Here is a 57,671-nt window from a genome sequence, read left to right as displayed (position 1 = left end):
TCTCGCGCACGCCGCGTTCGACCAGGTCGCGGGCCTCGGTCAGGATGCGCTCGGCCGGGCGCGAGACCTCGGCGCCGCGGGTGTAGGGCACCACGCAAAAGGCACAGAACTTGTCGCAGCCCTCCTGCACGGTCAGAAACGCGGTCGGGCCGCGCTTGGCCTTGGGCCGCGCTTTCAGCTTCTCGAACTTGTCCTCTTCGGGGAAATCGGTATCGAGCGCCTTTTCCCCCCTGCGTGCCTTCGCCTCCATCTCGGGCAGGCGATGATAGCTTTGCGGGCCGACCACCAGATCGACCAGCGGCTGGCGACGCATGATTTCCTCGCCCTCGGCCTGGGCGACACAGCCGGCGACGCCGATCTTGAGATCAGGATTGTTGGCCTTCAGCCCCCGGAACCGCCCCAGTTCCGAGTAAACCTTTTCGGCCGCCTTTTCCCGGATGTGGCAGGTATTGAGCAGGATCATGTCCGCGTCATCGGGCGAGGTGGTCTCGACATAGCCCTTCCCGCCCAGCGCCTCGGCCATGCGCTCGCTGTCATAGACGTTCATCTGGCAGCCATAGGTCTTGATGAAGAGTTTCTTGGGCGCGGTCATCGGATCTGCTTTCGCGGCTACGGTGTGAAACGCCGCACATAGGGCTTTGCCCGGCGGCTTGCAATGACCGCCCGAATACCCGACTCTGCGCAAAAACGCCAGCAAGGTCACGGGCAAGGCAAGGCATGAACCACGCATCTCTGGATGACTTTCTCAAACACGGTACGGCGACTCTGGCCAAGGGGCCGGTCGCGCTGATCTTCGTCGAGGACGCGGTCGAACTGGACAGCACCCTGCGCCACCACCTGCAATGCGGTTTCAAGGCCGTGGTGGCCCTGATGCCGCCCGCGTTCGAACTGGCCGACGACCTGGAAGACACGGTTCACCGGGTGGCGTTCGATTGCAGCCATCCGCAGGCGGTCTTCGACGCGGTCAACCGGGTGATCGAGGCGGCGCCGGGCGTCTGGCTGTACTATGGCTACAATGCGGAATACCTGTTCTTCCCGTTCTGCGAGACGCGCAGCATCGGTGAAATGCTGGCCTTTCACACCGAGGAACGGCGCGATGCCATGCTGACCTATGTCATCGACCTCTATGCCGACGACCTGGAGAACTGCCCCAGCGCTGTGTCACTCGAGCGGGCGCACCTCGATCGAGCGGGATACTACGCGCTGGCTCGCCCCGACCCCGGCAACCACAACCACCCGAAAGAACGACAGCTCGACTTCTTCGGCGGGCTGCGCTGGCGCTTTGAAGAGCACATCCCCGCGCCCAGCCGCAGGATCGACCGGATCGCCCTGTTCCGCGCCAAGCCCGGGCTGCGGTTGCGGTCGGACCACACCTTCAGCGACGAGGAATACAACACCTATGCCTGCCCCTGGCATCACAACCTGACGGCGGCGATCTGTTCGTTTCGCACCGCTAAGGCGCTGAAGGCGAACCCAGGATCGACTTTTGACATCGACACGTTCCGGTGGCGCAAGTCGGTCCCGTTCGAATGGCATTCCCGGCAACTTCTGGACCTTGGCCTGATGGAACCGGGGCAATGGTTCTGAGCCCCCCGAGTCTAACGCGGCCAGATCACCGGGAACCAATCCTCGCGCAGGGGCTGACCCGGCAGCATGGCATGGCCCGGAAAAGGCGGTGAAGTCGGCCCGGGACGTTCGACGTAGCGCGCATCATCGCCGACCAGCCGGATCGAGAACGCCCGCCTGCGCGCATCGCTGGTATTGCCGCGCGCGCCGTGCAGGGTGCGAAAGTTGAACGCCACCGCATCGCCCGGCTCCATCGCGTACTCCACGATTCGCATCCCCTCGGCCTCGGGGTCGGGCACCGGCATGTACTGGCCCGCGTCAGGGAAATACCCGTCCTCGCTGACCCAGCGGGTCGGCAGAACCTCTTTTTCCCAGCGGTGCGATCCGGCGACACAGCGCAGCGTCGCCGCGCGCACCGGGTCGAGCGGCGACCAGAAGCTGACGGTCTGCGTGCCCTCGACAAAGTAATAGGGGCCATCCTGGTGCCAGGGCGTGGCCATCGAGGTGCCCGGCTCCTTGACCAGAACGTGATCGTGGAACATCTGCACCCCCCGCGACCGCATCAGATCGGCGGCGACCTCGGCCACGGGCGAGGTCTGAACCACCTCGGCGAACTCGGGGATCCGTGTCCAGTTGCAGTAATCGTCGAAAAACCGGCCCGTCTCGCCCGCCTTGTCGTTGTCCGATGCATAGGGGCCGGGCGCGGCCATGTTCGCCGCGACGCCACGGCGCAGCGTTTCCACATGATCGGCGAACAGCCCCTTGACCAGCACCACCCCGTCGCGCTGGAAAGTGTCGATATCGGCGGGAGAGAGGAGCGGATGAGTCATGATGGGTGCCTTTTTTCCGGGCACAGTGGCGCAGGCGCACCGACGAATTCAACCGGAAAGCTCCGGATCCACGAAACCGGGATCAGGGTTTGCGACGCAGGCGGATCACCACGTCGACCGACGCGATCTCGGCCCCGTCCGGCACATCGGGCAGCCGGGCGATCTGCAACTGGTCGGCAGGCGCATCCGACAGGCGGCCGTCATCCTCCCAGAAGAAATGCGGATGATCATGCGTGTTGGTGTCAAAATAACTTTTCGATCCGTCCACCGTGATCTCGTTCAGCACCCCGGCGTCGCAAAAGGCGCGCAGGGTGTTGTAGATCGTCGCCAGCGAGACCCTCACACCGGTCTGCCGCGCCGCCTCGAACAGGCTTTCGGCGGTGACATGCCTGTCCTGCCCGTCGCCGACCAGCAGCTCCGCCAACGCAAGGCGCTGCCGTGTCGGGCGCAACCCGGCCTGACCGAGCCACATCGCAGCGTAAGTCGTCCTTTCCGGTTTCACTTTCCGGCCTCGTCCGTCATGGTGACGAAAGATATAGGCCGCGAGGACACTAAAACACAATTGATTTTCATTCGCAGCGCCCTCTCACCGGCCTGCACCCGAACCACCCAAGGCGCGCAGCGCACTTGCAGGACCCTTTGGCGCGATGCTAGACGGTCGAAAACGCATCCAGGCGGCAAGCAGGAGACACGACAGCATGTCCCAATACCCGAGCAGTTTTGACAAAGACGATTTGCTGAAATGCGCGCGGGGCGAGTTGTTCGGACCGGGCAACGCGCAATTGCCGGAACCGCCGATGCTGATGATGGACCGCATCACCGAGATCAGCGCCGACGGCGGCAGCAACGGCAAGGGCCATGTGGTCGCCGAGTTCGATATCGTGCCGGAGCTGTGGTTCTTCGAATGCCACTTTCCCGGCAACCCGATCATGCCCGGCTGCCTCGGCCTCGACGGCCTGTGGCAGCTTACCGGGTTCAACCTGGGCTGGCGCGGCATGCAGGGGCTGGGCATGGCGCTCGGCGTGGGCGAGGTCAAGCTGACCGGAATGGTCACGCCGGCCCGCAAGATGCTGACTTACTACGTGGATTTCACCCGCGTCATTGATCGCAAGTTGAAACTGGGCGTCGCCGACGGCCGGGTTGAGGCTGATGGCGAAGAAATCTATTCCGTGAAGAACATGAAGGTCGGCCTGTCAGCGACAGGCGCCTGAGCGCGTCCGCGCGCCAAGTTACGAGGAGAGCACCGATGCGCCGCGTCGTCGTTACAGGTTTGGGAGTCGTTTCATCCATCGGCAACAACGCCGGTGAGGTTCTGGAGGCGCTGAAGGCGGGTCGATCCGGCATCACCGCCAGCGCCGAGATGGCCGAACACGGATTCCGCAGCCAGATCGCGGGCACCATCGACATCGATGTCGCCCAGCATATCGACAAGCGCGCCCTGCGCTTCATGGGGCCGGGTGCCGCCTATGCCCACATCGCGATGCAGGAGGCGATCGCCGATGCCGGCCTGGAAGAGGCCGATATCGTCAACCCGCGCACCGGGCTTGTCGCCGGGTCGGGCGGACCGTCCACAAGTGCCCTCTTTACCGCGCATCAGACCGTCCTCAAGACCGGGGCGACCAAGCGGATCGGGCCCTTCGCGGTTCCGAAATGCATGTCCTCGACGATCTCGGCCAACCTGTCGACGGCCTTCAAGATCAAGGGCATCAACTATTCGATCACCTCGGCCTGCTCGACCTCGCTGCACTGCATCGGCAACGCGGCGGAACAGATCATGATGGGCAAACAGGACGTGATGTTCGCCGGTGGCGGCGAGGAACTGGACTGGACGCTGTCCTGCCTGTTCGATGCCATGGGCGCGATGTCCTCCAAGTGCAATGACACCCCCGAGAAGGCGAGCCGCGCCTTCGACGCGGATCGCGACGGTTTCGTGATCTCGGGCGGCGGTGGCATCCTCGTGCTGGAAGAGCTGGAGCATGCGTTGGCACGCGGCGCCAAGATCTATGCCGAGGTCACCGGCTTTGCCGCGACCTCGGACGGGCACGACATGGTCGCCCCCTCCGGCGAGGGCGGTGAACGGGCAATGCAGCTTGCCCTCGCCACCCTGCCGCAGGGGCGCAAGGTCAGCTACATCAACGCGCATGGCACCTCGACCCCGGTCGGCGACGTGGGCGAGGTCGAGGCGGTGCGCCGCGTCTTCGGCCAGGGGAGTACCCCGCCGATCAGTTCCACCAAGTCCATGACCGGGCACGCCCAGGGCGCCGCGGGCGCGCTGGAAACCGTTTTCTGCCTGTTGATGCTGAAGAACGATTTCATCGCCCGCTCAATCAACGTCGAAACGCTGGACCCGGCGATTGATGCCTCCGAAATCGCGCTGGAAACGGTGACCGATGCCGGACTGGACAGCGTCATGACCAACAGTTTCGGTTTTGGCGGCACCAACGGATCCATGATCCTGTCGAAATATCACGGGTAAATCAGAACATGTCGAATGCAATGCAGGGGAAACGCGGGCTGATCATGGGGGTCGCCAATGATCGGTCGATCGCGTGGGGCATCGCCAAGGCGATGCACGAGGCGGGGGCTGAACTCGCCTTTACCTACCAGGGCGATGCCTTCGGCAAACGCTTGGAGCCGCTGGCCGCCTCGGTCGGTTCGGATTTCATGGTTGACGTGGACGTGACTGACGACGCCTCGCTTGATGCCGGCTTTTCCGAACTGGCCGCGCGCTGGCCGACTATCGACTTCGTGGTGCACGCCATCGCCTATTCCGACAAATCGGAGTTGACCGGGCGTTTCATCAATACCAGCCGGGCGAACTTCAAGAACTCGATGGACATCAGCGCCTATTCCTTCATCGAGGTCGCACGCCGCGCCTACCCGATGATGAAGGAGAATGGCGGCACGCTGTTGACGCTGACCTACCAGGGATCGACGCGCGTTGTGCCGAACTACAACGTGATGGGCGTGGCCAAGGCTGCCCTTGAATCGGTCACCCGCTACCTCGCGAACGATCTCGGCCCCGACGGCATCCGCGTCAACGCGATCTCGCCCGGCCCGATGAAGACGCTGGCCGGCGCCGCGATCGGCGGGGCGCGCAAGACCTACAAGTTCACCGACCAGAACGCGCCGCTGGGCTCGAACGCCACGCTGGAGGCGGTCGGTGGCACCGCTGTTTACCTCGCCTCGGACGCCGGCAACTGCACCACCGGCGAGATCATCCGCGTCGACGGCGGCTATCACGTGCTGGGCATGCCCCAGCAGGAGAACCTCTAGGGTCACGACCGGCCAAGGCCGGCAACATGCAAAGGGCACGCTCGCAGAGCGCGCCCTTTGCCGTTCTCGCCCAGGTACGGCGCCGGATTGGAGACCTCAGCTTTCCCTGTTCGCCCGCTCCGATACCTTTTGCGTCAACTCCCGCCGGAACGCCTCACCATCGCCGAACTCGGCAAAGCCGCCGTATTCCCCATGCGGGTTCTCGATGCGGCGGGCGTGCTTGATCGGGCACCAATGGGCCTCGGTCCGCGCCGCCACCTCGCGCACGAAACCGATCAACCCGTTGGCATAGCCGCAATAGACACAATTCAGTTTTTGCAGCCCGTTCAGATAGGCCAGGCGATGACGGTCGATGGCAATATGATCGGCGCGCCGGACCTTCTCGATCCCGTAGACCGGAAAGCACACCGCCTGGTAGACCGTCACGAACAGGTCGAGCAGCACGAGCGGCAGGATCAGCGCATAGATCACCGGCGCGGTCAGCACCACCAGCGGCCGGGTGCGGGACAGGAAACTCAGCCAGCCCTCGCGCAACTCCCGGTGGCGCCGTCGCATATCAGCGTCGAAGACGACCCGCCCACGTTCCACCCGATAGCGAAACGCGGAACGGCCCGCCTCGATCTCGTCCTGAACCGCCTCCTGCATGTCTCGGAGGCGATTCAGCAGGTCGTCCAGATGTGTCGACATGTCGGGCCCTTTCCTTGCTGCGCGCAATTCAGCACAACGCGCGGCAAAGGGCCATATCCGATCCGACTCAGACGATCTCGACCAGCGCAATGGCGAAGGTCAGGTCCTGCCCCGCCAGCGGGTGGTTGGCGTCCAGAGTCACGGTGGCGTCATCGGCGGCGACCACGGTGACGGGCACGGCCTGGCCGTCCGGTGTCTGCATCTGCAGGCGCGATCCGATTTCCAGCGGAATATCGTCGGGAATGCCTTCGCGCGGGACCGACTGGCGCGCGTCGGGGTTGACCGGCCCATAGGCCTCGTCGCAGGGAACCGCGACGGTTTTTTCCTCGCCCACGGTCATGCCCGGGATCGCGCTGTCGAGGCCGGGAATGATCTGACCGGCGCCGACGGTGAATTCCAGCGGCTCGCGCCCCTCGGAACTGTCGAACCGGCTGCCGTCCGTCAAGGTTCCGGTGTAATGGATACGGACCGTGTCCCCGGTTTTTACTGTCGTCATGAATGCTCCGGTGTTTTGCGTGGATTGAACGGCCCAACCTAAAGGCTCAAAACCGGATGTAAACCCGAAGGCCGGATTGGTTGCGGTCACGCCTTTGCGTTCGAAACGACGCCAAACCGCCCCTTTCCGCCCCTGTCGGCCTGTGCCACTGTGCCCCTGACAGGGAGAGCCAACATGACCATCACCACCGCCGTTTTCGACGCCTATGGCACATTGTTCGATGTCACCGCCGCCGCCCGGCAGGCGGCTGCAGAGCCCGCCTTTCCGGCCCTGGCCGACCGCTGGGCGGATCTGGCCGCGCATTGGCGGCTGAAACAGTTGCAATACAGTTGGTTGCGCGCCATCACCGGTGCCCATACCGATTTCTGGATCGTCACCCAGAACGGGCTCGACTGGGCGCTGGAGGCGACCGGGCTGGACGGCGATGACGCGTTGCGCGCGCGCCTGCTCGCGCTCTACTGGGAACTTGGTGCCTACCCAGAGGTGCCGGCGATGCTCTCGACGCTGAAACAGAACGGATTGAACACCGCGATCCTGTCCAACGGCTCGCCCGACATGCTGGATGGCGCGGTGCGGTCGGCGGGTGTGGCCGAGGTGCTCGATGCCGTGCTTTCGGTCGAAAGCGTCGGCGTGTTCAAACCCGATTCGCGGGTCTACGACCTGGTCGGCCAGCGTTTCGGCTGCGCAAGGCACGAGGTATTGTTCGTGTCGTCGAACGGATGGGACGTCTCCTCCGCCGCCGGCTATGGCTTTGCCACCGCCTGGGTCAACCGCGCCGGCGAACCGGTGGACAGGCTGCCCTGGCGTCCCGACACCATCCTGTCGGACCTGACGACAATCCCCGAACTGGCAGCCAAGGCATGAGCGCATTCACTACGGGCGACGGAAAACGCCTCCACTACACCGACACCGGCCAAGGCAAGCCTCTGTTGTGCTTGGCCGGGCTGACCCGCAACGGCCTCGATTTCTCCTTTCTCGCGCCGCATGTGCCCGAGTTTCGGCTGATCACGTTGGACAGCCGCGGGCGCGGCGCCTCGGACTACGACTCCGATTACATGAACTACAGCGTCCCGCGCGAAGGGCAGGATGTCCTCGAACTGCTGGATCACCTCGGGCTCGACAAGGTCACCATCCTGGGCACGTCACGTGGCGGGCTGCTGGCGATGGCCTTGGCGGCCAGCGATCCCGGGCGGCTCTCGGGCGTGATCCTGAACGATATCGGCCCGGTTGTCGGCACCCAAGGGATCGCGCGGATCATGGCCTATGTCGGCAAAACACCCCGGGCAAGGACACTGGACGCCGCCGCCGCCGATCTCAAGGCTGCGATGGAGCGCGAGTTTCCAGGCGTGCCACTGTCGGTCTGGCGCCAGCAGGCCGAATTCCAGTACCGCGCCACCGAGGACGGCCTTGCGCTGCGCTATGACCCCGCGCTGCACACGGCCCTGATGGAACAGGCGGCCACCGGCGCGATTCCCGACATGTGGCAGGTCTTCGAAGCGTTGAACAACCTGCCGTTAGGCGTGTTGCGCGGCGCCAACTCCGACATTCTCGACCAGGAAACGCTGGAAGAGATGCACCGCCGTCACCCCGGCATGATCTCCGGGGTGGTGCCCGACCGTGGCCACGTGCCATTTCTCGACGAACCGGAATCGCTGGCGCTGATCCGGCGGATCATGGAGCAGACATGACTGATATCAAGATGATCGAGGCCGCCGCCGACCGGCTGGCCGGCCATGCGCGGCGCACGCCGCTGTTGTCCTCGCCCTTTCTCGACGAGATTGCCGGACGCCGGGTCCTGATCAAGCCGGAGTGCCTTCAGCACACCGGGAGTTTCAAGTTCCGCGGCGCCTGGTCGGCGGTGTCGGCCCTGGCCCCCGAGGTCCGGGCGCGCGGCGTGATCGCCTTTTCCAGCGGCAACCATGCCCAGGGCGTCGCCTATGCGGCAAGGCTGCACGGGATCTCGGCGGTGATCATCATGCCCTCGGACGCCCCGAAGATGAAGATCGACAACACCCGCGCGCTCGGCGCCGAGGTGGTGCTGTACGACCGCGAGCACGAGGATCGCGATGCCATCGGCGCGACCTTGGCGCAGGACCGGGGGCTGACCCTGATCAAGCCCTTCGACGAACCGCAGGTGATCGCCGGCCAGGGCACAACCGGGCTGGAAATCGCGGCGCAGGCCGCCGAGGCCGGGGTGTCCCGGGCTGATGTCCTGGTCTGCTGCGGCGGCGGCGGGCTGACCTCGGGCATCGCGCTGGCGCTGGAGGCCCGCGCGCCGGGGCTGCGCGCCCGCCCGGTCGAGCCAGAGGGCTTCGACGACGCAGCCCGGTCGCTGGCCTCGGGGCGGATCGAGCGCAATGCGACGCAGTCGGGTTCGATCTGCGATGCGATCGTCACGCCGCAACCGGGCGAGATCACCTTTCCGATCATGCACCGGCTCTGCGGCCCCGGGCTGAGCGTTCGAGACGACGAGGCGCTGCGCGCCATGGCGCTGGCCTTTGCCCGGCTCAAGATCGTGATCGAACCGGGCGGCGCGGTCGCCCTCGCGGCCGCCCTGTTCCGACCTGACGCGGTAGAGGGCGACGCGGTGATCGCCGTCGCCTCAGGCGGGAATGTCGATGCAGGCCTGTTCCGTCAGGCTTTGGAAACCCACGCGGGATGAACCTTACGCCACGGCAACCGGTTTATTGCAGAACCGGGCGCGGTCGATTGATTTGCCTCAAGTCCTGACACATCGCAAAAGTCCAATATGAGTCGGATCGGCGAGACCGATCGATTCTTGGAGGAAATGAATTGACCGAATTTACAGTTAAAGGCCCGCTTGACACAGCCGTTTCGGGAACTGCGGGGGAGGACCGCCTGATCTACAATTTGGTCTCCGGACCGGGCGGGGTGGTTCTGAGCCCCCTGGTCCACAACCCCGTCAGCGGCTTTGACGGCCAGTTCGAGCCGACCGATGGCGATGTCACCACCTTTACAGGGATCGAGCATTTCACCTTTGTCGACAAGGTCGGGGGCGATGACACGATCACCACGGGCGACGGCAACGATGCGCTAAATGGTCGGGCCGGGAACGATGTCCTGAACGGCGCTGGCGGCAGTGATGAAATTACCGGCGGCAAAGGAAGAGACACCCTCTATGGCGGCGTCGAGAGCGATACGATTGAGGGCGGCAACGGCAATGACCGTCTGTTCGGCGAGGCCGGCTATGACGTGCTCTATGGCGGCAACGGCAATGATCGCATTTTCGGTGGCATTGATGGCGATGTCATGGAAGGCGGCGACGGCAACGATCGGATGTTCGGCGGCCTTGGAGACGATTTCATCGTCGGGGGTGCCGGCGACGACCAGATATTCGGCGGCAAAGGGATCGACTTCATTATCGCCGACGACGGGGCCGATGTGGTGGATGCCGGCAATGGTAACGACCAGATTGAGACGGCCTTTGACACCATCAAGACGCTGGAGGGCGGCGACGGACGTGACATGCTGATGGCCTTCCATCACGGCACCACGACCGACAAGCTGACCTTCAACCTGAGCACCGGGAACTTCGGGTCGACCGATGCCAATATCGATAGCAGCACGGCGACGAACTTCGAGGATTTTGTCTTTAGCGGCAATATCGACACCAAGATCACCGGGACCGATGGCCGCAATGAGATCATAGGCGGCTTTGCCGATGACGTACTGCTGGGCAAGGGCGGCATGGACACGCTCATGGGCGATTTCGGCAACGACACCCTGTTCGGCAACAGGAAGGCCGACGTGCTGGACGGCGGGGCGGGTGATGACACCATGACGGGTGGATTCGGTGCCGACACCTTTGTCTTCAGCGGTGGTTCCGACACGATCACCGACTTTAGAAATGACGTCGATGCCATCCATATCCGCAGCGATCTGGTGGCCGACGGCACCACCGCCGAGGATCTGATCAGCAGCGCCACGGTGATCGGTGGCAACACGGTGATCACGCTGGACGGCGGCGATACCCTGACCATTGATGGGCTCACCGATACCTCGCTCCTGAGTGACGATATGGCCCTCATCTAAGGCCAGTCCCGACACCGCGCGCCGGAGCTTTTGTCGGCGCGCGACCCTTGCCCTTTGCCCCGCCTCGCGAAGCCGTTAAAAGGCGAGAACATGCATAAAGGGGGCAGGAATGCAGATTGCAGACCTGGGCGATGTTCAGCTTCACTACCGGATCGACGGCGACCCGAACGGCGTGCCGGTCGTGTTCTCTAATTCCTTGGGCACCGATCTGCGGCTGTGGGATGGCATCCTGCCGCTGCTGCCCGCCGGGCTGAAACTCATCCGCTACGACATGCGTGGGCATGGGCTGTCATCGGTGCCGCCCGCCCCCTATTCCATGGGCACCCTGGTGCGCGACGCCGAGCGGCTTCTGGACTATCTGGAAATCCGCGACTGCCTGTTCGTCGGCCTGTCCATCGGCGGCATGATCGCGCAGGGGCTGGCGGTCAAGCGGCTGGACCAGGTCCGCGCGCTGGTGCTGTCCAACACCGCCGCCAAGATCGGCACGCCGCAGATCTGGGCCGAGCGGATCGCACGGATCGAGGCAGAGGGACTCGGGGCGCTGGCCGATGCCACCATGCAGCGCTGGTTCGGCAAGGCATTCCGCGACAGCCCCGAGCTGCAGCTTTGGCGCAACATGCTGGTCCGGCAACCCGCCGAGGGATACATCGGCTGCGCCGCGGCCATTTCCGGAACCGATTTCTATACCCCCACCAGCGGGCTGCGCCTGCCGACGATGGGCATTGCCGGCGACGCCGACGGAGCCACGCCGCCCGACCTGGTGCGCGAGACGGTCGACCTCATTCCCGGCTCGACCTTTCGCCTGATCCGCGGCGGCGGCCACCTGCCCTGCGTCGACCAGCCACAGGCCTATGCCAGGGCCCTCACCGATTTCCTGCGCGACATCGGGCACATCTGACCGGAGAAACCCACATGGCCGACTTCCTGCTGATCCACGGCTCCTGCCACGGCGCATGGTGCTGGCGCGACGTGATCCCCGCGCTGGAGGCGTTGGGCCATAGCGCCCGCGCCATCGACATGCCCGGCCACGGCGACGACCCCACCCCGCTGGCCGGGGTCACGCTGGAGGGCTGCCGCGACGCAATCCTGGCCGCCAGCACGCCCGACACCATCATCCTCGGCCATTCCTGGGGCGGCTACCCGATCAGCGCGACGGGCGAGGCCGCACCGGAGGCGATGCGCGCGCTGGTCTATCTCTGTGCCTATGTGCCGATCTCCGGCCTGTCGATGGTCGACATGCGCAAGCGCGCCAAGCGCCAGCCGCTGATGCCGGCGGTGCGCCGGTCCGACGACAGGGTCTCGTTCACCTTCGATCCCGACATGGCGCCCGACCTTTTCTACCACGACTGCCCGGAAGAGGCCGTCGCCTATGCGATGCCCCGGCTGACCCCGCAGGCGATTGCGCCGCAGGCCACGCCGCTCACGGTGACGGGGCGCCTTGCCGGCGTTCCGAAATACTACATCCGCTGCACCGAGGATCACGCCATCCCGCCCGAATACCAGGCCGAGATGATCCGAGACTGGCCCGGGGATCACGTGTTTTCGCTGCCCACCTCGCATTCGCCGTTCTTCTCCGACCCTGCGGGGCTGGCGGCGCTGCTCGACCGGATCGCCCATATGATGTGAGCGCATCGCCGCGCGGCGAAGCGGATTAACGCTTCCCGTCCGCGCGACCGGCGGCTAGCGTCGCGATGCCCCCGCCCTGTTCCGGACCTGATCCCCTTGCGCCTGCCTGTCCTGTTCCTGCTGGTCACCGTGATGATCGACGCCATGGGCGTCGGGCTGATCATGCCCGTGATGCCCGACCTGATCCGCGAGGTGAACGGCGGCTCGCTCGCCCGGGCCGCGATCTGGGGCGGGGTGCTCTCGACCGTCTTCGCGGTGATGCAGTTCCTGTTCAGCCCCGGCCTTGGCAACCTGTCGGATCATTTCGGCCGCCGCCCGGTGCTGCTGGTCTCGCTCGCGGTGCTGGCGCTTGATTACCTGGTGATGGCGCTGGCCGGGTCGATCTGGCTGTTGCTGCTCGGGCGGGTGGTCGGTGGCATCACCTCGGCCACCCAGGCCACCGCCAGCGCCTGCATGGCCGACCTCTCGGCGCCCAGGGACAAGGCAGCCAACTTCGGCCTGATCGGCGCAGCCTTCGGACTGGGGTTCGTAATGGGGCCGCTGATCGGCGGCACGCTGGGCGCCCTTGGGCCGCGCGCGCCATTCTACGCCGCCGCGCTGCTGGCCGGGGCGAATTTCGTGTTTGGCCTACTGGTGATGCGCGAAACCGTGACCGAGAGGATCCGCCGCCCGTTCACCTGGACGCGGGCCAACCCGCTGAGGGCCTTCCGCGCGGTCGCGGATCTACCCGGGGTCAGGCCGCTGTTGTGGGTGTTCTTCGTCTACTCGGTCGCGCTCTATGTCTACCCCGCGATCTGGGCCTATTTCACCCAAGAGCGCTTCGGCTGGTCGCCCCAGGTGATCGGCCTGTCGCTGGCCCTGTTCGGGATCACCGTGGCGCTGGTGCAGGGCGGGCTGATCCGGGTGTTCCTGTTCCGGCTCGGCGACCGGGGCACGGTGATCTTCGGACTGGTCCTCGACGCCCTCAGCGCGGCGCTGATCGCGGTGGTCGCCAGCGGCACGCTGGTGCTGATCCTGACGCCGATCGCCGCGCTGGGCGCCGTGGTCGTCCCCGCGCTGCAGGGGATCATGTCACGGCGCGCCCCCGACGATGCCCAGGGCGAGCTTCAGGGCGTGCTGACCAGCGTCAACGCGCTGGCGATGATCCTGTCGCCCCTGATGATGACCACCAGTTTTGCCGCCTTCACCGCCGAAACCGCGCCGATCTACCTGCCCGGTGTCCCGTTTCTGCTGGCGGCGGTCCTCTTGCTGGGCGCGCTGGCCCTGTTTCTGCGCACCCGCTCTTCCGTGACGTAACCGGATCGCGACAGGAACGAATTCGCGCTTGCCCTGCCGCGACGGGACGGTCAGGTTTGTCGCAAAATCGGGGAGAGAGACATGCAAACCATCAAGGCCGCCGTGTGCCGCGAATTTGGCAAACCGCTGGTGATCGAAGATATCCGGCTGGAGGCACCGGGCCTCGGACAGGTCGAGGTCACGCTCGACGCCGTGGCGATCTGCCATTCCGACATTTCCTATGCCGAGGGCGGCTGGGGCGGCCATCTCCCGGCGGTCTACGGGCATGAGGCCGCCGGGCGCATCACCGCCACCGGCCCCGGCGTGACTGGCTTTGCCGAAGGCGACACCGTCGTCGTCACCCTGATCCGCGCCTGCGGCACCTGCCCCAACTGCGCCAGCGGCAAACCGACGATCTGCGAAAACCCCGCCGACGGGGTCAAGGGCCCGATCACCACCGCCGACGGCGAACCGCTGTTGCAGGCGATGGCCTGCGGCGCCTTTGCCGAAAAGGTGGTCGTCGACCACAGCCAGATCGTAAAGATCCCCGAGGCGATGCCACGCGATGCCGCCTGCCTGCTGTCCTGCGGGGTGATCACCGGGGTCGGGGCCGCGGTGAACGCGGCACAGTTGCGCGCCGGTCAGGACGTGGTGGTGATCGGCGCCGGCGGTGTCGGGCTGAACGCGATCCAGGGCGCGCGCATCGCCGGCGCCCGCCGCATCGTCGCCGTCGACATGACCGAGGAAAAGCTGGAGATCGCCAAGAGCTTCGGCGCCACCGACGGCGTCCTCGCCACAGACCCCAAACCCTGGCGCGCCGCCTACAAGGCGCTCGGCGGACGCGGCGCCGACGTGGTGATGATCACCGTCGGCGCGGTCCCGGCCTACAACGATGCGCCGCGCTATCTCGGCTGGGGCGGCAAGGCGATCATGATCGGCATGCCGCACTCCGGCTCGAAGGCCGAATACGACGCCATGGGCATGTCGTTCCAGGGCCAGGCGCTGATCGGCTCCAAGATGGGCGACACCGTGATCCAGCGCGACATCCCCTGGATGATCGACCTCTACGAACAGGGCCGACTGAAGCTGGACGAGCTGATCTCGGGCCGCTGGAGCCTGGAACAGATCAACGAGGCGATCGCCGACACCAAGACCGGCAGCGCCAAGCGCAACGTGATCCTGTTCGACAGCTGACACAGGCCGGCCCCGCCCCGGCACCACAGATGGGAACCGCACGATGAAACTGACCGATCTCGACATCATCGTCACCGCGCCGCCGGCGCCGGGCTGGGGCGGGCGCTACTGGATCCTGGTGAAGCTCACCACCGACACCGGCATCACCGGCTGGGGCGAATGCTATGCCTCCTCGGTCGGGCCGGAGGCGATGGGCCACGTGATCCGCGACGTGTTTACCCGCCACATGGAGGGCGAGAATCCCGAGAATATCGAACTGATGTTTCGCCGCGCCTATTCCTCGGGCTTCACCCAGCGCCCCGACCTGACCGTGATGGGCGCCTTCTCGGGGCTGGAGATCGCCTGTTGGGACATCCTTGGCAAGGACCGCGGCCGCCCCGTGCACGCGTTGATCGGCGGACGGATGAACGACCGCATCCGCGCCTATACCTATCTCTACCCGCTGAACCAGCACGACCTGGCCGAATTCTGGACCTCGCCCGAGCAGGCCGCCGAGGCCGCCGCCGACTGCGTTGCGCGCGGTTTCACGGCGGTGAAGTTCGATCCGGCCGGCCCCTACACGATGCGCGGCGGCCACATGCCGGCGATGTCCGACATTTCCACCTCCGTCGCCTTCTGCAAGGCGATCCGCGCGGCAGTGGGCGACCGGGCCGACCTCTTGTTCGGCACCCACGGGCAGTTCACCACCGGCGGCGCGATTCGGCTGGGCCAGGCGTTGGAGCCCTATTCGCCGCTGTGGTTCGAGGAACCGATTCCGCCCGACAATGTGGCCGAGATGGCCCGCGTTGCCCAATCCGTGCGCATCCCCGTTGCCACCGGCGAACGGCTGACCACCAAGGCCGAGTTCGCCGCCGTGCTGCAATCGGGCGCGGCCACCATCCTGCAACCGGCGCTGGGCCGGGCCGGCGGGATCTGGGAAATGAAGAAGGTCGCGGCCCTGGCCGAAGTCTATAACGCGCAAATGGCGCCGCACCTTTACGCCGGACCGGTGGAATGGGCCGCAAACGTCCATCTGGCCGCCTCGATCCCCAATATCCTGATGTGCGAGACCATCGAGACCCCCTATCATGATGCCCTGATCAAGGGGACCATCCGGACCGAAAACGGCTTCATCACCCCGCCCGAGGCCCCGGGCCTCGGCATCGAGGTCGACGAGGATCTCGCCCGCGCCCACCCCTTCACCGGCGACGGATTGCACCTGCAAATGCAGGACGCGCCCTGCGATTACGTGCACGCAAACGCCTTTCAGGGCGGGGCGCCGGCAACGCAAGGGTGACTTGACGGCAGGATCTGAGGCATTATGTCCCTGATTGTTCAGAAGGGATTTTTCAAACCGTGACCGTTCAGACAGTGTCGACCGTACAAAACCTTTCGCCGGAAACCCCCGTCGACATGGCCGCGCGGGCCAGCGATGCCGCGTCCTTTCTCAAGACGCTGGCGCATGAAGGCCGCCTGATGATCCTGTGCCACCTGGGCACCGGCGAGAAATCCGTGGGCGAGCTGGAGGGGCTGTTGGGCATTCGCCAAGCCGCGGTAAGCCAGATGCTCGCCCGGTTGCGCGAAGAGGGGCTGGTCTCCACCCGCCGCGACGGCAAGACGATCTATTACTCGCTGGCCGACAGCAACACCGAACAGGTGATCTCGCTGCTCTATTCCCTGTTCTGCGGCAAGGACGAGCCGAACGCCCAAGGCTAGGCGCCACGCCTCAGTTCGAAACGTAGCCGGCCACCACCTGCAACAGCTTGAAGGCGGTCGCCGCGTCGTTCTCGACCACGGCGAGGAATTCCTCCTCGCCGATCCGCAGGCAGGTCAGCTCGGTCTCGGCCAACATGCTCAGCGCCCGCGGCTCCTTGCGGATCAACCCCAACTCGCCGACCAGCGTACCGGGGCCGACCTTGGCAATCAGCCGGTCCTCTTCCCCGCCCTCCTTCGGCAGGTAAAGCCCGGCCTCGCCCTCCAGCACCATGTAGGCGCCGTCCTTGGGCTGATCGCCCTTGAGAAACACCACGTCGCCCGCCACCGCCTGGTACCAGCGCGCGCCAAAGGCCAGCAGGCGCAGCTGTTTGCGGTTGAGCCCGGAAAACAGCGGTGTCTGTTCCAGCGCGCGCAGCTTGCGGGCGAGGTCGGCGCTGGCGCCGCTGTCCTCGTCGCCCTCGGTGCCCTCGTCCTCGCTCACGATGCGGCCCTGCCGCACCTCGAGAAAGGTGTCAAAGACCCGCTCGTTCTCGAACCCCTCGTTGATGTAGATCAGCGTGGTGTCCGGCAGCAGGGCGCGCAGGTTCCTGAACACCGCTTCCTGGGTTTCCATGTCGTAGCTTGCCAGCGCCCGGTCGAGGATCAGGACGTCCGGCCGCTTGATGGTCGCCCGGCTGAGCGACAGGGGTTCGGCAAAGGTCGCCGGCAGGTTCTGCCCGCCCAGCGCGATCGGCACGTCATAGATCAGTTCGATCACCAAGTCCTGCGCGCCGTTCTCCACCATGACCCCGGCGATCACCCGACGCAATTCATCGCCCTTGCTGCCGGCCATCTCGGATATCTTTCCGAACAGGGCATTCTCCAGCACCGTGAACCCGGGCGCGAAGGCCTGCATTTCCAGCGGCGCGAACAGGTCACCCAGGCTGTCCTGCAACTCGCGCGCATGCCCCGCCCGCAGTTCCAGGATCCGCGCCTTCAGCTCATCGGAAAACGCCGGGCCGATCTGTTCCGCCGAAATCTGGAACGGCACCGTCAGCAACAACGCCATGTCAGCGCCGCTCAACGCCTCGGCGCCGCTGCCGCGGGTCTTCTCCACGAGATCGACAGCAGTCTCATAGGTCGAGGGGTCGATCCCCAGCTTGCGAAACAGCGGATGGTCGGTGCCGTCCAGCCCGAAGATCTGCCGCAGCATGTCGATCACGTCACGGGTCAGATCCAGCAGGGTCCGGTCCAGCCCGATCGCGCGTAACTGGGCCAGAAAGTCGGCTTGACCGACCAGCAACTCGCGCGTGATCGGCTGACGCGGCGTGGCGAACAACAGGTTCTCGCCCACAGGCAGGGCCGGGTTGTACAGATCCGGTTTGCAGAAATAGGCATATTGGCGCAGCCCGGCATCCCGAACCGCCTGTTGCACCTTCGGACGCAGATCGACCAGTTTCGCGGCCAGTTCCGAATGGTCGGCCGGATCGAACCTCTGGTCCAGCCCGCGCCGGAACAGGGCCGAGCCCGACCCCATGCCCTGCACCAGCCGCAGCCACCATGCCCGCAACGCCTCGGGATCGTCCAGCCCGGCCAGTTTTGGATCCAGCCATTCGACATCGAAGGGATCGGCACTGTTTCCCGCGCGCAGGGCCTCGGCCAAATGCGCGCTGTCCGGCCCCTCCGATTGCGGCCGCACCCGCAGCGGCATCATCACGTTGTCGCCGAAGGTGCCCTGGAACAGCACCGGACGGGACGAGGCATGCCCGATCCGGGCCGCGATCACCGCCTGGTGCAGCGTCGCGAGGTCGTGGTCGCCGAACCGGATATCGCCAGCGCTTGGCAGCAACTCGCGCGTCAACAGTTCGGACAGCGCGCGACGGTCCTCCTCGCTGGGTGCTTCGATGCCGATCACCGATCCCCCCGGCAGCGTGACATTGAGATCATCCAGAACGAGGTTGCCATCGGCATCGCGCACCGTCACCCCGTCCAGCACGATGTCCCCGGTCAGACGCGGGGTCTCCTCGGGTTCGCCGGAGAAAAGACTCTCATCCACCATGCCGGGCGGCGCAAACCGCTCGGTGATCACATCCCAGCGCAGCGCCATGTCCTGCGTCTGGTTGTAATAGGCTAGCAATTCCTTCCACGGGCTCGACAGGTCCTTGTAGGCGGCCAGCGCCGCCACCAGCGCCCCCAGCGACACCGCCCCCTGCAGCACCAGGTAGCCGCCGATCGAAAAGAAGAAGAACGGCGTCATCTGGCCGATGAAGTTGTTGAGAAACTTCATGAAGAACTTCTTCTGGTAGATGTCGAAGCGGATGTCGAACAGCCGCCCGAGCTGATCGGTGATGGCCGCCATCCGGTAGCGCCAGCCGCCGTTGATGCGCAGCGCGCTGGCGCCCGCCGCACTTTCGCCGATCACCGCGGCCAGCACCCGCACCTCCTGGATGCGTTTCTTGTTCAGCAGGTTGATCTGGCGTTGCAGCTTGGGAATCAGCCAGGCCTGCAAGGGGATCATCGAAACCGCCGCCAGCCCGAACCAGAAGCTTTGCAGGAAAAGGAACCCCAGGATGGTGATCATCTGCCCGGCCTGAAGCACCGGCTGGCTGATCGCATCGCCCATCAACCCGCCCATCGGCTCGCTCTCGGCGGTGACCATCGAGACCAGCTCACCCTGGCTCACGCGCTCGAAATAGGGCTTTGGAAACCGCAGGATCCGCGCGATCAGCTGATAGCGGAACCGGCGCAGCATCCGCTCCGACAACACCCCCTTCATGGTGTTGATCCGCATCTTGAGCAGCCCGTGTCCCAGCACCGCAAGCAGGAAGCCGATGCACAAGACCCCCAGAAAGGTGACCTGCGCCATCTTGATGCCGAGGACATCGATCGTTTCGGTTTGCGAGCCGATGGCGTCGTTGATGATCCGCTTGGGCAGTTCCAGCGTCAGGTAGAGCATCGGGAACAGCAGCGAGGTGACGACCAGCAGGATCAGCTGATCCCGCTTCGAATACTTCCAGATGAAGCCGAAGAGCGTCTTTTCGATGATCCCGGTCCCGATGTGATTGGATGAAAACAAAGGCCTTTACGCCACGATAAGACGCAAGGCCAAACCTGACAAGCCGCGCGATCCCAACCAGACAATTGCAGCGCTGAGGTGAAACCCGTAAGGTTTTCATGCACGGCTAATGGAGGGCCCACCTGTGACAGGTATCGTTGGCACGCTTCTGCTATTGTTCTGCCTCTTGCAGATCAAGCACATGTTTGCCGATTTCTACCTGCAGACCCCCCGGATGCTGACCGGTCGCGGCGAATACTGGCACCTGGGTCGTGCCCAGCACGCCGGCGTTCACACGGTCGGATCGGTCATCACCTTTGCCGTGGTCGGGGCGCCGGCCCTGTTCATCCTCGCCACCGTCGCGGTGGAGTGGGTGCTGCATTACCACATCGACTACTGGAAGGGGCAGCACTGCGACCGCAAGGAACTCGACCCCTCCAAGGCCGCGTTCTGGCGCGCCACCGGGGCCGACCAGGCGATGCACCAGCTGACCTATGTCGCCATGGCCTGGGCCTGGGTCTATTTCGCCGCCTGACCGGGCCTGATCCCGCCCCTCACAACCGGCGCGGGGCAAAGGCCGGCACCGGCGCGGCATAGCCTTTCAGCGGGATCGGCTCCAGCTTTTCGAACCCGATCCCCTCCAGCTGCGCCGCCGCGTCGCGGGTGGCCTGGTCGATCAGGACCTGTCCGGGGGCGGCCTTGGAACACAGCCGCGCCGACAGGTTCACGGTCGAACCCAGCACGGTGAAATCCATCCGCGCCCTTGCCCCCATTGCCCCCATCACCACCTCGCCCGAGGCGACGCCGATGCCGACGTGCAGGTTGTACTCGGGGTAGTCCTCCAACAGCCGCGCCATCGCCGCCGTGATCTCGACCGAGCAGCTCACCGCGCGCTGTTCCATCGCCTCACCCTCGAACACCGCGACCAGCGCATCGCCGACGAACTTGTCGACATCGCCGCCAAAGGTCTCGACGATCTCGGTCTGCACGTCGAAATAGCTGTTGAGCGCCTCGATCACCACCTCGGGCGCGACGCGCTCGGAAAACTCGGTATAACCACGGATATCGGTGAAGATGACCGAAACTCGCCGCCGCTCGCCGCCCCGGTGCATGCCCGCCTGGTCGGCGCTCTGGATCGCCGAGACGGTACCGCGCGACACGAATTTCATCAGTTCCAGCCGCTCGCCCAATTCGCCGATCATCCGGTTGAACCGCTCGGCGAGATCGCCGATCTCGTCGCGGGCGCGCACGCCCTCGACCCGCGCCGCGAAGTCCCCCTCTCCCACCCGTTCGGCCACCGCGCCGATCTTCAGGATCGGCCCGGTCAGGCGACGGGCAAAGACCAGTGCGCCAAGGCCGGCGATGACAAAGCCGACCAGGCCGACGATCAGGATCTGCCGGGTGATGGCGTTGACCACCGCATAGGCGCTGTCCTCGCTCAACTCGGTGATCACCGCCCAGGGGAACCAGTCGGGAAAGGCATAGGCCCCCAGCATCGCGGTGCCGCCCGGCCGCACGTAGGGTTCCAGCGCGTCGGCCCGCGCCCCCGCCACGATCAGCGGCAGCGCCGAGGCGACGATCTGCCGGTCGGTCAAAAGCTCCGGCGCGCCCGCCAGCACCCGCCGCCCGGCCTGGTCGACCACGCTGATCTCCCCCCGCTGGGCAAAGGGATGGCGGCGCACCATCTCGCCCAGCTCCGACAGGTCGATCTTGGCCGCCATGGTTACCTGTCGCCCGGCGATCGTGGTGCTCAGCGGCAGCGCCAGCGTGGCGATCCAGTCACCGGTTTCCGCCAGCCGTCCGATCACCGGGCGGCCGAACTGCCCGGTTTCCCCGATCGCCTTGATCAGGTCAGGCGGGGTGGCCAGCGTCTTCACCGGGTCAAGCCCGGCCTGTGCCAGCTTGCCCGCGAACCCCTCGTTGGTGACCAGGATCGGCACCGCCGAGCCCTGCACCGAGAGTTGCAACGCCACCACCTGCGGCAACTGCTCCAACCCCAGGGTCAGCAAGGACACCTTTTGCGGCACCCCCAGCTCGGCGCTGTCGATGCCGTTGCGGATCACCATCAGCGGCGTCAGCCAGCGCCCTTGGAAGCTGTTGTCAAAGGCGCCGCGCAGCTCGGTCGCGACCGAGGTCAGATCCTCGTTGGCCGCGCTTTTCAGCTCGTCGCGGGCCAGTTGCGTCAGGTTCTGACCGACCATCGCCAATGGCACCACCGCCAGAAGCGACGCGAACACGAAGAACTTCAGGCGCAGGGGAAACCGCATGTGCGCCTATTCCTCGCGCAGGCGCGCGGTGATCACCGCCGTGTCGCGGCCCACGCCACAGGCCAGCCCGGTGGTATCGCGCGCCTCGACCGTCACCGTATAGGCGCCCGGCGCCGCATAGCCATGCCGCGCCACCGCACCCGAGGCCCCGGCCCCGTCGCCGAACTGCCAGGCCACCTGCACGCCCTGCCCGTCCGGATCGCGCGCCCCGCTGGCATCGAAACGGACCACGTCATGCGCGGCCCCCACCGGCACCTCGCGGTCCGGCCCGGCATCCACGACGGGCGGCGCGTTGACCAGGATGCGGGCGCTGTCGCTGCCGCTGTCGCAGCTTGCCGCGCCGCTGTCATCGCGCACCGTCAACCGGACCTCCAGCGCGCCAGGCCCGTCAAAGCTGCGCTCGACGCGCGCCCCGCTCAACGTCACCCCGTCGCTGAACGCCCAGTCATAGCCGGTCAACATGCCGTCCAGGTCGGTCGACGGGCCGGCGTCAAAGACCACGGTTTCGCCCGGGCAGACCACCCGGTCGGGTCCGGCCAGCGCCGAAGGCGCGGCATTCACCCTTGCATAGACCTCCTCGCTCGAGCGGCTGCTGAGCAGACCGGCCCCATCGTCGAGTGTCACCTGCACCGGAAACAGGCCCGGCCGGCTGAAGGTATGGCGCACCTCTGCCCCCTCGGCGGCGTGCCCGTCGCTGAACATCCAGCGCACCTGGGTCTCGGGCGCGGCGTCCACCGTCCAGAGCACCGGTTCCGCCGGGCAGACCGGCGGCGGCGCACTCAAGTTGGCCACCGGCATCGGCCGCACCGTCACCTGCGAAACCACGCTCGCGGCGCTGTTGTCGACACCTGCATCGTCGCGCACCGTCAGCAGCACCTCATAGCTGCCCGGCTGGTCAAAGCGATGCGCCGCCTGCACGCCGCTGGCCGTGCTCCCATCGCCGAAATCCCAGCCATAGCCGGTGATCGCGCCGTCGCTGTCCGCCGACTGGCTGGCGTCGAAAGTCGCCTCTTGCCCGACGGCAAGCGTGACCGGCCCGTCGATCAGCGGCTCCGGCGCGGCATTGACCACCACGCGGCGGACCGCCTCCAATTCGCCGCAGCCCGCGCTGCCGCCGTCCAGTTCGGTGCGCAGGGTCACCGTATAGGCCCCCGGCGCGGCCCAGGCATGGTCGACCTCGGGGCCCTCCACCGTGGTGCCGTCACCGAAATCCCACGAAAACCGGGTCGCGGTTCCGCCGCCTGTCTCGGATACCATCGCCGCAAAGCTGGTGGGCGCGCCCGCCGCCGTCCGCTCCGGTCCCTCCACCGAAAGCTCGGGCGCGGGCAGCACAACGACCTCGGTGGTGTCGGTGTCCAGCGGGCTGCAGGCACCCTGTGCCTCTCCGGTGATGGTCAGCGTCACCGTGAAGGTGCCCGGCCGGGTAAAGATATGCTCGGGCGTATCGCCGCTGCCGGTGCCGCCATCGCCGAAGGTCCAGCTAAAGGCGTTGACCGCCCCGTCCGCGTCGGTGGAGTCGGACCCGTCGAACCGCACCTTGGTATTGGCACAGACCTGAAGATCCTCGCCCGCATCCGCGATCGGCCCCTCGCGCACCAGCGCGGCGATCCGGTCCAGCCCGCTGCCGTACTCGGTGCCCGTCTCGTTGCGCACCCGCAGCGTCACCGGGTAGACGCCCGGAAGCTCATAGGTCTTTGTCGGGTTGATCAGGTCCGAGGTGCTGCCGTCCCCGAAATCCCAGGAATAGAGCAACAACCCGCCATCGGGATCGACACTGTCGGAGGCGTCGAACAGGATCGGCTCACCCGAACAGACATCCCGGTTGCCACCCGCCTCGGCCATCGGGCGGGCCCGGATCTTGACCGTGGTGGCGTCGATCGCCCGCGCATTGGACAGCCCGGTGCCATCATCCACCCGCAGCGTCACCGGGTAGACCCCCGGCCGGGCATAGGCATGGGAGGCCTGCGCGCCAAAGCCCGGAGGCGACCCGTCGCCAAAGTCCCAGCGATAGATCAACGCATCGCCATCCGCATCAGAGGACCCCGAGCCGTCAAACGCGACGTAAAGCCGCTCGACCGTCTGTGCCGGGCCGGCCTCGGCCTGCGGCGCGTGGTTCACCCGGATCGTCACGTCGTCGCTGGCGGTGCCGTTGGCCACGCCGCTGTCATCGGTGACGACAAGCTGCGCCGACCACACCCCCGGCGTGACATAGGCCCGCTCCACCGTCGGCGCATCCAGCGGATTGCCGAGGTCGTCGAACGCCCAGCGATAGCCCACCAGCCGGCCGTCGGGGTCGAAGGACTGCCGCGCGTCAAAGGTCACGCTGTCGCCCGGCGCGATCAGCATGTCGGCCCCCGCCACCGCCACCGGCGGCGCGTTGACGGTGATCAGCACTTCGGATTCATCCTGCGCCGCACCGCCGCGGAAATTGTCCGACACGGTCAGTCCGATCCGGTGCAGCCCCGGCGTGTCCAGCGCATGCGCCACCCGCACCCCGCTCTTCTCGCTGCCGTCGGGAAAGCGCCAAATGTACGCCGCGATTGCCCCGTCCGGATCGAGCGAGGCGCGCCCGGACAAAACGAACTCCTCGCCCGGCGCCACCACCTGCGGCGGCCCCGCATCGGCGATCGGCGTGGCGTTCACCACCACCCGCAGGGTGTCGCGGTCCATGTTCAGCGGCGCACCGCTGTCGTCGCGCACGACCACCGCCACCTCGTAGACGCCCGCGCGCTCATAGGCATGTTCCACCTTTTGCCCACTGGCGCGCGCCCCGTCGCCGAAGTCCCACTCCCAGCTTGTCACGGCGCCATCCGCATCGGTCGAGGCACCGCCGTCAAACTGCACCACGCTGGCGGTCACGAACTGGTCCGGCCCGGCCTCGGCCACCGGCGCCGCATCCACCCGCACCACGCGCGAGGTGGTTTGCAACGCCGAGGCGGTGCCGCTGTCGTCGATCACGGTCAGCGTCACGGTAAAGGCGCCGGCCTCGGTCCAGGCATAGTTCACCACCTGCCCCTCGCCGGTGGCCCCGTCGCCGAAATCCCAGATATAGGACAGGATCTGCCCGTCCGCATCGGCGGAACTCGAGCCATCCAGCGTGGCGATCTCCGACACCGAGACCGGCCGCTCGGGGATGTCGAAACGCGGCTCCGGCGGCGCGTTGACCACCACCGTCATACGATCCAGCGCGGTTTCGTTGGCCACGCCGCTGTCATCACTCACCCGCAGCGTCACGGTGTAGGCGCCCGAGCCGGTGAACCGGTGGGTGACGGTCTCGCCCTCCAGAACGGTGCCATCCCCCATGTCCCAGGCATAGGCGTCGATCAGCCCGTCGATGTCATAGCTCGCCCCGGCACTGAAGATCACCTCTTGGCCGACCACCGCCTGCTGATCCGCCCCGGCCTCGGCCACGGGGGGAAAGTTAACGGTCACCCGCCGCGTCTCGACGCCGAAGTTGCACGGGTGCGCGACGCCATCCTCGACCCGCAGCACCGCGCGGTACTGGCCCGGCGTGGCATAGACATGGCTGGCGCGCGCGCCCTCGGCCACGGTGCCGTCGCCGAAGCTCCAGCGATAGCGGTTGATCGGACTGTCCGAGGGTTGCGAGGCGCTGCCGTCGAAATCCACCGGCTCTCCCGGCGCCACCACGACGTCGGGCCCCGGCACTGCCACCGGCGCGTTGCGCACATGCACCGGCAGTTCCAAGGCCTTGCTGCGACCGGGGCGGGTGCCGTCCTCGACCACCTCCAACCGGGCGGTATAACGGCCCGGCGTGTCATAGCGATGGACGATCACCGGCTCTTGCGCGCGGCTGCCGTCGCCGAAATCCCACAGGTAGGACAACAGCGCGCCGCCGCTTGAGGCGCTGGCGTCAAAGGCGACCGAGCGGCAATCGGCCAGCGGCCGCGCGCTGCCCACCGCCGTAGGCCGGGCCGGCACCGGTGCGCGTTCGGGCGGCATCTGCAGAGGCACCGGCGCACCTTCGGCGTCGAATAACGCGATGGTGACGTCATTAGGCGCCTCGAACCCGCCCAGCAGGCTGACCGCGAGGTCGCCGGCTTCGGCCTCCACGCTGTCCGAGGTCCAGAAGTCCTGGCCGGAAATCCGCAGGCCGAGGTCCTCGAAATCAGTGACCACCGTCAATTCGCCATTCGCGCCGTCGAAACTCTGCACCGTCACCGGCCCGCCCGCGTGGGCAAAGCGCACCCGCGTCGCCGGGTTGGCCGCCGACCAGCGCACGGTCGGCCGATAGGCAAAGATCTCCAGCCCCTCGGGCGGACGGTCGCGGTCGCGCGACAGGCTCAGCCCCAGCGAATAGCTGTTGCCGTCGTTGCCCTCGGTCCCCTGCACGTCGAGCCGGAAATAGGCCCGCTCGCCCATCACCTCACCCTGCCGCGCGCGCACGGCGGTCAGGTTGACCCACCGGTTGTCGGTCTCCGCCTCGTTGCGCCAGCTTTTCTCCTTCAGCAGTTTGCCCGGCCCCGTCACCGGGACAAAGTCGATCCGCGCCGCGCGCGCCCCGTCGGCCACAGGTTCCGGTCGCGCGGCGGCGGTAAAGGCCCCCTCGCCGCCGAACAGGCGAAAGGTGGTCTCCGAATCCGCGCTGCCGCCATAGGTGAAATCCCCGGTTCCGCCGGTCTCGGGATCATAGAGCCGCAGGTACACCCGGTCGCGCAGGTCGGCGGGCAGGCTGAAGAAGATCTGCTCGCGGTGATCGACATCCCCCTCGCGGCTGGCCGCGCGGCGCCCGTACACCACCAGAAGACCCTCTTCCGGTGGCGCGGCCTGGGCCTGGACGCCTCCCGCATCGGCCAGCATGACCAGCCCCAGCAGCGCCACCGTCCACATCCGTGCGATCCGCATTCGTCGTCCTCCGTTACCGGGTCGCGCGCGGGCGACCGGCCTGTCGTTACTCAAACGCCGCGTTTCCGGCATAATCCTCGATAACCAGTTCGATCAGGTCCAATGACCCCGGCTCGGGCGGCAGGTTGGCCCGGCACAGCCCGGTCGCGCTGTCACAGCGCAGGAACCCGTCCACCTCGACCCCGTCGATGGCGATGACAAAGGGCGCGGTCTTCCGCAGCCCGCTGACGTCCCGCGCCTCGGCCAGGATCTCGATCGGCCCGCCCGGCCCCTGCGGACGACCCAGCTCGACCCGCAGGATTTCCGGCGGGTCGATGTCATAGAGCGACCGCAGCGGCGTCAGCGCCACGTTGCCCACCGCATCACTGGCCGCCAGTTCAAAGCTGTTCTCGCCCGGCTGCAGGGTCAGCGTCAGGTCGAACCGACCGTCCACCAGCGGCACCTCGGTGCCGTCCAGCTCCAGCCGCGCCGCATCGCCGATGCTGCCGGAGACCTGCACCACGTCCTCGCCGGTGGCGCGCGGCGGCGGCACGTCCAGCGTGATCTCCGGCGGGGTCCGGTCGCTCAGCGCGGCGAACGCGAGCGTGCCCTCGACCGCGCCGCCCGGTGCCAGCACCTCGATCCGATAGTCGCGCGGCGCCGCGTCCACCGGCACGGTGAAGCCCAGCCCGCCGTCGGTCGCCAGCCGGGTGCGCAGCACCTCGGTGCCCCCCGCGTCGCGCACCACCACCTCGGCACCGGGTTCACCGGTGGCACGGCCCCGCACCGACAGAATATCGGCCCGCGCCGCAAGCGCGCCGTCGACGCGCGGAATGCCGGCGGCCAGCGTGATCTCGACCGCCGCCGCCGGACGATAGACCACGCTCAGGCTGCGGCGGCTCTCGTTGCCGGCAAGATCGGTGGCGACCACGGTGATCTGGTTCGGCCCCGGTTGCAGCGGCAGGCCGGCAAGGAAACTGCCGTCGCCCGCCATCTCCTGCGGCGCCCCGTTCAGGCTCAGCCGCGCCTCCGGCTCCGACGCGCCCAGAACCTCGGTCTGCGGCGCGGTCAGGATCACCCCGTCCGCCGGCGACAGCAACGTCAGGAACGGCGGGGTATCGTCCACCCGCAGGGTAAAGTCGCGCGGCGTGCTCCACTCTCCGGGCAGACCCAGCTGGTCCAGCGCCGCCACCCGCCAGTGATACCGCCCCGGCGCCAGCCCCTCGGCCCGGAACCCGACCTCCCCGATGCCCCACTCGGAAATCTTCATCTGGTTGAACCCCGGATCGGCGGCCACCTCCAGCCAATAGGCCTCGGCGCCCTCCAGCACCTCCCAGTCCAGCGCCGCCGACGCGGTATAGATGACGGCCCCCACCGGCGGGGCGATCACGATCGGGCTTTGCAACACCTGCGCCCGCTGCGCCCCGGCCCCAGTCAGCACCACCCCCTCGTTCTCGCCGACCAGGATGCTCTCGCCGCCCCGCGCGATCTCCAGCCCGGGCGTGTCATAGTTGACGAACCGCGCGCCGCTGGCGTCGTTCTTGATCCAGAAATCAGAGGAATTGGTGGTGGTCTCTACCCCCGGCACCTCGATTTCAAAGGCGGTCTTGTCCGACAGCTGGTTCAGCAGCGCATAGAAATCGCCCTCGGCCAGCGACACCTTGGTCACCTCTCCCCCGGTCAACGGGTCCGAGCGCATCCGCTGGATCGTGGCGTTGGAATTGGGATTGAGCCGCAACCGGCTGAGATCGCGGAACGTCACCTGCGTGGTGGAATTGGACAGCGTGCGCAGCCGCTCGTACTCCACGAGGATGTCGTTGGTCTCACGATCCGACCAACGCGGCTCCGAGGGCGCACGCCCCTCGACCCGCCCCTGCACGTCCGAGACCACCGCCTCCGCGGCGCGGTCCCGCTGCGCGATGGAAATCTCCAGCGCCTCCTCGGCAAACCCCGAGGCCACCCCGGAGAAGCTGACCACCTGCCGCCATTCGCCGTGCTCGCGCCGGGACACGGCGGTATCGCGGTTCTCGATGGCGCTGCCGATCTGGCTCGGGGCAAAGATCCGCGCACCCTCGGCGGTGGCCCTCTGGATCGCCTGAAGCGACGCCATCAGCGCGCTGTCGGCGGCGAACACCTGCCGCACCGGCAGGGCCAGTTCGACCCCCGGAACCAGGTCGGCGGGCGAGGCGATGTTGTTCAGCGCCAGCACCACGGGCCAGAGATCGGGATCGCTGAGATAGGTGCCGACGATGCCGCGAATGGTATCCCCTTCCGCGAACAGGACCCGTTCCGGCGGGGCATCCAGCGGGTCGATCTCGGCCCGCGCGGCGGGCACGCCGCAGCCCAATGCGCCCACCAGTGCGACGCATGCGGCCAAAGGCACCGAAACACGGCGCCGAAACAACGACGAGACCTTGTACAACTTCAAGTCTCTGCCCCCTGATCGGGCGAATGAAACAAAAAACTTGCCCTTGGAATGCATCTTCACGCAGCGCGACCATTTGAAGCAAGGAAATTTTGTTAACAGGACCTGGGTATTCGGTCGGGCGCGCAGGCCCTGAACAATCCATTCAACGCTCACAAACCGTTGCGAAAACAGGAACAGTGCTAGCGGGTCACCGGGCGGTTTCGCTTGATCGTGCGCAAAACCACGTTGGTCTGGGCGCTGTTCACCGCCGGCAACCGGAACAAGAACCCCTCGAGGAACCGGTTATAGGCCTCCAGATCGCGGCACAGCACCCGCAGGTGGTAATCGGCCTGCCCGGTGGTGGCATAGCATTCCTGCACCTCGGCGCTGGCCTCGACCGCGCGGATGAACTCGACGATCCGGTCCGGATCGTGGCGGGTCAGATGCACATGCACGATCGCCTCGAAGCCCAATCCCATCTCGCCGGGATCGACCACCGCGCCATAGCGTTCGATCACCCCGGCCTCTTCCAGCGCCCGCACCCGCCGCCACAGGGCCGAGGCCGACATGCCCACCGCCTCGGCCAGTTCCGCGTTCGAGCGTCTGCAATCCTCCTGCAACAGCCGCAGCAGTTTGATATCGCGCCGATCCAGATCCATGCCCGGTTTCCTGTTTCATCAATAGCCACCTCAATGAATGACTTAACCGAAATTCTGCCAAATGCCACAAAATCTGAAACATTTTTCCGCCGTCAGCGGACCATGATTGCACCCCATCACATTCGCCAGGGGGCACGCGCCATGACCAAGCAGGACACCGGGTTTCGCACCTATCAACTCGACGACCGCTACACCCATACCTCGGGCCGCGTCTTTCTGACCGGCACCCAGGCGCTGGCGCGGATCATGATGGACCAGGCCCGCCGCGACCGCGACGCCGGGCTGAACACCGCCGGGTTCGTGTCGGGCTATCGCGGCTCGCCGCTGGGCGGGCTCGACCTGGAGCTATGGCGCGCGCGCAAACGGCTCGAGGCCGACCGCATCACCTTCATGCCTGCCGTGAACGAGGATCTCGGCGCCACTGCCGTTCTGGGCGCGCAGCAGGCCAGCCTCGATCCCGCGTGCGAATACGACGGCGTGTTCTCCATGTGGTACGGCAAGGGACCGGGCGTTGACCGCTCCGGCGATGCGCTGAAACACGGCAACGCCTATGGCAGCGCCCCCAAGGGCGGCGTGCTGGTGGTCGCCGGCGACGATCACGGCTGCGTCTCCTCCTCGATGCCGCATCAAAGCGACGTCGCCTTCATGGCCTGGTTCATGCCCACGCTGAACCCCGCCTCGGTCGAGGAATATCTCGAATACGGCGAATACGGGCTGGCGCTGTCGCGCTATTCCGGTACCTGGGTCGGGTTCAAGGCGATCTCGGAAACCGTGGAATCGGCCCGCTCGGTCACGCTGCGGCCCGACCGCGCCTTTACCCTGCCCCCGCTCGACCTGCCCCCCGGCGGGCTGCACGTGCGCGCCGCCGATCTGCCCAGCGCCGAGATCGAGACCCGCATCCAGCACAAGCTGCGCGCGGTCGAAAGCTTTGTCGAGGCCAACCCGATCGACCGCGCGATCTATGGCATCCCCGACGCGCGGTTCGGCTTCGTCACCACCGGCAAGGGCCATCTCGACCTGATGGAAGCGCTGCGCCTTCTGGGCCTGGATGAATCCGCCTGCCGCCGCCTCGGCATCGACATCTACAAGGTCGGCATGGTTTGGCCACTGGCGCGGCGCGACGCGCTGGAATTCGTGCGCGAAAAGCGCGAGGTACTGGTGGTCGAGGAAAAGCGCGGCATCATCGAGAGCCAGTTCAAGGAGTATTTCTATGACTGGCCCGGGCACAAGCCCGAGAAGATGGTCGGAAAATACGACAGCAAGGGCGCGCCGCTGATCCCCTGGACGGGCGAGCTTGATCCGCTGATGCTGGCGCCCATCGTCGCCGACCGGCTCGACCGGTTCTTTCCCGACGAAAACCTGCCGCAAAAGGCCGAGGCCCTTACCGACACCCCGCCCACCCTGCTCAATGTCGCGGGGGCCAACCGCACGCCCTATTTCTGCTCGGGCTGCCCGCACAACACCTCGACCAAGCTGCCCGAAGGCTCGCGCGCAGCCAGCGGTATCGGCTGCCACGTGATGGCCAGCTGGATGAACCGCGAAACCTATGGCTATGCCCAGATGGGCGGCGAGGGCGTGCCGCATGTGGCGGCCAGCAAGTTCACCGGCGGCAAGCATATCTTTCAGAACCTGGGCGAGGGCACCTGGTATCACTCCGGCAGTCTCGCCATCCGGCAGGCGGTCGCGGCAAACACCAACATCACCTACAAGATCCTGTATAACGACGCCGTCGCCATGACCGGCGGCCAGCCCGTCGACGGCCCGGTCAGCGTCCATGGCATCGCCCAGACCTGCCGCGCCGAGGGGGTGCAACGCATCGCTCTGGTCTCGGATGATATCGGCAAGTTCCGACATGGCGATTTCCCCGCCGACACCACGTTCCACGACCGCGCCGAGATGGACACGGTGCAGCGCGAGCTGCGCGAGATCCCCGGTGTCACCGTCCTGATCTATGAACAGACCTGCGCCACCGAGAAACGCCGCCGACGCAAGCGCGGCACCATGGACGACCCGAAGCGGTTCGCATGGATCAACGATCTAGTCTGCGAAGGCTGCGGCGATTGCTCAGTTGAGTCCAACTGCCTCAGCGTCGAGCCGCGCGAAACCCCGCTGGGCCGCAAGCGCAAGATCAACCTGAATTCCTGCAACAAGGATTTCTCCTGCCTGAACGGTTTCTGCCCCAGCTTCGTCACCGTCGAGGGCGCCACCCGGCGCAAACGCGCGGCGGCCGATCTGGATTTCCTCGGGCTGGAGGGCACCCTGCCCGCCCCCGACCTGCCCGCGCTCGACTCCCCCTTCGATCTGCTGGTCACCGGCGTCGGCGGCACCGGCGTGGTGACCGTCGGCGCCCTGATCACCATGGCCGCGCATCTGGAGGGCAAGGGCAGTTCGGTGCTCGACTTCACCGGGTTCGCGCAGAAATTCGGCACCGTGCTCAGCTATATTCGTCTGGGCACGGCGCCCGAAGCGATCAACCAGGTGCGGATCGGCCCCGGTGCCGCCGACGCGGTGATCGGCTGCGATATCGTCGTCAGCTCCGCCCCCAAGGCCAGCGCCCATTACCGCCCCGGCACCCGCATGGTGCTGAACCGGGCCGAGATGCCCACCGGCGACCTGGTGCTGCAGCGCGACGCACAGTTGAAACCCGACGCCCGCGAACAGGTGATCGCCAGCGTGATCGGCGCGCAAAACCTCTCGGCTTTTGATGCCAACGCGGCAGCGGAAAAGCTGTTGGGCGATTCCGTCTTTGCCAATGTCATGATGCTGGGCTTTGCCTGGCAAAAGGGGCTGGTGCCGGTCAGCGCCGCCGCACTGGGCCAGGCGATCCTGCTGAACGGGGTGCAGGCCGAGGCCAACCGCGCCGCCTTTGCCATCGGCCGGATCATGGCCGAGGCGCCGGAGCAGCTCGAGGCGGCCTATCGGGAAGAGGAGGCGCCCACGGAAACCCTCGATCAGATGATCGACCGGCGCGCCGATTTCCTGGCCGGTTACCAGGACGCGGCCTATGCGGAACGCTACCGTACGAAACTGGCCGATTTTCGTACAAAATGCCCCGGCGCCTCGGAGGATCTGCTGCGCGCTGCGGCCCGGTCGCTGTTCAAGCTGATGGCCTACAAGGACGAGTTCGAGGTCGCCCGCCTGATGGCCGACCGCCGGTTCGAGGAAGAGCTGAACCAGCAGTTCGAAGGCGATTTCAAGGTCAACTACCACCTCGCCCCGCCGCTGCTGAACCGGCGAAAGGATGCCCGCGGCCGCCCGCTCAAGCGCAAGTTCGGCCCGTGGATGGGCGCCGGATTCCGCCTGCTGGCACGGATGAAAGGGCTGCGGAACACGCCGTTCAACCCGTTCGGCTACCACGAAGAAGCCCGGTTGCACCGCGACCTGCTCACCTGGTACGAGGATGCACTCGATAGCATCGCCACCCGCTACAGCGCTGATCGCGAAGAGGAATTCACCGAAGTCCTCGCTGCCCCGATGGAGATCCGCGGTTATGGTCCGGTGCGCATGGAGGCGGCCCGCAAGGTACGCGATCAGGCCGACGCCGTGCTACAGCGCCTGACCTGACGTGCGCCTGACTACAGCGCCGCGCTGGGTCGCGCCTTGATCCGGTCGAACCAATCCAGCGTGGCGCTGTTGTCTTCGGGGATGCGGGCGCGGATCACCCGCGCGAAATCGACGAAGACAAAGCCGGTGATATCGGCCAGCGTGAACCGCTCCCCCGCCAGCCATGGGCTGTGCTGCAACCGCTCCTCCAACTGGTCGAAAAAGAACCCGACGCGGGCGCGGCCCCGCTCGGCCAGTTCGGGGATCTGCTCAAAATCCTGTGGGCCGGGAATGGCGCGCCCCTTCATGTGGGGGTTGGTGTTGCGCAGCACCTCGGCGATCGGCATCCCGCCCTGCTGTTCGACGATGGCGTTCCACATCATCACCAGCCCCTTTTCCTCAGGCGTAACCCCCATCAGCGGTGGCTCGGGAAACGCCGCCTCCAGATAGGCGGCGATGCCGAGGTTCTCGGACAGCACCGTGCCGTCATCGGTGACCAGCACCGGGATCGTGCCGCGCGGATTGACCGCGAGGAAGTCCTGCGAAAGCTGCTCTCCCTTCGCGATGGAAACATCGCGGGTCTCGATCTCCAAACCCTTTTCGGCGATGAACATGCGCGCCCGGCGCGGGTTGGGCGCGGTGGAACAATCGTAGAATATCATGCGGTCTCCTCCTGTTCGGGTCAGGATAGACGCGGGGATGCCCATGCGTAAGCCTGTCTTGTCCGGATGACGGAACGTCCCGGTGCCATGCAAATGTTGCATTCCCTGTTTCGCCCGGGCACTGGCCGGGCCTTATTCCAGCGCTTTGCTCACCGCGCGGGCGATCACCCGCTCCTCGTCGGTGGGGATCACCAGAACCTCGACCGGGCCGGTGCCGATCTGCGTGGCATCCTTGTCGTTCGCCCCGGCATCCAGACCGAGCCCGAGGAATTCCATCCCTTCGAGCACCTGGGCGCGGATCGGGGCGGCGTGTTCGCCGATACCGCCGGTGAACACCACGCCGTCCAGCCCGCCCAGAACGGCGGCCATCGCCCCCAGTTCGCGCCGCAGACGAAAGACATAATACTCCACCGCCTGCGCCGCGCGCGGATCGTCGCTGGCCAGCAGCGTGCGCATGTCATGGCTGATCTCCGACAGCCCCTTGAGCCCGCTCTCATGGTAGAGGATGCGCTCGATCTCCGGCGCGCCCATGCCCTGAGCCATCAGGTACAGCAGCACGCCCGGATCAAGCTGACCACAGCGGGTGCCCATCGGCAAGCCATCCAGCGCCGAGAACCCCATCGTCGAGCCGACGCTGTGCCCGTCCTTGATCGCGCACATCGAGGCGCCGTTGCCCAGGTGCGCCACCACCACCCGGCCCTTGGCCAGCTCCGGCCAGTCCTTGCGCAGGCAGGAGGTGATGTAATCATAGCTCAGCCCGTGGAACCCGTAGCGGCGCACGCCCTGTTCGTAGAACCGCAGCGGCAGCGCGAAGGCGTCATTGACGAACGGGTGCCCGCGGTGAAAGGCGGTATCGAAACACCCCAGTTGCAGCGCCTCGGGAAAGGCCACGCGCGCCGCGTCGACGGCGGCGAGGTTATGCGGCTGGTGCAGCGGCGCCAGCGGCTCCAGCGTGCGCAGCTGGTCGATCACCTCCGTTGTCAGCCGCACCGGGTCACCGAACCTCTTGCCGCCATGCACGATCCGGTGCCCGACGCCCAGGACCTTGCGCCCCTCCAGCACCGGCGAAAGCGCGTCCAGGATCGCGCGCAGCGCCACCGCGTGATCGGCCGGGCCAATCTCGCGCGCCGCTTCGCCCTTGACCTTCAGCCGGGCCAGCGGGCCGAGGTTTTCCACCTGCCCCGAGGCCAGCAGCGGCGGCTCGTCGCCGGTTTCGTGCACCCCGAACTTGATCGAGGAACTGCCGGCGTTCAGCGTCAGGATCACGCTCATGATGCGCCCCCCGCCACATGATCGGCATAAAGCGCGGCCACCGCGCAGGACGCCAGCCGCGCCTGGTCGTCATCGGCCCGGCTGGTCAGGATGATCGGACACTTGGCGCCCATCACCACGCCCCCGGCCTCGGCATGGGCCAGAAAGGTCAACTCCTTGGCCAGCATGTTGCCCGATTCCATATTGGGCGCGACCAGGATCTCGGCCCGGCCCGCCACCAGCGAGCGGATGCCCTTGGTCGCCGCGGCGCCGATGTTGATCGCGTTGTCCATTGCCAGCGGCCCGTCGACCAGCCCGCCGGTGATCTGGCCGCGCTCGGCCATTTTCGACAGCGCGGCGGCATCGAGCGTCGAGGGGATCGCCGGGTTGATCACCTCGACCGCCGACAACACGCCCACCTTGGGCTCGGCCATGCCCAGCGCATGCGCCAGGTCGATCGCGTTCTGCACGATGTCGGCCTTGACCTTGAGATCGGGCGAGATGTTGATCGCCGCATCGGTTACCATCAGCAGGTGATCGAGCCCCGGCACATCCATCACGAAAACATGGCTCAGCCGCCGCCCGCCCTTGCGCAGCCCGCCGTCGCGCTTGACCACCTCGCTCAGCAGGATGTCGGTGTGCAGATGCCCCTTCATCAGCGCCGCCGCCTCCCGCGCCAGCACCATGCGCACAGCCTCCTGCGCCGCCAGCCGGTGATCGCGCACATCGACGATGCGGTAAGGGGCCAAGTCGATCCCCTCTTCCTCGGCGGCCTCGGCGATGCGCTCGGCGTGGCCGATCAGGATCGGGTGGATCAGCGTATGTTGGGCAGCCAGGATCGCGCCGGCCAGCGCATCGGGCTTTTCCGGGGCCACGACGGCGGTGGGGATCGGCGGCAACGGTTCGGCCATGCTCAGCAGCCGGTCGAAATGCACATGCCGTTGCAGGGTCAGGCCCGGCAGATCCTCGGGTGCGAAGCTCATCGGTTTTTCCGGGGCATAGACTTGTGCCTCACCCTCCAGGACACGCTCGCCCGCCGCAGTCTCGATCCAGGTATCGAAACTCACCAGCCGATCCGGGGCCTTGGCGGTCAGCCGCACCTTGACGGTCAGGGTGTCGCCCGCATTCGCCTGGCGCAGAAACCGCAGGGTCTGGGAATGGTACAGCGTGCCCGGCCCGGGCAGGTCACAGCCCAGCACCGCCGAGATCAGCGAGGCGACCCACATTCCCGGCGCCACCGCCTCGGGCTTGCCATCGCCATCGCCATCCTCGTCCGGCAGGTGCATCGGGTTCACGTTGCCCGAACTATTGGCAAAGACGAACAGATCCTCGGCCTGCAAGGTCCGGGTTCGCGCCGCCTCCATCCCGATTTCGAGCTGGTCGAAGGGTACGTTGTGCATGGCTGCCGTGAGCATCGGCTCGACCTCCTGAATTGTCCTGCCGCCAGCACTAACGCCACTGAGCGACATATGCGTTAAAGCCTGTGCCAGAAGCCGGGGCAAGCGCCCGAAGGTCCTGATACGCCCATTCCTCGATGTCCCAAGGGGCCGATGCCCGGTCTATTTGCGCCCGATCTGCTTGGGTCCGGTCTACTTGCGATAGACGAAACACCGCCCCGGCACCGCGCCCTCGGGCAGCGGCAGTTCCTCAAGCGCGTCGAAATACATCCGGTCGGAGGACACCATCAACCCGCCCTTGGCCAGAAGCGGCTCGATCAGCGGCGAGACCTTGTGGGCAAAAAGGTCGTTTTTCTTCAGGTTGTGGCCGCCCAGGTCCGCGTGGATCAGGCTGGCGGTGGCGCCGAACCTCTCCAACGTCTGCGGCAGGGTCTCCATCACGTCGCCAAGGATGGTAAAGGCCTCGTCCGGTGTCGACGCGGGGTTCGAGGCGATGGCGCGCTCGAACACGTAGATGTCCCGCCCGACGATCTTTTCGCGCATGTGGTGATAGGTGCGCCCGTTGCCCAGCCCCAGTTCGAACGCCGGCCCCGGCATTGCGGCGGTCTCGGCGATGGCGAAATCCAGACAGGCGCGTTGCGACACCATGCGGTCGATGAAAACATCCAGTCGGCTCATCCGGGAACTCCTTGCGGCGATGACTGCCCCCTCATGCCAAATCCGCCGGCAGATGTGTAGCCCGGGCGCGCAGCCATTTGCGATGGTCCGGTGACATTGGGCAATTGGGGTTTGACTAAACGGGGGTCGCCACGCGATGGTACCGACAAGGGTCCTCTGGGGGTAAAGGTTTGTTTTCACCAATGATCGGCCGTTCGGGGCAGACCGGATGACGCCGCTGCTGTCCGTCGAGAACCTGAGCATCGGCTTCGGTCGCGACGACGCGGTGGTCCGCGACGTCAACTTCCGCGTGATGCCGGGCGAGACGCTGGCGCTGGTCGGAGAATCCGGGTCGGGCAAGACGGTGACCTGCCGCGCGGTGCTGCGCATCCTGCCGCGCAACGCGCAGATCCGCAGCGGCACGGTCACGCTGAACAGCGGCGGCCAGTCGCTCGACCTCACCACCCTGAACGAACGCCGCCTGCGCGACATCCGCGGCAACCAGGTCTCGATGATCTTCCAGGAACCGATGCGCTCGCTGTCGCCGCTGCACCGGATCGGCAACCAGGTCAGCGAGGTGCTCTGGCTGCATCGCAGCGGCTCGGGCAGCGACGCGAAACGCCAGGTGCTCGACACGTTCGCCCGGGTCGGCTTTCCCGACCCGGAACGCGCCTATCGCTCCTACCCGTTCGAACTGTCCGGCGGCATGCGGCAGCGCGCCATGATCGCCATGGCCATGGTTGCCAAGCCCGAACTGCTGATCGCGGACGAGCCGACAACCGCGCTCGACGTTACCACCCAGGCGCAGGTGCTGGGGCTGATCAAGGAATTGCAGCAGGAAACCGGCATGGGGCTGATCCTGGTCACCCATGACCTCGGCGTGGTGGCCAACATGGCCGAGCAGGTGGTGGTGATGCATCGCGGCCGGATCATGGAATCCGGTGCCGCCGAGCCGCTGCTGCGGTCCCCGGCACATGCCTATACGCGGCAGTTGTTCAATGCCGCCCCCGCGATTCCGGCCGAGGCCAAGCTGGCGCCGCCGCTGCCCGATACGGATCTCATCCTGCAGATGAAGGCGGTCTCCAAGACCTATACCATGCGCGCCGGCTCGGCCTGGCGGCCCGATGTGCTGATCCATGCCTGCCGGGGCATCGACCTCAAGCTGCCGCGCGGCAAGACGCTGGCCATCGTCGGCGAAAGCGGCTCGGGCAAGACCACCGCGGCGCGGATCGCGTTGGGGGCAGAACTGCCCGATCCCGGGGGCGAAGTGCTGTTCCGCCCCAAGGGGGCCGACCCGATCGCCGTGCACGACATGACCCGCACCGAGCGCACCGCGTTTCAGCGCCAGGCCCAGATGGTGTTCCAGGATCCCTATTCCTCGCTCAGCCCGCGGATGCGGGTGCTCGACGCGCTCACCGAACCGCTGGAGATCCACCGCATCGGCACCCGGACCGAGCGGCGCGACCGCGCCGCCGAGATGCTGCGCCAGGTCGGGTTGAACCCCGACATGCTGCAACGCTACCCGCATGCCTTTTCGGGCGGCCAGCGCCAGCGGCTGTCGATCGCTCGGGCGATGATGCTGGACCCCTCGCTGATCGTCTGCGACGAGCCAACCTCGGCGCTCGACGTTTCGGTGCAGGAACAGATCCTGACCCTGCTGGAGGACATCCGCGACCGGATGGGCCTGTCCTACCTGTTCATCAGCCACGACCTTGCCGTGGTCGCCCGCATCGCCGACGAGGTGGCGGTGATGCGCCAGGGGCTGGTGGTGGAACAGGCGCCGCCCGACACGCTGTTCTACAACCCCAAGCATCCCTATACCAAGGCCCTGATCGCGGCTCAGCCGACCCCGGACATCGACCGTCCGATCGACCTGAAGCTGGTCGCGCTCGGTGCCGGCGCCCCGGAAAGCTGGCCCGACGGCTTTCGTTTTTCCGATACCGTGATACCGTCTCTCACCGAACTGGAACCCGGCCACAAGGTACGCTGCCATGTCTGACCGTCTGCTGTCCCGCCCCCGCAACTTCACCCGCATCGCCGCCGCCACGCTGATCGCCGCGTTGGCGCCGCTGGCCGCCGCCGCCCTGCCCCCGCTGCAGGAAAGCGCGTTCTGGCGCGAGGAGGTCGACAGCGGCGACCTGCCGCCGGTGGCCGAACGCCTGCCCGATGTGCCCCTGGTCGTGGACCTCGAGGCCAAGGGCCGCCACTCGGGCACCCCCGGCGGCACCCTGCGCACCATGGTCACCCGCAGCAAGGACATCCGCCAGATGGTCGTCTACGGCTATGCCCGGCTGATCGGCTACGACGAGAATTACGACCTTGCGCCGGACCTGCTGGACAGTTTCGAGAACGTCGACAACCGGGCCTTCACGCTGCACCTGCGGCCCGGCCACAAATGGTCGGACGGGCAGCCCTTTACCTCGGCCGATTTCGCCTATTGGTGGGAGGACGTGGCCAACAACCCCGCGCTCAGCCCCGCCGGGCCGCCGGATTTCCTGCGGGTCGAGGGCAAATTGCCCCGGGTCAGCTTTCCCGACGAGGCCACCGTGGTGTTCGAGTGGGATGCGCCCAACCCCGGGTTCCTGCAGACCCTGGCCCAGGCGCGGCCGCCTTTCATCTTTCGCCCGGCGCATTTCCTCAAGCAGTATCACCAGAAATACGCCGACCCAGACGCGCTTGCCGCCGCGGTTGAGGAGGCCCGGGTCAAGAGCTGGGCCGCGCTGCACAACAAGCTCGACAACATGTACAAGTTCGACAACAGCGCGCTGCCCACCCTGCAGCCCTGGATGAACGCCACCTCGGGCAAGAAGATCCGCCACCTTTTCGTGCGCAATCCCTTCTATCACCGGATCGACAGCAAGGGCGTGCAACTGCCCTATATCGACGTGGTCGAGATGGAGATCGTCGCCGGTGGCCTGGTCGCCGCCAAGGCCAACGCCGGCGAGACCGACCTGCAGGGCCGTGGCCTCGATTTCCGCGACATCTCGATCCTGCGCAAGGGCGAGGCCGACGGCGGCAACTACCGCACCCTGCTCTGGCCCACGGGCGTCGCCTCGCAGATCGCGATCTATCCCAACCTGAACGTCAACGACCCCGCCTGGCGCGAGGTCATGCGCGACGTGCGGGTGCGCCGGGCGCTGTCGCTGGGCATCGACCGGGCGACGATCAACCGCGCGCTCTATTTCAAGCTGGCCAAGCCGGGCGCGATGACCGTGCTGCCGCAAAGCCCGTTCTTCGACGAAAAACTGCGGGCAGCCTGGGCCCAGTATGACCCCGAGCAGGCCAACCGCCTGCTCGACGAGGCCGGGCTCGACAAGCGGTCGGGCGACGGCATCCGCTTGCTGCCCGATGGCCGCCCGATGGAATTCGTGATCGAAACCGCCGGCGAACGGCAGGAGGTCGAGAACGCGCTGCAGATCATCACCGACACCTGGCGCGAGATCGGCGTCAGGCTGGTGATGCGCCCGCTGGACCGCGACATCCTGCGCAACCGGGTGTTTGCCGGCACCTCCATGGCTTCGGTCTGGTACGGCTGGGACAACGGCATCCCCCAACCCTATACCGCGCCCGACTACCTTGCGCCGCGCCAGCAGGAATTCCTCGCATGGCCGAAATGGGGCCAGTACTACCAGACCGGCGGCGAAGCCGGAGAGCCCCCGGACATGGAGCCGGCGAAACGGCTGATGGCGCTTGCCCACGACTGGGAACAGGCAACCTCGGACGCGGAGCGCAGTGCCGCCTGGCGCGAGATGCTGCAGATCCACGCCGAGCAGGTCTATGGCATCGGCATCCTTGCCGAGGCGCCGCAACCCATCGTGGTGAACAAGCGGCTGCGCAACGTGCCGGAAAAGGGCCTCTGGACCTGGGATCCGGGGGCGCATTTCGGCATCCACCGCCCGGATGAATTCTATTTCGCCGACGACGGCTGACGAGGACGCGAATGCCCATCCTGCGCTATGCGATCTACCGGTTTGCGACCATGCTGCTCACGCTTCTGGCGGTGTCGGTTCTGGTGTTCGTGATCATCAACCTGCCACCGGGCGACTACCTGTCGAACCAGATCGCCGAGTTGCGCGCCAGCGGGCAGGAGGCCGGCGTCGCCAAGGCCGAATTCCTGCGCACCGAGTACGCGCTGGACCGGCCGCTGTGGCAGCAATACATGATCTGGGTCGGCTTCATGCCCGGCCCGAACGGGTTCGCCGGGCTGGTGCAGGGCAATTTCGGCTGGTCTTTCGAGTTCGACCGCCCGGTTTCCGAGATCGTCGGAGAGAGCCTTTGGCTGACCGTCCTGGTCAACCTCGCCGCCGTGCTTTTCGTCTATCTGGTGGCGCTGCCGCTGGGGGTGCTGGCGGCGGCCAAGTCCAAGACCTGGGTCGATTACACCTCGGCCTTCGTCGGCTATCTCGGGCTGGCGACGCCGAACTTCCTGCTGGCGCTGATCCTGTTCTACTACGGTCACAAGTATTTCGACCTGCCGATCGGCGGGTTGATGGACCCCGCCTACGAGGGGCAACCGATGGGCTGGGAAAAGGCCAAGTCGATCCTGATCCACCTCATCGTGCCGACCTTCGTGATCGGCACCTCGGGCGCCTCGGCGATGATGCAGCGACTGCGCGCGAACATGCTGGACGAGCTTGGCAAACCCTATGTCGAGACCGCCATCGCCAAGGGGATGAGCCCGCGCCGCATGCTGACCAAGTACCCGCTGAGGGTCGCCTTCAACCCCTTTGTCGCGGATATCGGCAACCTGCTGCCGGCGATGGTCTCGGGCTCGGTGCTGGTGTCGGTGGTGCTGGGGCTGCAGACCATCGGCCCGACCCTGCTGACCGCGCTGAAGACCCAGGATCAGTTCCTGTCGGCCTTCGTGCTGATGTTCGTTGCCCTGCTGACCCTGATGGGCACGATGATTTCCGACGTGCTGCTGGTCCTGCTCGACCCGCGCATCCGCTATGAGGGGCGCGACGCATGACCCGGTTGACCGACGGACGCTATGTGGACGACGCCCCCTATGATCCGCAGGCCAGCATCCAGCACCTGGAACGGCGCGACCTCGACGCGCCCAACTGGCTGCTGATCTGGCGCAAGTTCCGACAGCACAAGCTGGGGCTGTTTTCCGGGATCTTCCTGCTGATCTGCTACCTGATGCTGCCCTTCGCCGGGTTCATCGCCCCCTATACGCCCAACGAACGCCAGTCCGAGCATCTCTATGCCCCGCCACAGGGCGTGAAGTTCTTTCACGAGGGCGAATTCCAGGGCCCCTTCGTCTATCCCATCCTGGCCGAGGCGGACCTGGAAACCTTCCAGTGGAAATTCGTGCCGGATGAAAGCCGCCCCCTGCCGCTGGAGTTCTTCTGCACCGGCGGCACCTATCGCTTGGCCGGGCTGATCGAGACCGACCGCCACCTGTTCTGCGCCCCCGAGGGGGCGACGCTGTTCCTCTGGGGCTCCGACCGGCTCGGCCGCGACGTGTTCAGCCGCATCCTCTACGGCGCGCAGCTGTCGCTGACCGTGGGGCTGATCGGTATCTCGGTCTCGTTCCTGCTGGGCATCAGCTTCGGCTCCATCGCCGGCTATTTCGGCGGCCGGATCGACTGGATGATCAACCGGGTGATCGAGATCCTGCGCTCGCTGCCGGAACTGCCGCTGTGGCTGGCGCTGTCGGCGGCGGTGCCGTCGAACTGGGGGCCGGTCTCGGTGTTCTTCATCATCTCGGTGATCCTCGGGATTCTCGACTGGCCGGGGCTGGCGCGCGCGGTACGGGCGAAATTCCTGTCCCTGCGCGAAGAGGAATACGTGCGCGCGGCGGAAATGATGGGCGCCTCCTCGGGCCGGGTGATCCGCAAGCACCTGCTGCCCAACTTCATGTCGCACCTGATCGCCAGCGCCACGCTGTCGATCCCGGCGATGATCCTGGGCGAAACTGCGCTGTCCTTTCTCGGGCTCGGGCTGCGTGCCCCGGCGGTCAGCTGGGGGGTGATGCTGAACGACGCGCAGAACCTCGCCTCGATCGAGATCTACCCCTGGACCGCGATCCCGATGCTGCCGATCATCGTCATCGTGCTGGCCTTCAACTTCCTCGGCGACGGGCTGCGGGATTCGCTGGACCCCTACGAAAGCTGACGCGCCACTAGCGATCGTCGCCGTGGCCGCCCCCCTCGTCCATCGCCTCCTCGTCGATGGCGGCCTGCACCGCGCCCACCGCCGCCTGTTTCTGCTGCGGCGTGGCCGCGCCTGCCTGGTCTCCGGCCAGCCGCACGGTGACCTCGCGATGGGCAAAGTGGATGCCCTCGCGCGCGAACAGTTCGCGGATTTCTTCATAGACCTTCTTGCGCACCAGCCACTGGTCGCCCGGCTTGGTCATGAACTTGACCCGGATGATCATGGCGCTGTCCTGCATCTCGATCACGCCTTGCGATTTCAGCGGCTGGATGAAATTCTCGCCGATCACCGGATCGCTCAGCAGTTCCTGCCCCAGCTTCTTGATCAGCTTGCGCACCTTTTCCACGTCGGTGTCATAGGTCACCCGCAGCGGCAGCTTCATGATCACCCAGTCGCGGGAATAATTGCTCAGGACCTTGATCTCGCCGAACGGGATGGTGTGCAACGCGCCCAGGTGGTGGCGCAGCTGGAACGACCGGACCGAGATCTTCTCGACCGTACCCTTCACCTCGCCCAAGTCGATGTATTCGCCCTTGCGGAACGCATCGTCGAACAGGAAGAAGGCGCCGGAAAAGATGTCGCGCACAAGCGTCTGCGCGCCAAAGCCGACGGCGAGTCCGACCACCCCGGCACCGGCGAACAGCGGGCTGACGTTGATGCCAAGCTCCAACAAGGCGATCAGCGCGACCGAGACCACCACCACCGCCAGGATCGCACCCCGGAACAGCGGCAGCAGCGTCGCCAGCCGGCTGGCGCCCGTCGCGCCGCCTTCGTCGCCCAGCTCGCCCTCTGCCTCGTCGCCGGTCTCCTCGGCGATGCGGCTGTCGATCCAGATCCGGAACAGGTGATAGACGATGTAGCCGATGAACAGGATCACGATCACGTCCAGCGCGCTGTCCACCACCGCGTTGGACATCAGCCGGTTATCGGTGCCCCAGACCAGCGTCAGCGCGTAGATCCCGGCGACAAAGGCCAGGATGCCCGAGACCCGCCGCGCCAGGTCCTCGTAGGTGGTGATCGCATGACGCGACCGCGCCGGGGCCGCCTCCCCGCCCTCGGCCTCGCGCGCCTCGGCATCGGCCAGTTCCTCATTCAGCGCATCGCGGCTGCGGGACCGGGCGAAATACTGTTCGATCACGTAGTTGATGACGCCGTAGACCACGATGATCGCCACAAAGCTGGAATAGGCCGCCGCGATCGGCGGGATGCCGATCGGACGTTCGAGCACCAGCGCAAAGGCCAGCCGCAGCCAGCCATAAATGAAATAGCCGATCATCACCGGCGCCCAGGCATAGGACACCGTCCGGGTCAGCCAGGGTACGTCCGAGGCCGCGCGTCCGCCCCGTATCGCATCGGTGATCGCGCGCCCGTTCCAGACCAGCATCACGATGTTGGCCAGCGTCGCGACCAGCGTCAGCGCCCCATGCAGCAAGGCGTAGACGTTGTAGTTCAACCCGAAATCCGCGATCCAGGTGCTGAACACGATCGAGGCCACATTGAAGGTGATCAGCACCGTCGCCCAGCGGTACAACCGCCGCGCATCCCGGTCCGAGAAATGCGGCATCCGGTATTGGCCAAGGAAGGGCGACAGGATCATCCGCCACAGGTCCGACACCGTGCGCGAGATGAAGAAGGTGGCAAAGATCGCCGTCACCGTGAACTGGACCGACAGATCGTCGGGGAACCGCGCCAACAGGGTGCCCAGGATCAGCGCGATCAGCAGGACGCATAGCGATCCGACAACCCCGGCGGAAAAGCGGAAGACGAGAAAGGGCATCTTCTCGATGTATCCTTTCGGGCTCTCCTTCACCCGTGGCATGACAAAGCGACCGGCGATCTTGGGGCCGTAGATGAACCGCGCGAACAGGTATCCCGCGAACAGGAACAACATGTTCCACAGCAACACCTCGACATAGGTCATGATGCGTCCGTCGGGGCTGGTGGCGCGCAGGATGAAGCGGACCTCGTTCAGCGAGTTGGGCAGCGCGTCGAGCCGCTGGCGCAGGGTCTTGCGAAAGCTTTCGACCTCGGCTTGCGCCTTCATCAGGGCCGAGGCCCCCTCCATCATCGCATGTTCCGGGGCCGGCTCTTCCGTCGCAGGTTTCTGTCCCGCCGCGGTCCCGACCAGGTTGCCCGCCTCGTCCACCACCACGACGCTGACGCCGGCCTCGGCGGCCTGCTTCAGCGCCTCGGCCATTCCGCCGGTTGCGGCCCCGTCCGAGGAGGGTGTGTCAGAGGATCCGCCCAACGACAGGATCGACTGGGCCTGCACCGCGACCGGCGCCATGGCCAGGGACAGCGCAAGCATCCACAAGGCCAAGGCCAGGCGAAACATCGTCTTGGTCATTTTTTCCGCCCCGCGTCATGTGTCCGGCAAAAGGCTACAAGAGGGGCACGGCCAAGGCAAACGCGCATATGGCGGCTTGGATCTGCGCGATGCCCGTCCCGAGGCGGCAGAAACCTGTTTGCATTCGGGTGCGATTTCAATACTAGGGGCTTGGCCGGAAAAGGGCATGAGACACGTGCGGACCGGCGGCCCGCGCGGCTGGGCGTAACAGAGACGGGCGATGACCAGGCAAGGCAATCAGGACAGGATCGCGGTGCTGGGTCTCGGCTATGTCGGGCTGCCGCTGGCCGTGGCGCTGGCGCGTGCCGGCTACGACACCCTTGGCTTCGACACCGATGCCGCCCATGTCGCGGCGCTGCGCGACGGACAAGACCCCAACGGCGAGGTCTCGGCGCAATCGCTGGCCGCCGCCGGCGCCCGGTTCTCGGACGATCCCGCCGATCTGGCCGGTCGCACGGTCTTCATCATCGCCGTGCCCACCCCGATCACCGACGCCAAGACCCCGGACCTGGGACCCTTGCGCGCCGCCTGCCGCACCATCGCACCGCATCTGGTGTCCGGCGCGATGGTGGTGGTGGAATCCACCGTCTATCCCGGCGTCACCGAAGATGTCTGCGGACCGGAGCTGGCCGCCGGCAGCGGTCTGGCGGTGCATGATGACATCAAGCTGGCCTATTCGCCCGAACGGGTGAACCCGGGCGATGCCGAGCATTCGCTTGAAAACGTGGTCAAGATCATCTCGGCCCAGGACGACGAGACGCTCGACCGGGTCGAGGCGCTCTATGCCCCGGTGGTCAAGGCCGGGCTGCACCGGGCCAGCTCGATCATGACCGCCGAGGCCGCCAAGGTGATCGAGAACACCCAGCGCGACCTGAACATCGCGCTGGTGAACGAGTTTTCGCTGATCTTCTCGCGCCTCGGCCTCGACACGCTGGAGGTGCTGGACGCCGCCGGGACCAAGTGGAATTTCCTGCCGTTCAAACCCGGTCTGGTGGGCGGGCACTGCATCGGCGTCGATCCTTATTACCTGACCTACCGCGCCGAGCAGCTCGGCTATCACCCCGAGGTGATCCTCGCTGGGCGCCGGATCAACGACCAGATGGGCAAGCATGTCACGCATGAGCTGATCAAGGCGCTGCTGGCACGCGGCGCCAACCTGGCGCGGGCACGGGTGCTGGTGCTGGGCTTCACCTTTAAAGAGAACTGCGCCGACACCCGCAACACCCGGGTGGCCGATATCGTCAGCGAATTGACCGCCTACTCGATGCAGCCGGATGTCTTCGACCCCTGGGTCGATGCCGCCGCCATGCAGGCCGAATACGGCATCGCCCCGGTGGCAGAACCCGAGGCCGGGGCCTATGATGCCATCATCGTGGCCGTCGCTCACAAGGAATTCGTCGAAATGGGCCCTGCGGCCATTCGGACCTTGGGCAAACCGGGGGCGGTTCTGTACGATATCAAGGGTATCTTTGGAAAATCGGGCGCGGACCTGAGGCTGTAACGACATGATGAGCGGCGCGACATTCCCCGGCAAGGCACGGCGCACGGACCGCGCGCCCCGCATCATGCTCTATAGCCACGACACCTTCGGGCTGGGCCACCTGCGGCGATCGCGGGCGCTGGCCGGCGCGATCACCCGGGCCAATCCCACCGCCTCGGCGCTGATCCTCACCGGCTCGCCGGTGGCCGGGCGCTTTGCCTTTCCGCGCCGGGTCGACCATATCCGCCTGCCCGGCGTGACCAAGCGCAGCGACGGCTCCTACGTGGCGCAGACGCTGGGCATGGACATCGAGGACATCACCGAGCTGCGCGCGGCGCTGATCGAAACCTCGGCCCGGCAATACGACCCGGACATCCTGATCGTCGACAAGGAACCCTCGGGATTTCGCGGTGAGTTGCTGCCGACGCTGGACTGCCTGCAGGCGGCGGGCCGGGCGCGGCTGGTGCTGGGGCTGCGCGACGTGCTCGACGACCCGGACCTGCTCGCCGTCGAATGGGCGCGCAAGGGCGCGATCGAGGCGATGCGCAAATATTACGACGAGATATGGGTCTATGGGCAACGCGATTTCTACGACCCGGTCGCCGGCCTCGACCTTGGCCCCGAGGTCCGCGCGCGGATGCATTGGACGGGCTACCTGCGGCGTGAACTTGGCCCGGTCGAGTCCGCCCCGGTCGAGAACAGCCCCTATATCCTGATCACCCCCGGCGGCGGCGGCGACGGCGAATTCATGGTGGATCTGGTGCTCTCGGCCTATGAGCGCGACCCCTCCCTCGCCCCGCGCGCGGTGATCGTCTATGGCCCGTTCCTTTCGGGCGAGACCCGCGCCGATTTCGAGGCCCGCGTCGCCCGCCTTGACGGCCGCGTCACCACCGTCGGCTTCGAATCGCAGATCGAACCGCTGTTCGCACAGGCGCAGGGCGTGGTCTGCATGGGCGGCTACAACACTTTTTGCGAGGTGCTGTCCTTTGACCAGCGCGCGGTGATCGTGCCGCGCACCGTGCCCCGGCTGGAACAATGGATCCGCGCCAGCCGCGCCGAGGAACTGGGGCTGGTCCGCATGCTGGAGAACGGCCGCGACGGGCTGACACCCGAGGCGATGATCCGCGCCATCCGTGCCCTTCCCGATCAACCGCTGCCCTCGCAGGCGATGCACGAGGGGCTGCTGGGCGGGCTCGACTACGTGACGCGCCGGGTCAGCGCGCTTTTGTCCGAATGTTCAGGACAGGCCGCGGAATGAGCGAAGAACCCTCGCTGGCGATTCTGGTGAAGGGATGGCCGCGGCTGTCGGAAACCTTCATCGCGCAGGAACTGGTTGCGCTGGAAAAAGCCGGGCTGCGCTTTGACATCTGGTCGCTGCGCCACCCCACCGACACCAAGCGTCACCCGCTGCACGACCAGCTGCGCGCAAGGGTGCGCTACCTGCCCGAATACCTGTTCGACGAGCCCGCCCGCGTCGCCCGCGCCCGCACCGCCGCGCGATCCCTGCCCGGTTACGCGGAGGCCTACGAGGTCTGGCGCGCCGACCTGCGCCGCGACCCCACCCGCAACCGGGTGCGCCGCTTTGGCCAGGCCTGCGTGCTGGCGCATGAACTGCCCGAAGGCACGCGCGGGCTCTATTCGCATTTCCTGCATACCCCCTCCTCGGTCGCGCGCTATGCCGCGATCATGCGCGGGTTGCCGTGGAGCTTTGCCGCCCACGCCAAGGATATCTGGACCTCGCCCGAGTGGGAAAAGCGCGAAAAGCTCGCCGGTCCCCACGCCGCCCGCTTCGGCGTCACCTGCACCGCCTATGGCGCGCGGCACCTGCGTGATCTGGCCGGCGATCCCGGCAAGGTCGACCTGATCTATCACGGGCTGGACCTGTCCCGCTTTCCCGATCCCCCCGCGCGACCGATGCGGACAAAGGGTGCACCGCTGCACTTGCTCTCAGTGGGGCGACTGGTGGAGAAAAAGGGCTTTGACCGGCTGATCGCGGCGCTGGCGCGTTTGCCCGGAGATCTCGACTGGCGCTGGACCCATATTGGCGGCGGCGACCTGCTCGGGACGCTGCAGGCCCAGGCGCAGGCGGCGGGCATCGCCGCGCGGATCGACTGGCGCGGGGCCTGCGACCAGCCCGAGGTGATCGCCGCGATGCGCGCAGCCGATCTCTTTGTCCTGCCCAGCCGGATCGCCGAGGACGGCGACCGCGACGGGCTGCCCAATGTTCTGATGGAGGCGGCCTCGCAACTGCTTCCGATCATCTCGACCGCCGTGGCGGCGATCCCGGAATTCATCGAAAGCGGCACCCACGGGCTGCTGGCCGAGGACGACCCCGAGGCGCTGTCGCGCGCCATCGAAACCCTTGCCGACGATCCGGCACAGGCGCAAGCGATGGCCGAGGCGGCCCGCAACCGGCTGATCGCCGAATTCACCATGCAACCGGGGATCGACCGGCTTGCGGCGCGGCTGCGGCGGATGATCGGCGCCCCCGCGCCATGACCCGCGTCGCCTTTTACGCGCCGATGAAACCGCCCGGCGACCCGACCCCCTCGGGCGACCGGGAGATGGCCCGCAACCTGATCGCGGCCATCGGGGCAAGGGGCGCCGAGGTCATCGTGGTCTCGGACCTGAAACTGCACGAGAAATCCGGCGATCCCGCCCGGCAGGCCGATCTGCAGCAGGCGGCCAAGGCCGAGATCGCCCGATTGAGCAATACCCTCGCCGGCACTGACATCGCCCTCTGGGTCACCTACCACAACTATTACAAGGCCCCCGACCTGATCGGCCCCGCCACCTGCGCCGCGCTGGGGCTGCCCTACGTCCAGATCGAATCCACCCGCGCGAAAAAGCGCCTGACCGGTCCCTGGGCCGGCTTCGCCGCGGCCGCCGAGGCCGCCTGCGACGCGGCTTCGGTGATCTTCTACCTCACCGCCAACGACCTGATCACGCTGGGCCGGCATCGCGTGCCCGGGCAGCGGCTGGTTCATCTGCCGCCGTTCCTGCCCACCGACACCCTGCCGGAGCCGTCCTGGGGCGGCGGCCCGATGCTGACCGCCGGGATGATGCGGGCGGGGGACAAGCTGGCCTCATACACGATCCTGGCAGAGGCGCTGGCGCATCTGCCGGGCGACTGGCGGCTTGAGATCGCCGGCGACGGCCCGGCGCGGGGGCAGGTCGAGGCGCTGATGGCCCCCTTTGGCGACCGGGTGCGCTTTCTCGGTCAGCTCGACCGCGATGCGCTGGCACGGGCCTACCAACGCGCGTCGCTCTTCGTCTGGCCCGGCGTCAACGAGGCCTTCGGCATGGTCTATCTCGAGGCGCAGGCGGCCGGCCTTGCCGTGGTGGCACAGGATCGCCCCGGCGTGCGTGACGTGCTGCTGCCCGGCGCCTATCCAAGGCCCGAAGATGGCCCCGAGGCGCTGGCCGCGCAGATCGCCGCCCTGCTCTCCGATCCGGTACTGCGCAAGTCACGTGGCGCCCAGGCCCGTGCGATGATCGCCCGCGCCCACCTGCGCCCAGCCGCGACCGAGCGTTTCTGGTCCGCTGTCGCCCCCCTTGTGAAAGACCCTGCATGATCCGGCTTGCCCTCCTGCGCCACGGTCACACCCACTGGAACCGCATGGGCCGGATCCAGGGCGCCAGCGACATTCCCTTGGACGACGACGCCCGCGCCGAACTGGCCACCCAGCGCCTGCCCGCCCCCTGGGACGCGGCCGAGCTGTGGTCGAGCCCGCTCAAACGCGCCGCCGAGACCGCCGAGCTGGTGGCCCGCCGCGCGCCGCGCACCGCGCCGGAACTGACCGAGATGAACTGGGGCGATTGGGAGGGCCAGCGCGGCACCGACCTGCTCGCCACGCCCGGCAGCGGCTTTCGCCATATCGAGGACTGGGGCTGGGACTATCGCGCACCGGGCGGTGAAAGCCCGGGGGAACTTTGGTCGCGGCTGCGCCCCTGGCTCGCCCGGCTCGAACGCGACGCGCTGGCGGTCTGCCACATCGGCATCATGCGGGTGCTGTTGGCCCGCGCCCATGGCTGGGATTTCGCCGGCCCGGCGCCCTTCAAAGTCAAGCGCAACCGGCTCTACCTGCTCTGCCTCGACGGCGAGACCCTGACGCCGGAGGGCGAACCGATCCGCCTGGTCCGGGAGGAGGCGGCGCCATGAAGGTGATGATCGTGGTCACCCACCTGCTGGGCACCGGGCACCTGAGCCGGGCGCTGACGCTGGCCCGTGCCTTTGACGCCGCCGGGCACGAGGTTCTGGTCGTCTCCGGCGGCCGCCCGGCGCCGCACCTGCACCCGGGCGCGCTTGGCTGGCTGCAACTGCCCCTGCTGGCCTCGGACGGGGTGGATTTCACCCGCCTGCTGACCGACACCGGCGAAGAGGCCGACGCGGGCTATCTTGAGCGGCGCAGGATCGCCCTGCGCGGCGCGCTCATCGCCTTTGCCCCCGACGTCCTGATCACCGAGCTGTTCCCCTTTGGCCGCCGGGCACTGTCGGGCGAGTTCCTATCGCTGCTCGAGGCGGCGCGGGATCAGCGCCGCCGCCCCATAGTGCTGTCCTCGATCCGCGATATCCTCGCGCCGCCCTCGAAACCCTCCAAGGCCGAGCGCGCCGAAGAAATCGTGACGCGGCTCTACGATGCCGTTCTGGTCCATTCCGACCCCCATGCCACGCGGCTGGAGCAAAGCTGGCCCGTCACCCCGACGCTGGCGGACAAGCTGCGCTATACCGGCTATGTCGCCCCCCCTGCCCCGGTGCCGCACCCGCAGGGCCTCGGCACGGACGAGGTTCTGGTCAGTGCCGGTGGCGGCGCGGTCGGCGGGCCGCTGTTCCGGGCCGCGCTGGAGGCCGCGCGTCTGCGCCCCGCCCTGCACTGGCGACTGCTGGTGGGTGGCAACGATCCGGCGCAGCTGTCAGAGTTGCAGGCCACCGCGCCGGCAAACGCCACCGTCGAAGCCGCCCGCCCGGAGTTCCGCCAGATGCTGCCGCACGCCGCCGCCTCGGTCAGCATGTGCGGCTACAACACCGCGATGGACCTGCTCCAGGCCGGAACCCCCGCCGTGCTGATCCCCTTCGACGCCGGCAAGGAGGTGGAGCAGAGCCTGCGCGCCGAAAGCCTCGCCCAACTTCCTGCGGTCGAGGTGCTGCGCAGTGCCGATATGACGGCCCATACACTGGCCGGGGCGCTCGACCGCGCCCTTGCCGCCGGCCCCCACCGCGACAGCGGGCTCGAATTTGACGGCGCGGCACGATCCGTGGCAATCGCCACCCAGATGGCAGAGGCACGCGCATGACCCTGGACTGGACCCCGCTCGACCGGGAGCTTGACCGCTGGCAACAGGCGGGGATGACGCTGCCGCTGTGGTGGCGCGACGACGATGCGGTGGCCCCCAGTGCCGCGCTGGACGATCTGACCGCGCTGGCCGACGAGGTCGACCTGCCGGTACATCTCGCCGTCATTCCCGCCGGGGCCGAACCGACGCTGGCCGATGTGATCAAGGATCGCCCGGGGCTGATCCCGGTGGTGCATGGCTGGGCCCATCGGAGCCACGCGCCAGAGGGCAAGAAGAAGGCCGAGTTCGGCGCCCACCGCCCGCTGCCGGTCATGGCGAAAGAGGCGCGCGACGGCATGCTGCGCCTGCGTGCGCTGCTCGGCCCGGCGCTGCGGCCGATGTTCGTGCCGCCTTGGAACCGGATCGCGCCCGAACTTCTGACCGCCCTGCCCGGGCTGGGCTATACCGCGATCTCCACCTTCACGCCGCGCAAATCGGCCCTGGCCGCGCCGGGGTTGCTGCAAGTGAACACCCATCTCGACCCGATCGACTGGCGCGGCAACCGCTCGCTTGCCGATCCGGCCGCGCTGATCGCGCAATTGGCCGCCCAGCTTGCCGACCGCCGCGAGGGGCACACCGACAACGCCGAACCCTACGGGGTGCTGACCCACCACCTGGTGCATGACACCGCGATCTGGGGGTTCACCCGCGCGCTGCTGACCCGCCTGCGCGCCGGGCCCGTCACCCCCTGGACCACCACCACCGAAGCGAAGGACATCGAATGAGCCGACTGGACTCCATGCTGCGCCGCCTGGCCGCGCAACGCGACGGGCTGAACTGGGCCGCCGAAAAGATCGCCGATCTCGAGGGTGACGTGGTCGACCTCGGCCTCGGCAACGGTCGCACCTATGACCACCTGCGCGAAATCCTGCCGGAGCGCCGCATCTGGGTGATCGACCGGGTGCTGCAATGCCACCCCTCCTGCACCCCGCCCGAGGCGGATTTCCTGCAGGGCGAGGCCGAGCCGATGCTGCGCAAACTGGCCGACAGCGGCGCGCGGATCGTTCTGGCGCACTACGACTTCGGCTTTGGCATCAAGGAAAAAGACGTTGCCGAGGCCGCCCGCCTGTCGCCTTTGATCGCCGATGTGATGCAGCCCGGCGGGCTGATCGTCTCGGGCCAGCCGCTGGTTGGGTTCGAGCAGATCACCGGCCCCGACACCATCGCACCCGACCGTTACCTGTTCTACCGGGCCTGAGCGGGCAAGACCCGCCCCCGGCCTTTTCCCGAGCCTGAGATACTTCGCCGAAGGCGCCCCCCTCCTCCGCCAGCGGGTCAGGCCACCCGTTGGCCGCGCGACCACACCCCGGACAAGACCGGCACGTCGCCGCGCAGGCGAAACCGGACAAGGTCGGCGCGCTTGCCCGGTGCCAGCGTGCCGCGATCCGCCAGCTTGACGGCCCGCGCCGGCGCCTCTGTCACCGTCGACAGTCCACGCGCCATGTCGCCCCAGACCTGCCCCAGCCGCACCGCCGCGAACAGGAGCGCCGCGGGCACGTAGTCCGACGACACGATGTCCAGCAAACCGGCCTCGGCCAGCTCCTGCGCCGCCACGTTGCCCGAATGCGATCCGCCACGCACCAGGTTGGGCGCCCCCATCATCACCGCGATGCCGTGGTCGCGACAGGCCTGCGCCGCCGTGACGGTGGTCGGAAACTCCGCCAGCCGGATACCGTAGCCGGCCGATGTCTCGACCTGCGCCCCGGTGGTGTCGTCATGGCTGGCCAGAACCGCCCCGAACCGCCGCGCCTGCGCGACCGCGCCGATCTCATGCGCGTCGCCGACCTTGCGTCGCAGCTCCGTGAGCTGCGCGACATGGCGCCGGAAATCATCGTCGGTCATCGCGTGCTTGCCCTTCACGTAGGCCTCGAACTTGGCAAGGTCGCGAAACTGCCGCTGGCCCGGCGTGTGATCCATCAGGCTGACCAGACCGACGCGATCATCGGCATCGAACTCCGCCAGTTCCTCCAGCAGGGTCTCGGAACAGACCTCGGCGCGCAGGTGCAGGAAATGGCTGATCTTCAGGGCATCGGCGGCGCGCAGCTCCAGCAGTTCACTGGCCAGCCCGCGCGCGTATTTCAGGTAACGCCCGGTGCCCGAGGGGATCGAGCCCACCCGCATCGCATCGAAGACCGTGGTGATGCCAGCGCCGGCCAGTTCCGCGTCATGGGCGATGATCGCGGCCGCATGCGGCCAGTCGACCTTGGGGCGCGGCTGGATGTGCCGTTCAAGGTTGTCGGTGTGCAACTCGATCAGGCCGGGCGCGACATGGTCGCCGCCGCAATCCACCGCGCCCTGCGGCACGGCTGCACCGCTGTCGATCGCGGCGATGGTTCCATCGACCACACGCAGGCTGCCACGTCGGGTTTCCCCGGGCAGGACCAGCATGGCATTGGCAAGGCAAAAGTCTTCTGTCATCTGGGCATCGCATGATTTGAGGAACGGAACAGCCAGCCGGGGCCGACATGACTATAGCAGGTGAATTTCAGCGTTACGCCATCTATTACGCCCCCCCTGCCCAGGCGGCATGGGGAGGTTTCGTTACCCGCTGGCTGGGCTGGGACATGGACACCGGGGCAGAGGTGCCGCAGCCGGAGGTCGCCGGCCTGCCGCTGTCCCTGGCTTCGATCACCGCGACACCGCGCAAATACGGGGCACACGCCACGATCAAGCCGCCGTTCCGCCTGGCCGAAGGCATGACCCGCGCCGACCTGGAGACAGCCTGCGCCACGTTCTGCGCCAGGAACGCGCCGTTGCAATTGGAGGGTTTGACCTTGGTGCGGCTGGGCCGGTTCCTTGCCTTGCGCCCCGTCGGCGACACCGCCGCGCTCGACGCGCTGGCGGCAAGGGTGGTCGAGGCGCTGGACCGGTTTCGCGCGCCCGCACCCGAGGCCGAGCTGGCGCGCCGCCGCGCCGCCGGCCTCTCCCCGGCGCAGCAGGAGAACCTGGCGCGCTGGGGTTACCCTCATGTCATGGGGCAGTTCCGGTTTCACATCACCCTGTCGGGCAAGCTGCCCAAGCCCGCACTCGGCGCGGTCGAGGCGGCGCTGACCGGCCACCTGGTGCCACTGCTGCCCGCCCCGTTCGAGATCGGCGATCTGGCACTGGTGGGCGAGGATGCGGCAGGACGTTTCCATCTGCTCCACCGCTACGCGCTGTCCGGCTGAAGCCGGGCCAGCACTGGACCTGTCCAGCTTTGGTGTCACGCTGAGTTCCCATTTGGGCCACCTATCGTTCGAAGGCGATTATGCGGAACATCACCAGATCCCGGCCACTTCAAGCCGGATATGTACCTTCAACCACCTTCATGGATGGTGTCCCACCGAATGGTGTAAGAGCGTCGACCTTTGGTAAGGCCCGAGCCAGATCAGAACGCCACGGCGGGCAACCTGACGTCAGGATCGTCGTTTACGCGGGCGAGGGTTTCAAGGCTCATGTATCTGCGCGCGACCGTCCATTCGTCGTTGGTCTCGAGCATGATCGCTCCAACGAGCCGGATGATGGCGGAGGAAACCGGACTTCACCGGAACACAATTCTGGCGTCTTTGTCGGCCCGACGGATCGATCGTTTCAGGCCCGAGGGAGCAGATGTCGGCCCGGTCTATTTGCGACGGACGGTTGATCCCGTCCTTGATGCGCTTGAGGCCAATGTCCCCGGAGAATACCTCGCCGAGCGAAGAGATGAAATTGAATCAACGCCTTGGGGTATTTTCGGAGGGGATGTGTAATTCAATCGTGACAGGGAGTGTGCATGAAAACCGCCAAAACGTGCAAGCTTATGGGTCATTGGCAACAACAAATTGCCAATGACTCATAAGCTTGCGCACCTATCCGATTCGGATCAACGCTACCTCATTTAAAATAAAGCAAAATCAACACCTTACAGTGAAGTCGCTTTCCTTGTGAAGCATAAGCATGCACGCATGACACATAAGCATGCACACTTCGCGCCAATAAAAAGGGCCCGCGAATGCGAGCCCTCAGCGCCTTATAAGATCAGTCGAAACTGCTACGCTTTCTGCACCAATTCCAGGAGCTTCGCGCGATCAAGAAGGTCGCGGTAATCCGGCGCCGTGAAGGGCGACATCTCTTCGGGCAGACGCGAGTTCTGGGCATAGGCCTCCGCGAACAGATTGATCGTGGCCACCTTCTCTTCACGAAGGCGGCAAAGCGCGAAGGTGCGGACCAGAAGCTCGATGACCAGCCCCCAGCGCGAGGAACATGCGAAGTCCAGCCGCTCCAGGAAGTCAACGTCCACGACCTCTTCAACATCGATCCCGCCGAGTTTTGCGTAAGCATAGACGAGTTTGTTCAGCTCGATCATGTCGGGGTCCTTGGCCGGGTCGGCACTTTTACCCAAGCTGATCTCGTCGAAATGGACCGGCGTGAGGAGATGGGAAAGCTGCTCCTCGGAGTTCACATAGTCGCTAAGAACCGGCACGCCGGCCAGCACCAAGATCAGCGGCCATTCGGGCTCCTTCATCAGAGACTTGAAGCTGTCGAGGAAAATACGATTTGACTTACCTTTCGGTAGGAAAACGTGCTGACACTCATCGTAGTAAACGCCTATCACACCCTGCCCACGGCTTTGGCGGCGGACTATTCCCCAGATTTCACTCTGCGTCCGCAGTGGCGACCCGGGGTAGCCCAGCGTTGCCAAGGTCTTCCGGCCAAGATCTTTCCAGGTCACCAACCCGTCCAGCTTGCAATAGATGATCTTTCCGGGTTTGCCGCCGGGCATCTCGGTGCGACTGTCGTTGAACTCGTCGATGAGCTTGATCGTTTCCGAGGTCTTACCCACCCTGGACTCTCCCGTCACGACGAGGCCACGAGCCTCGAAGTGGCCGCCGTTGCTGGCCTTCACAAAATAATCGGTCACGCACTGGGAGAACGCTTCGCGCAGGACGGCGGCCCGGGGGAAGGTGTAATGCGCG

General features: G+C 66.6%; 46 protein-coding genes and 1 pseudogene (1 of these 47 running past the window's edge). 29 read left to right on the top strand and 18 right to left on the bottom strand.

The annotated features are described in order from the left end of the window. A protein-coding gene (gene miaB, locus ABWV23_RS15740; RefSeq protein ID WP_353349450.1) for a tRNA (N6-isopentenyl adenosine(37)-C2)-methylthiotransferase MiaB crosses the window boundary here: on the bottom strand, window positions 1-592 show its beginning. 734 nt of this gene lie to the left of the window's left edge; 592 of the gene's 1,326 nt are visible here — the first part of the coding sequence; its start codon is at window positions 590-592; its stop codon lies off the left edge, out of view. A gap of 125 nt (window positions 593-717) precedes the next feature. Here miaB and ABWV23_RS15735 point away from each other — a divergent pair, with 125 nt between their 5' ends. Next, a complete protein-coding gene (locus ABWV23_RS15735; RefSeq protein ID WP_353349448.1) occupies window positions 718-1,587 on the top strand; it encodes a hypothetical protein in 870 nt (289 codons plus the stop codon). Between the two features lie 11 nt (window positions 1,588-1,598). On the opposite strand, the gene ABWV23_RS15730 is transcribed toward ABWV23_RS15735, so the two are convergent. Together ABWV23_RS15730 and irrA are read right to left on the bottom strand one after the other, a co-directional pair. Continuing rightward, window positions 1,599-2,396: a phytanoyl-CoA dioxygenase family protein gene (locus tag ABWV23_RS15730; RefSeq protein WP_353349446.1), complete on the bottom strand. Its 798-nt coding sequence runs from the start codon at window positions 2,394-2,396 to the stop codon at window positions 1,599-1,601. Window positions 2,397-2,478: 82 nt separating this feature from the next. Then, a complete protein-coding gene (gene irrA, locus ABWV23_RS15725; RefSeq protein ID WP_353349444.1) occupies window positions 2,479-2,868 on the bottom strand; it encodes an iron response transcriptional regulator IrrA in 390 nt (129 codons plus the stop codon). A 226-nt stretch (window positions 2,869-3,094) separates the two neighbouring features. Between irrA and fabA the strand changes: the two genes are divergently transcribed. From fabA to ABWV23_RS15710, 3 genes are read left to right on the top strand one after another with little or no spacing between them, the layout of a single operon-like run. Next, the gene (gene fabA / locus ABWV23_RS15720) at window positions 3,095-3,607 is read left to right on the top strand and encodes a bifunctional 3-hydroxydecanoyl-ACP dehydratase/trans-2-decenoyl-ACP isomerase (RefSeq protein WP_353349442.1); all 513 of its coding nucleotides are present in this window, start codon (window positions 3,095-3,097) and stop codon (window positions 3,605-3,607) included. Between the two features lie 35 nt (window positions 3,608-3,642). Then, on the top strand, window positions 3,643-4,872 hold the full coding sequence (gene fabB / locus ABWV23_RS15715; protein WP_353349440.1) for a beta-ketoacyl-ACP synthase I: 1,230 nt from the start codon (window positions 3,643-3,645) through the stop codon (window positions 4,870-4,872). A gap of 8 nt (window positions 4,873-4,880) precedes the next feature. Further along, on the top strand, window positions 4,881-5,672 hold the full coding sequence (locus tag ABWV23_RS15710) for an enoyl-ACP reductase FabI (protein ID WP_353349439.1): 792 nt from the start codon (window positions 4,881-4,883) through the stop codon (window positions 5,670-5,672). Between the two features lie 96 nt (window positions 5,673-5,768). On the opposite strand, the gene ABWV23_RS15705 is transcribed toward ABWV23_RS15710, so the two are convergent. Both ABWV23_RS15705 and ABWV23_RS15700 read right to left on the bottom strand, forming a co-directional pair. Next, a complete protein-coding gene (locus ABWV23_RS15705) occupies window positions 5,769-6,359 on the bottom strand; it encodes a hypothetical protein (RefSeq protein ID WP_353349437.1) in 591 nt (196 codons plus the stop codon). Between the two features lie 67 nt (window positions 6,360-6,426). Continuing rightward, a complete protein-coding gene (locus ABWV23_RS15700; RefSeq protein ID WP_353349435.1) occupies window positions 6,427-6,855 on the bottom strand; it encodes an FKBP-type peptidyl-prolyl cis-trans isomerase in 429 nt (142 codons plus the stop codon). A 174-nt stretch (window positions 6,856-7,029) separates the two neighbouring features. Here ABWV23_RS15700 and ABWV23_RS15695 point away from each other — a divergent pair, with 174 nt between their 5' ends. From ABWV23_RS15695 to ABWV23_RS15650, 10 genes are all read left to right on the top strand, one after another. Continuing rightward, the gene (locus ABWV23_RS15695; protein ID WP_353349433.1) at window positions 7,030-7,719 is read left to right on the top strand and encodes a haloacid dehalogenase type II; all 690 of its coding nucleotides are present in this window, start codon (window positions 7,030-7,032) and stop codon (window positions 7,717-7,719) included. Beyond that, window positions 7,716-8,543, top strand: coding sequence for an alpha/beta fold hydrolase (locus tag ABWV23_RS15690; RefSeq protein WP_353349431.1), 828 nt, complete (start codon window positions 7,716-7,718; stop codon window positions 8,541-8,543). Before ABWV23_RS15695 ends, ABWV23_RS15690 begins: the two co-directional genes overlap by 4 nt. After that, complete coding sequence (locus tag ABWV23_RS15685; protein WP_353349429.1) at window positions 8,540-9,517, top strand: threonine ammonia-lyase; 978 nt, start codon at window positions 8,540-8,542, stop codon at window positions 9,515-9,517. Before ABWV23_RS15690 ends, ABWV23_RS15685 begins: the two co-directional genes overlap by 4 nt. A gap of 230 nt (window positions 9,518-9,747) precedes the next feature. After that, window positions 9,748-10,908: a calcium-binding protein gene (locus ABWV23_RS15680; protein ID WP_353349427.1), complete on the top strand. Its 1,161-nt coding sequence runs from the start codon at window positions 9,748-9,750 to the stop codon at window positions 10,906-10,908. 109 nt (window positions 10,909-11,017) lie between these two features. Further along, on the top strand, window positions 11,018-11,806 hold the full coding sequence (gene pcaD, locus ABWV23_RS15675) for a 3-oxoadipate enol-lactonase (protein WP_353349425.1): 789 nt from the start codon (window positions 11,018-11,020) through the stop codon (window positions 11,804-11,806). A 14-nt stretch (window positions 11,807-11,820) separates the two neighbouring features. Then, window positions 11,821-12,534, top strand: a complete 714-nt coding sequence (locus tag ABWV23_RS15670; RefSeq protein ID WP_353349423.1) for an alpha/beta fold hydrolase — start codon at window positions 11,821-11,823, stop codon at window positions 12,532-12,534. Window positions 12,535-12,630: 96 nt separating this feature from the next. Then, entirely contained in the window at window positions 12,631-13,830 is a 1,200-nt protein-coding gene (locus ABWV23_RS15665) for a TCR/Tet family MFS transporter (RefSeq protein ID WP_353349421.1), read from the top strand. An 81-nt stretch (window positions 13,831-13,911) separates the two neighbouring features. Next, complete coding sequence (locus ABWV23_RS15660) at window positions 13,912-15,003, top strand: Zn-dependent alcohol dehydrogenase (RefSeq protein ID WP_353349419.1); 1,092 nt, start codon at window positions 13,912-13,914, stop codon at window positions 15,001-15,003. A 43-nt stretch (window positions 15,004-15,046) separates the two neighbouring features. Continuing rightward, window positions 15,047-16,279 carry a mandelate racemase/muconate lactonizing enzyme family protein gene (locus ABWV23_RS15655; protein WP_353349417.1) on the top strand — a complete coding sequence of 411 codons (1,233 nt, stop codon included), beginning with the start codon at window positions 15,047-15,049 and terminating at the stop codon, window positions 16,277-16,279. Window positions 16,280-16,395: 116 nt separating this feature from the next. After that, window positions 16,396-16,698 (top strand): ArsR/SmtB family transcription factor, encoded by a 303-nt coding sequence (locus tag ABWV23_RS15650; protein ID WP_353349652.1) that lies wholly within the window; start codon window positions 16,396-16,398, stop codon window positions 16,696-16,698. A 10-nt stretch (window positions 16,699-16,708) separates the two neighbouring features. Here the strand turns inward: ABWV23_RS15650 and ABWV23_RS15645 are convergent, their stop codons facing one another. Continuing rightward, complete coding sequence (locus ABWV23_RS15645; RefSeq protein ID WP_502901661.1) at window positions 16,709-19,753, bottom strand: ABC transporter transmembrane domain-containing protein; 3,045 nt, start codon at window positions 19,751-19,753, stop codon at window positions 16,709-16,711. Between the two features lie 124 nt (window positions 19,754-19,877). On the opposite strand from ABWV23_RS15645, the gene ABWV23_RS15640 reads away from it, so the two are divergent. Further along, window positions 19,878-20,267, top strand: a complete 390-nt coding sequence (locus ABWV23_RS15640) for a DUF3307 domain-containing protein (RefSeq protein WP_353349415.1) — start codon at window positions 19,878-19,880, stop codon at window positions 20,265-20,267. Between the two features lie 19 nt (window positions 20,268-20,286). Here ABWV23_RS15640 and ABWV23_RS15635 read toward each other — a convergent pair whose 3' ends face one another. From ABWV23_RS15635 to ABWV23_RS15620, 4 genes are all read right to left on the bottom strand, one after another. Further along, window positions 20,287-21,999 carry an adenylate/guanylate cyclase domain-containing protein gene (locus ABWV23_RS15635; RefSeq protein WP_353349414.1) on the bottom strand — a complete coding sequence of 571 codons (1,713 nt, stop codon included), beginning with the start codon at window positions 21,997-21,999 and terminating at the stop codon, window positions 20,287-20,289. A 6-nt stretch (window positions 22,000-22,005) separates the two neighbouring features. Then, window positions 22,006-26,862 carry a PKD domain-containing protein gene (locus ABWV23_RS15630; RefSeq protein WP_353349413.1) on the bottom strand — a complete coding sequence of 1,619 codons (4,857 nt, stop codon included), beginning with the start codon at window positions 26,860-26,862 and terminating at the stop codon, window positions 22,006-22,008. A 46-nt stretch (window positions 26,863-26,908) separates the two neighbouring features. Continuing rightward, window positions 26,909-29,269, bottom strand: coding sequence for a FecR domain-containing protein (locus ABWV23_RS15625; RefSeq protein WP_353349411.1), 2,361 nt, complete (start codon window positions 29,267-29,269; stop codon window positions 26,909-26,911). 179 nt (window positions 29,270-29,448) lie between these two features. Beyond that, window positions 29,449-29,907 carry an Lrp/AsnC family transcriptional regulator gene (locus ABWV23_RS15620; protein WP_353349408.1) on the bottom strand — a complete coding sequence of 153 codons (459 nt, stop codon included), beginning with the start codon at window positions 29,905-29,907 and terminating at the stop codon, window positions 29,449-29,451. Window positions 29,908-30,048: 141 nt separating this feature from the next. Here ABWV23_RS15620 and ABWV23_RS15615 point away from each other — a divergent pair, with 141 nt between their 5' ends. Then, window positions 30,049-33,471, top strand: a complete 3,423-nt coding sequence (locus tag ABWV23_RS15615) for an indolepyruvate ferredoxin oxidoreductase family protein (RefSeq protein ID WP_353349406.1) — start codon at window positions 30,049-30,051, stop codon at window positions 33,469-33,471. Window positions 33,472-33,482: 11 nt separating this feature from the next. Here ABWV23_RS15615 and ABWV23_RS15610 read toward each other — a convergent pair whose 3' ends face one another. From ABWV23_RS15610 to ABWV23_RS15595, 4 genes are all read right to left on the bottom strand, one after another. Further along, window positions 33,483-34,112 carry a glutathione S-transferase family protein gene (locus ABWV23_RS15610; RefSeq protein ID WP_353349404.1) on the bottom strand — a complete coding sequence of 210 codons (630 nt, stop codon included), beginning with the start codon at window positions 34,110-34,112 and terminating at the stop codon, window positions 33,483-33,485. A 132-nt stretch (window positions 34,113-34,244) separates the two neighbouring features. Next, window positions 34,245-35,384 carry an acetate/propionate family kinase gene (locus tag ABWV23_RS15605; RefSeq protein WP_353349402.1) on the bottom strand — a complete coding sequence of 380 codons (1,140 nt, stop codon included), beginning with the start codon at window positions 35,382-35,384 and terminating at the stop codon, window positions 34,245-34,247. After that, window positions 35,381-36,778, bottom strand: coding sequence for a bifunctional enoyl-CoA hydratase/phosphate acetyltransferase (locus ABWV23_RS15600; RefSeq protein WP_353349400.1), 1,398 nt, complete (start codon window positions 36,776-36,778; stop codon window positions 35,381-35,383). The genes ABWV23_RS15605 and ABWV23_RS15600 overlap by 4 nt, the downstream gene beginning before the upstream one ends. Window positions 36,779-36,952: 174 nt before the next feature. Continuing rightward, window positions 36,953-37,438: a class I SAM-dependent methyltransferase gene (locus ABWV23_RS15595; protein ID WP_353349398.1), complete on the bottom strand. Its 486-nt coding sequence runs from the start codon at window positions 37,436-37,438 to the stop codon at window positions 36,953-36,955. Window positions 37,439-37,646: 208 nt separating this feature from the next. Here ABWV23_RS15595 and ABWV23_RS15590 point away from each other — a divergent pair, with 208 nt between their 5' ends. From ABWV23_RS15590 to ABWV23_RS15575, 4 genes are read left to right on the top strand one after another with little or no spacing between them, the layout of a single operon-like run. Continuing rightward, on the top strand, window positions 37,647-39,416 hold the full coding sequence (locus ABWV23_RS15590) for an ABC transporter ATP-binding protein (RefSeq protein WP_353349396.1): 1,770 nt from the start codon (window positions 37,647-37,649) through the stop codon (window positions 39,414-39,416). Further along, the gene (locus ABWV23_RS15585; protein ID WP_353349394.1) at window positions 39,409-41,346 is read left to right on the top strand and encodes an ABC transporter substrate-binding protein; all 1,938 of its coding nucleotides are present in this window, start codon (window positions 39,409-39,411) and stop codon (window positions 41,344-41,346) included. Before ABWV23_RS15590 ends, ABWV23_RS15585 begins: the two co-directional genes overlap by 8 nt. An 11-nt stretch (window positions 41,347-41,357) precedes the next feature. Further along, on the top strand, window positions 41,358-42,386 hold the full coding sequence (locus tag ABWV23_RS15580; RefSeq protein WP_353349392.1) for an ABC transporter permease: 1,029 nt from the start codon (window positions 41,358-41,360) through the stop codon (window positions 42,384-42,386). Further along, window positions 42,383-43,537: an ABC transporter permease gene (locus ABWV23_RS15575; RefSeq protein WP_353349390.1), complete on the top strand. Its 1,155-nt coding sequence runs from the start codon at window positions 42,383-42,385 to the stop codon at window positions 43,535-43,537. The genes ABWV23_RS15580 and ABWV23_RS15575 overlap by 4 nt, the downstream gene beginning before the upstream one ends. 7 nt (window positions 43,538-43,544) lie before the next feature. Here ABWV23_RS15575 and ABWV23_RS15570 read toward each other — a convergent pair whose 3' ends face one another. Then, a complete protein-coding gene (locus ABWV23_RS15570) occupies window positions 43,545-45,923 on the bottom strand; it encodes a mechanosensitive ion channel domain-containing protein (RefSeq protein ID WP_353349388.1) in 2,379 nt (792 codons plus the stop codon). A gap of 220 nt (window positions 45,924-46,143) precedes the next feature. Between ABWV23_RS15570 and ABWV23_RS15565 the strand changes: the two genes are divergently transcribed. From ABWV23_RS15565 to ABWV23_RS15530, 8 genes are read left to right on the top strand one after another with little or no spacing between them, the layout of a single operon-like run. Then, entirely contained in the window at window positions 46,144-47,424 is a 1,281-nt protein-coding gene (locus ABWV23_RS15565; protein WP_353349386.1) for a nucleotide sugar dehydrogenase, read from the top strand. A gap of 7 nt (window positions 47,425-47,431) precedes the next feature. Continuing rightward, entirely contained in the window at window positions 47,432-48,661 is a 1,230-nt protein-coding gene (locus ABWV23_RS15560; protein WP_353349384.1) for a glycosyltransferase family protein, read from the top strand. Then, window positions 48,658-49,902, top strand: coding sequence for a glycosyltransferase family 4 protein (locus tag ABWV23_RS15555; RefSeq protein WP_353349382.1), 1,245 nt, complete (start codon window positions 48,658-48,660; stop codon window positions 49,900-49,902). The genes ABWV23_RS15560 and ABWV23_RS15555 overlap by 4 nt, the downstream gene beginning before the upstream one ends. Further along, complete coding sequence (locus tag ABWV23_RS15550; RefSeq protein WP_353349380.1) at window positions 49,899-50,978, top strand: glycosyltransferase family 4 protein; 1,080 nt, start codon at window positions 49,899-49,901, stop codon at window positions 50,976-50,978. Before ABWV23_RS15555 ends, ABWV23_RS15550 begins: the two co-directional genes overlap by 4 nt. Continuing rightward, the gene (locus tag ABWV23_RS15545; protein ID WP_353349378.1) at window positions 50,975-51,565 is read left to right on the top strand and encodes a histidine phosphatase family protein; all 591 of its coding nucleotides are present in this window, start codon (window positions 50,975-50,977) and stop codon (window positions 51,563-51,565) included. The genes ABWV23_RS15550 and ABWV23_RS15545 overlap by 4 nt, the downstream gene beginning before the upstream one ends. Further along, window positions 51,562-52,698: a glycosyltransferase family protein gene (locus ABWV23_RS15540; protein WP_353349376.1), complete on the top strand. Its 1,137-nt coding sequence runs from the start codon at window positions 51,562-51,564 to the stop codon at window positions 52,696-52,698. Before ABWV23_RS15545 ends, ABWV23_RS15540 begins: the two co-directional genes overlap by 4 nt. Beyond that, window positions 52,695-53,462, top strand: a complete 768-nt coding sequence (locus ABWV23_RS15535) for a polysaccharide deacetylase family protein (protein ID WP_353349374.1) — start codon at window positions 52,695-52,697, stop codon at window positions 53,460-53,462. The genes ABWV23_RS15540 and ABWV23_RS15535 overlap by 4 nt, the downstream gene beginning before the upstream one ends. Further along, window positions 53,459-53,935, top strand: coding sequence for a class I SAM-dependent methyltransferase (locus ABWV23_RS15530; RefSeq protein ID WP_353349372.1), 477 nt, complete (start codon window positions 53,459-53,461; stop codon window positions 53,933-53,935). Before ABWV23_RS15535 ends, ABWV23_RS15530 begins: the two co-directional genes overlap by 4 nt. A 77-nt stretch (window positions 53,936-54,012) precedes the next feature. Here ABWV23_RS15530 and ABWV23_RS15525 read toward each other — a convergent pair whose 3' ends face one another. Further along, entirely contained in the window at window positions 54,013-55,155 is a 1,143-nt protein-coding gene (locus ABWV23_RS15525) for an alpha-D-ribose 1-methylphosphonate 5-triphosphate diphosphatase (RefSeq protein WP_353349370.1), read from the bottom strand. A 47-nt stretch (window positions 55,156-55,202) separates the two neighbouring features. Here ABWV23_RS15525 and ABWV23_RS15520 point away from each other — a divergent pair, with 47 nt between their 5' ends. Then, window positions 55,203-55,904 carry a DUF1045 domain-containing protein gene (locus ABWV23_RS15520; RefSeq protein WP_353349368.1) on the top strand — a complete coding sequence of 234 codons (702 nt, stop codon included), beginning with the start codon at window positions 55,203-55,205 and terminating at the stop codon, window positions 55,902-55,904. A 200-nt stretch (window positions 55,905-56,104) separates the two neighbouring features. Here ABWV23_RS15520 and ABWV23_RS15515 read toward each other — a convergent pair. Both ABWV23_RS15515 and ABWV23_RS15510 read right to left on the bottom strand, forming a co-directional pair. Beyond that, window positions 56,105-56,254, bottom strand: a pseudogene (locus ABWV23_RS15515) (IS256 family transposase); the annotation flags it as partial. A gap of 492 nt (window positions 56,255-56,746) precedes the next feature. Continuing rightward, window positions 56,747-57,671, bottom strand: a 925-nt coding sequence (locus ABWV23_RS15510) for an ATP-binding protein (protein WP_353349366.1), incomplete at its 5' end; no start/stop codon positions are given.

It is taken from the genome of Aquicoccus sp. SU-CL01552, assembly GCF_040365005.1.
Lineage (GTDB): Bacteria > Pseudomonadota > Alphaproteobacteria > Rhodobacterales > Rhodobacteraceae > Antarcticimicrobium.
This window is presented reverse-complemented; position numbering and strand designations above follow the sequence as displayed.

Excerpts from the sequence above, each read along its gene's own strand:
- ABWV23_RS15565 (WP_353349386.1), top strand. The coding sequence starts at position 46,144 with ATGACCAGGCAAGGCAATCAGGACAGGATCGCGGTGCTGGGTCTCGGC.
- ABWV23_RS15550 (WP_353349380.1), top strand. The coding sequence starts at position 49,899 with ATGACCCGCGTCGCCTTTTACGCGCCGATGAAACCGCCCGGCGACCCG.
- ABWV23_RS15695 (WP_353349433.1), top strand. The coding sequence starts at position 7,030 with ATGACCATCACCACCGCCGTTTTCGACGCCTATGGCACATTGTTCGAT.
- ABWV23_RS15530 (WP_353349372.1), top strand. The coding sequence starts at position 53,459 with ATGAGCCGACTGGACTCCATGCTGCGCCGCCTGGCCGCGCAACGCGAC.
- ABWV23_RS15635 (WP_353349414.1), bottom strand. The coding sequence starts at position 21,999 with ATGCGGTTTCCCCTGCGCCTGAAGTTCTTCGTGTTCGCGTCGCTTCTG.
- ABWV23_RS15685 (WP_353349429.1), top strand. The coding sequence starts at position 8,540 with ATGACTGATATCAAGATGATCGAGGCCGCCGCCGACCGGCTGGCCGGC.
- ABWV23_RS15580 (WP_353349392.1), top strand. The coding sequence starts at position 41,358 with ATGCCCATCCTGCGCTATGCGATCTACCGGTTTGCGACCATGCTGCTC.
- ABWV23_RS15590 (WP_353349396.1), top strand. The coding sequence starts at position 37,647 with ATGACGCCGCTGCTGTCCGTCGAGAACCTGAGCATCGGCTTCGGTCGC.
- ABWV23_RS15575 (WP_353349390.1), top strand. The coding sequence starts at position 42,383 with ATGACCCGGTTGACCGACGGACGCTATGTGGACGACGCCCCCTATGAT.
- ABWV23_RS15520 (WP_353349368.1), top strand. The coding sequence starts at position 55,203 with ATGACTATAGCAGGTGAATTTCAGCGTTACGCCATCTATTACGCCCCC.
- ABWV23_RS15615 (WP_353349406.1), top strand. The coding sequence starts at position 30,049 with ATGACCAAGCAGGACACCGGGTTTCGCACCTATCAACTCGACGACCGC.
- ABWV23_RS15585 (WP_353349394.1), top strand. The coding sequence starts at position 39,409 with ATGTCTGACCGTCTGCTGTCCCGCCCCCGCAACTTCACCCGCATCGCC.
- ABWV23_RS15700 (WP_353349435.1), bottom strand. The coding sequence starts at position 6,855 with ATGACGACAGTAAAAACCGGGGACACGGTCCGTATCCATTACACCGGA.
- ABWV23_RS15540 (WP_353349376.1), top strand. The coding sequence starts at position 51,562 with ATGAAGGTGATGATCGTGGTCACCCACCTGCTGGGCACCGGGCACCTG.
- ABWV23_RS15705 (WP_353349437.1), bottom strand. The coding sequence starts at position 6,359 with ATGTCGACACATCTGGACGACCTGCTGAATCGCCTCCGAGACATGCAG.
- ABWV23_RS15545 (WP_353349378.1), top strand. The coding sequence starts at position 50,975 with ATGATCCGGCTTGCCCTCCTGCGCCACGGTCACACCCACTGGAACCGC.
- ABWV23_RS15570 (WP_353349388.1), bottom strand. The coding sequence starts at position 45,923 with ATGACCAAGACGATGTTTCGCCTGGCCTTGGCCTTGTGGATGCTTGCG.
- ABWV23_RS15620 (WP_353349408.1), bottom strand. The coding sequence starts at position 29,907 with ATGGATCTGGATCGGCGCGATATCAAACTGCTGCGGCTGTTGCAGGAG.
- fabA (WP_353349442.1), top strand. The coding sequence starts at position 3,095 with ATGTCCCAATACCCGAGCAGTTTTGACAAAGACGATTTGCTGAAATGC.
- ABWV23_RS15630 (WP_353349413.1), bottom strand. The coding sequence starts at position 26,862 with ATGCGGATCGCACGGATGTGGACGGTGGCGCTGCTGGGGCTGGTCATG.
- ABWV23_RS15595 (WP_353349398.1), bottom strand. The coding sequence starts at position 37,438 with ATGAGCCGACTGGATGTTTTCATCGACCGCATGGTGTCGCAACGCGCC.
- ABWV23_RS15710 (WP_353349439.1), top strand. The coding sequence starts at position 4,881 with ATGTCGAATGCAATGCAGGGGAAACGCGGGCTGATCATGGGGGTCGCC.
- ABWV23_RS15730 (WP_353349446.1), bottom strand. The coding sequence starts at position 2,396 with ATGACTCATCCGCTCCTCTCTCCCGCCGATATCGACACTTTCCAGCGC.
- ABWV23_RS15650 (WP_353349652.1), top strand. The coding sequence starts at position 16,396 with ATGGCCGCGCGGGCCAGCGATGCCGCGTCCTTTCTCAAGACGCTGGCG.
- ABWV23_RS15690 (WP_353349431.1), top strand. The coding sequence starts at position 7,716 with ATGAGCGCATTCACTACGGGCGACGGAAAACGCCTCCACTACACCGAC.
- fabB (WP_353349440.1), top strand. The coding sequence starts at position 3,643 with ATGCGCCGCGTCGTCGTTACAGGTTTGGGAGTCGTTTCATCCATCGGC.
- ABWV23_RS15600 (WP_353349400.1), bottom strand. The coding sequence starts at position 36,778 with ATGCTCACGGCAGCCATGCACAACGTACCCTTCGACCAGCTCGAAATC.
- ABWV23_RS15535 (WP_353349374.1), top strand. The coding sequence starts at position 52,695 with ATGACCCTGGACTGGACCCCGCTCGACCGGGAGCTTGACCGCTGGCAA.
- ABWV23_RS15605 (WP_353349402.1), bottom strand. The coding sequence starts at position 35,384 with ATGAGCGTGATCCTGACGCTGAACGCCGGCAGTTCCTCGATCAAGTTC.
- ABWV23_RS15555 (WP_353349382.1), top strand. The coding sequence starts at position 48,658 with ATGAGCGAAGAACCCTCGCTGGCGATTCTGGTGAAGGGATGGCCGCGG.
- ABWV23_RS15525 (WP_353349370.1), bottom strand. The coding sequence starts at position 55,155 with ATGACAGAAGACTTTTGCCTTGCCAATGCCATGCTGGTCCTGCCCGGG.
- ABWV23_RS15560 (WP_353349384.1), top strand. The coding sequence starts at position 47,432 with ATGAGCGGCGCGACATTCCCCGGCAAGGCACGGCGCACGGACCGCGCG.
- ABWV23_RS15610 (WP_353349404.1), bottom strand. The coding sequence starts at position 34,112 with ATGATATTCTACGATTGTTCCACCGCGCCCAACCCGCGCCGGGCGCGC.
- ABWV23_RS15655 (WP_353349417.1), top strand. The coding sequence starts at position 15,047 with ATGAAACTGACCGATCTCGACATCATCGTCACCGCGCCGCCGGCGCCG.
- ABWV23_RS15735 (WP_353349448.1), top strand. The coding sequence starts at position 718 with ATGAACCACGCATCTCTGGATGACTTTCTCAAACACGGTACGGCGACT.
- ABWV23_RS15660 (WP_353349419.1), top strand. The coding sequence starts at position 13,912 with ATGCAAACCATCAAGGCCGCCGTGTGCCGCGAATTTGGCAAACCGCTG.
- irrA (WP_353349444.1), bottom strand. The coding sequence starts at position 2,868 with ATGTGGCTCGGTCAGGCCGGGTTGCGCCCGACACGGCAGCGCCTTGCG.
- pcaD (WP_353349425.1), top strand. The coding sequence starts at position 11,018 with ATGCAGATTGCAGACCTGGGCGATGTTCAGCTTCACTACCGGATCGAC.
- ABWV23_RS15670 (WP_353349423.1), top strand. The coding sequence starts at position 11,821 with ATGGCCGACTTCCTGCTGATCCACGGCTCCTGCCACGGCGCATGGTGC.